The following is a 55,824-nucleotide window of genomic DNA, read 5'->3' as shown; positions in this document are numbered from 1 at the left end:
ACCAGGCTCTCGCTCGTGCGGGGGCGCGACACGAACGTGCCCTTGCCCTTGACGCGTTCGACGAGCCCCTCGTGCTCGAGCTGGGCCAACGCCTGGCGCACCACGGTGCGCGAGATGCCGTAACGCTCACAGAGGCGGTGCTCGCCGGGCAGCGGGTCGCCGGGCTGCAGGCCGTCTCGCGAGATGCCGTCGACGATCAGCTGACGCAGCTGGTCGTACATGGGCGCGGCGGAGTGGCGGTCGATCGTGTCATTCATATCAGTACGCCACTCCCGCGTGCAGGATCACGTTCGCGTAGGGGGTGAACTCTCCCGAGCGCACGAACGCGCGCGCCGAGTGGGTCAGCTTCTTGAAGTCGACGTGCGGGATGAGCTCGATCTCGAAGTCCTGGTCGGCGAAGCGCTCGCGCAGCGCGGCCAGCACCTCGGGGCTCTTCTCGGCGACCTCGGCCGACACCGTCGCTCCCTCCACGACGAGCTCGGCCAGCACGGTGTCGAGCACGTCGAAGAAGGCCGGAGCGCCGGGACGATAGGCGAGGTCGATGCGCTCGGATCCGGGCGGGATGGGCAGGCCGGCGTCGGTGACCACCAGCAGATCGGTGTGGCCGGTCTCGCTGATCACGCGCGAGAGTGCGGGGTTGATGGTCGTCGCTGTCTTGCGCATGATGTCTCCTCGGGGGTGTCAGTGGGCTTCTCGGGCGGCCAGGAAGGCGTCGACCTCGGCCCGCAGCGGCAGGCTGGGCGAGGCGCCCTGCTTCGTGACGGCGAGGGCTCCGGCGGCGGTCGCCAGGCGTACGGCATCCGTCAGCTCCCAGCCGTTGGCGAGGGCGGCGCCGAGATACCCGGCGTAGGCGTCGCCGGCCGCGGTGGTGTCGACGGCCTCGACAGGGAACGGCGGGATGACGGATGCTCCCGCTGCGGTCACGACGCACGAGCCCTGACCCGCGAGCGTGATCACGGCGGCGCCGACGCCCCGGTCGAGGAACCAGCGTCCGGCGATCTCCGCCGACGCGGCATCCGTCACCTCGACGCCGCTGAGCACCGAGGCCTCGGTCTCGTTCGGGGTGACGATGTCGATGCTCGCCCACACGGCGTCATCCAGCGGAGCGGCGGGGGCGGGGTCGAGGATGACGGTCATGCCGTGCTCGCGTCCTCGTGACGTGATGTGCGCGGTGAGCGCCGAGGGCGTCTCGAGCTGTGTGAGCAGCACCGACGTGGTCGGCGCGAGGGCTTCGAGCGCCGCGTCGATCTGCTCGGTGCTGAGCGCGGCGTTGGCCAGAGGCACCATGACGATGTCGTTCTGCGCCGAGGCGTCGACGCGGATGTGCGCGATGCCCGTCGGCCCCGGCACCGTGCGCAGGTGCGTGAGGTCGACCCCGGCCTCGCTCAGCCCGTCGACGACGAGGTCGTGGAAGAGGTCGTCTCCCACGCATCCGACGAAGCTCGTGCGGGCCCCCGATCGTCCGGCGGCGACCGCCTGATTCGCGCCCTTGCCGCCGAGCATCAGGGTGAACTCGTCGCCGAGGATGGTCTCTCCGCGGGCGGGGAGCCTGGTCGAGAAGGTCGTCACGTCTGCGGTCACGCTGCCGACGATGACGACGCCGGTGCGATCGGGCGAGGTGGCGGCTGTCATGGCACTCCTGATCGTCGTCGATGCGGGGTGCTTTGACATCCTCCGCGGCTGTCATTACATTAGCCGAATCCGAACCTGTAACGACAGGTTGTGCACAAGGAGACCCGATGACCGCGCTGGCCCCCCGTCTCTATGTCGACAGCGCGGACGTCGACCGCGTCGCCTCGCTCCTCACCGCGGGCGTCGTGCACGGCGTGACGACCAACCCCACGATCCTCGAGCGCGGCGGCCGCACCGCCGCGGAGATCCCCGACCTCTACGCCCGCTGGTCGGACGAGGGCGCCCGCGAGATCTTCTTCCAGACGTGGGGCGGCGACACCGCATCCTTCCTCCGCAACGCCGAGGGCATCCGTGCGCTGGGCGATCGCGTGGCCGTGAAGGTGCCGGCGACCCGCGACGGCTTCGCCGCGGCATCCGCTCTGGTGCGCGACGGCGCGACCGTGCTCGTCACCGCCGTCTACTCGGTCGCACAGGCGCTGGCATGCGCCTCGATCGGGGCGCAGTACATCGCCCCCTACCTCGGACGGATGCGGGATGCCGGCATCGACGGGGATGCGGTGATCGCCCGCATGCAGGAGGTGTGCGCGGGCAGCGACTCGAACGTGCTCGCGGCCAGCCTGCGATCACCTGACGACATCACCGGTCTGCGTCTCGCGGGGGTGCCGTACTTCACGGCGGCACCCGACGTGATCGAGCAGGTGCTGTTCCACGAGGTCAGCGACAGCTCCGCCGCCGAGTTCGACGCGGCAATGGGGCGGCTCGGGGCCTGAGTCGCACTCCGGCGGGTGGGCCAGCGTCGGCCAGACGCACCAGATTCGGCCCGACGTCACGGATACGGCCGAGCGAAGCGCATCTGGCCGAACGTGCCGGTCTGGGCCCGGACGACGAAAGCGTGCAGGGAAGGCCCGAGGGACGCGTGGCCGAGAGAGGCGTCGCTGCGTCAGGCGGATGCCGCCTGGCGCAGCCACCGCTCGACGCCGGCGATGTGCGCCGTGGCCAGCGAGGTGGCGAGACCCGAATCGCGCCGGGCGATGGCGTCGGCGATCGCCCGGTGCTCCGAGAGGGTGCGCTCGACCGCTCCGCCCTCGGTGAGACCACGCCACACGCGGGCGCGCACGGTCTGACTGCTCAGGTGCTCGATGAGGCTGGCGAGATAGGCGTTGCCGGCCATGCCGACGATCTCACGGTGGAAGCGGATGTCGTGCTCGACGAGCTCTTCGATGCTGACCGTCGGGTCGATGGAGGCGACCTCGCTCTCGAGGCCGGCGATCGCGTCGTCGCTCCCGAGGGTGGCCGCGAGGCCGGTCGCCTGCGACTCCAGCATCCGCCGCACTGCGAAGATCTCGAGCATCGAGTCGTCGTCGTGCATGTCGACCACGAACGAGATCGCCTCGAGCAGCAGGTGGGGCTCCAGGCTGGTGACATAGGTGCCGTCACCGCGGCGCACGTCGAGCACCCGGATCACCTCGAGCGCCTTCACGGCCTCGCGCATCGAGTTGCGTGACAGGCCGAGCCGCTCGGACAGCTCCTTCTCGGGAGGGAGGCGATCGCCGGGTGCGAGTTCGCCCGACACGATCATCGCCTTGATCTTCTCGATCGCGTCGTCAGTCACTGCCATGGCGTCATCCTAGCCATTCATCGGATGTCTGCGGCAGGATGGGGGCATGCGCGTACTCGATTCGCACCTGCACCTCTGGGACCCCGAGCTTCTGCACTACACCTGGCTCGAGGGTCCGCTCGCCTGGCTGTTCGGTGCGACCGAGATCGAGCACGCCCGCATCGCCCGCGCGACGACCGAGCGCGCGGTGTTCGTGCAGGCCGAGACCGTCGAAGACGACTTCCTCGAAGAAGTGCGGTGGGTGGCCGGGCTCGCGCCCCGCGTCGGGGTGGTCGGCATCGTCGCGGGGGCGCGTCTGGATCGCGGCACCGACACCACCGCGCACCTCGAAGGACTCGCCGCCGAGCCGCTCGTGGTCGGCGTGCGGCACAACCTGCAGGGCGAACCCGACGGACTGGCGGTCTCGGCAGACTTCGTCACCGGGGCGCGCGAGGTCGCGGCGCGCGGCTGGGCCTTCGACGCCTGCGTGCGCGCCGCGCAGCTGCCCGAGGTGGCCCGACTCGCGGGGGCGGTGCCCGAGCTGCGGATGGTGCTCGATCACCTCGGCAAGCCCGAGGTCGGCACGGCGAAGGCCCCGGTGGCGCCGACCATGGAATGGGTGCGCGATCTCGACGACCTGGCACGGCATCCGAATGTGTGGTGCAAGCTCTCGGGGCTGCCGGGAGAGGCCGGAGGCGACTGGTCGGCCGAGCAGCTGCATCCGTTCCTCGACGCCGCGGCCGACGCGTTCGGCGTCGATCGGCTGATGTGGGGCAGTGACTGGCCGGTCTCGGTCATCGGACCCCCGGAGGAGGGCGACCCGTACGCGAACGTCGACGGATCGCCCATGTATCAGCCGACGGCTCGGATCAGATGGGCGGATGCGGTGATCGCCTGGGCCGAGCGCCGCGGGCACGACGTCGACGCGATCATGTGGACGAACGCCGAGGAGTTCTACCGGATCGGCGAGCGGCCGACGCACGAGGACGCTCGGGAGGAGCGGCCGCGCCGCGGCATCCTGGGTTGGCTGCGCGGCGGTCGCTCATAGCGCCCGCTGTCCGGGGCCGGGACCAGGACAGCGGGCGACGCGGCGGTCAGCCCCCGACGGGACGGAGCCGCAGCTGAGCCATGCCGCCGTCGACCTCGATGAACGTGCCCGTGGTCGAGCCCGCGGCGGGGCTCACCAGGTAGGCGACCGCCGCGGCGACCTCGTCGGGTGAGACCAGGCGGCCATGCGGCTGGCGGGCCTCGAGGGCGGCGCGCTCGGCGGCCGGGTCGTCGGCCGAGTCGAGCAGCCGGCCGACCCACGGGGTGTCGGCGGTGCCGGGGTTGACGGCGTTGACGCGGATGCCCTCGCGCAGGTGATCGGCGGCCATGGCACGGGTCAGAGCCGAGACGGCGCCCTTCGACGCGCTGTAGAGCGCGCGCTGGGGAAGGCCGGTGGTCGAGGCGATGGATGCCGTGTTGCAGACCGCCGCGCTCGGCGACTTCTTGAGCCACGGCAACGCCGCCGACGTGACGCGGGCGATGCCCGTGACGTTGATCGAGAGCACACGCGCCCACTCGTCGTCGTCGTTGGCGCTGATGTCTCCCTGGGCGCCGACCCCGGCGTTGTTCACGACGATGTCGATGCGCCCGAACCTCTCGGCGACGGCGGCCACGGCGGCATCCACCGATGCACGGTCCGACACGTCGGCCGTAAAAGCGGCGAAGGCGGCATCCGCTCCTGAGGTGTCGCGGTCGAGCACGGCGATCTGCGCGCCGTCGGCGTGCAGGCGGGCGGCGATGGCCGCTCCGATCCCGGATGCTCCGCCGGTCACGATCGCGACGAGTCCGTCGAGTGCGCTGCTCACTTCTGTGCCTCCCATGCCACGAACTCCTGGCGCTGATGCCCGAGTCCTTCGATCTCGATCTCGACCACGTCGCCCGCCGTCAGATACGGGAACTTGCCCCCGAAGGCCACGCCCTGGGGAGTGCCCGTGAGGATCAGATCGCCCGGCTCGAGCGTGACGTACTGCGACAGGTGGTGCACGATCACGCGCACGTCGAAGATCATGTCGTCGGTGTTCGAATCCTGACGCGCTTCGCCGTTCACCCAGCTGCGCAGCCGCAGGTCGTCGACGTCGACCTCGTCGGGTGTCACCAGCCAGGGGCCGGTCGGGTTGAAACCGGGGGCGATCTTGCCCTTCGACCACTGCCCGCCCGAGACCTCCATCTGGAAGGCGCGCTCCGAGACGTCGTTCGCCACCACGTAGCCGGCGATGTGGGCGTCGGCGTCGTCGGGCGAATCGAGGTAGGCGGCGCGGGCGCCGATCACGATGCCGAGCTCGACCTCCCAGTCGGTCTTCTCGCTGCCGCGGGGGATCGTGACCGCATCGTTCGGGCCGACCACCGTGTTCGGCGTCTTCAGGAACATGATCGGGACGGTCGGCGGCTCGGAGCCGGACTCGCGGGCGTGCGCCGCGTAGTTCTGGCCGATGCAGATGACGGCGCTGGGGCGGGCGATCGGCGCGCCGATGCGCATCGCCGCGGCATCCCCGAGAACCGGCAGTTCGTCGGCGGCGCGGGCCGCGGCGACGCGAGCCCGGAAATTACCGGCGAGGAAATCACCGTTCACATCGGATGTCACAGAGCGCAGATCGAGGTAGCGGTCACCTTCGACGAGGACGGGGATCTCGGCGCCGGGGGTGCCTAGCCGTGCGAACTTCATGTCTCTCCTGCTCAGTGAGGTGTCCGTGGGTGACGAGGCGCGTCAGTGCGGCCCGTCTCGTTGACAGTATAGACATCCGATGTTTACACTCCAAGAGATCTGCACGGATATCCGTCCCGTGCACGAGAGGAACCCGTGAGCCGCATCGTCGCCCTCGACACGACCGACATCCGCTTCCCGACATCGCTGAGTCTGGACGGATCGGATGCCATGAATCCCGACCCCGACTACTCGGCGGCATACGTGATCGTGCGCACGGATGCCGAGGACGGCATCGACGGCCACGCGTTCGTCTTCACGATCGGGCGCGGCAACGATGTGCAGGTCGCCGCGATCGACGCGCTCGCCGGGCACCTCGTCGGTCGCGAGATCGAGCCGCTGCTCGACGACATGGGCACGACGTTCCGCGACATCATCGGCGACTCGCAGCTGCGCTGGCTCGGCCCCGAGAAGGGCGTCATGCACATGGCCATCGGCGCGGTCATCAACGCGCTGTGGGACATCAAGGCCAAGCGGGCCGGGCTGCCGCTGTGGCAGCTGCTCGCGCGGATGACGCCCGAGGAGCTCGTGGGCCTCGTCGACTTCCGCTACCTCACAAATGCGCTGACGCCCGAGGACGCCCTCGAGATCCTGCGCGCCGCCGAACCGGGACGCCTCGAGCGCGAACGAGAACTGCTCGCCACCGGATACCCCGGCTACACGACCAGCCCCGGATGGCTCGGATACTCCGACGAGAAGCTCGAGCGGCTCGCCCGCGAGGCGATGGCCGACGGCTTCACCCAGATCAAGCTGAAGGTCGGCGCCGACCTCGACGACGACATCCGCCGTTTCCGCAAGGCCCGCGAGGTGTGCGGACCGGACTTCCCCATCGCGATCGACGCCAACCAGCGGTGGGAGGTGTCGGAGGCGATCGAATGGGTCAACGCGCTCGCCGAGTTCCACCCCGCCTGGATCGAAGAGCCCACGAGCCCCGACGACGTGCTCGGTCACGCCGAGATCGCCAGGGGGGTGGCACCCATCCGCGTCGCCACCGGCGAGCACGCCCAGAACCGCGTCATCTTCAAGCAGCTGCTGCAGGCCCAGGCGATCTCGGTCATGCAGATCGACGCCGTGCGCGTCGCGGGCGTCAACGAGAACATCGCCAACCTGCTGCTGGCCGCGAAGTTCGGTGTGCCGGTCTGCCCACATGCCGGTGGCGTCGGGCTGTGCGAGGCCGTGCAGCACCTCTCGATGTTCGACTTCGTCGCCGTCACCGGCACCCGCGAAGGGCGGATGATCGAGTTCGTCGACCACCTGCACGAGCACTTCGTGATCCCCACCGACATCCAGGGCGGGTCGTACATGGCACCCACGGTGCCCGGATCCGGCATGGAGATGAAGGCCGAGAGCATCGCCGCGTACACGTGGACGGGGCAGCATGTCGGAGTCTGATGCTCTGGCGGTTCCGCCCCTCGGATACGGGGCCGCGAACGTCGGCAACCTCTTCCGCGCGCTGAGCGACGACGAGGCGTGGGCGGTGCTCGATGCGGCGTGGGACAGCGGCATCCGCTACTTCGACACCGCTCCGCATTACGGGCTCGGGCTCTCGGAGCGTCGTCTCGGGGCGTTCCTGCAGACCAAACCGCGCGACGAGTACGTGCTGTCGACCAAGGTCGGGCGCCTGCTGCGACCGAACCCCGACCACGACGGCGGCCTCGACACAGCGAACGACTTCCATGTTCCCGACGATCTGCAGCGCGTGTGGGACTTCTCGGCTGAGGGGATACGCACCAGTCTCGATGAGTCCCGCGAACGTCTCGGGATCGAGCGCATCGACCTTGTCTACCTGCACGACCCCGAGCGGCATGACCTGGATCTCGCGCTCGCCGAGGCGCTGCCGGCGCTCGAGCAGCTGCGTCGCGACGGCGAGGTGACTGCCGTCGGCATCGGCTCGATGGTGTCGGATGCGCTCGCCGCCTCCGTGTGGTCGGCCGACCTCGACCTGGTCATGGTCGCGGGCAGATACACGCTGCTCGAACAGCCGGCGGCGGCCGAGGTGCTGCCGGCGTGCCGAGAGACCGGGACAGGCATCGTCGCGGCATCCGTCTTCAACTCCGGGCTGCTGGCATCGAACGAACCTCGCCGCGACGGGCGATACGAGTACGGGCAGCTTCCCGACGAGCTGTGGGAACGGCTGCTGCGCATCGCACGGGTGTGCGCCGAGCACGACGTGCCGCTGCCCGCCGCCGCGATCCAGTTCCCGCTGCAGTCAGACGTGGTGCGCTCGGTGGTGGTCGGAGGAAGCCGGCCAGGGCAGCTGACGCAGAATGCCGAGTATGCGGCGCTCGAGATTCCTGGCGCGCTGTGGAATGAGCTCGCTGCAGAGGGGCTGATACCAGGCTGAGCCGGACGGCGCGCGTTCACAATTCAGCACAGGTCTGCGCTGGTGGGCGGTCTGGGGCTTCGGCGGCGGCATCAGTGCGGGTTCGTGCTGAATTGTGAACCGAGCCTGCGCCGGCGACGCGACGGCGGAGACGAGGCTCAGCGGCCGACGGTCGACTCGCGCACCACGAGCTCGGCAGCGAAGGGCGTCGGCGCGGGGAGGTCGGCCGTGGGGTCTGTGAGCTGACGGATGAGTGCCGCGCCCGCCGCCCGGCCGATCTCGTACCCGGGCTGCCGCACGCTCGTCAGCGGCACGACGCTCTGGTGGGCCTGCGCGACGTCGTCGAAGCCGACCAGTGCGATCTCCTCGGGCACGCGGATGCCCCGGCGCAGCAGCTGGGTGAGCACGCCGATCGCCACCATGTCGTTGGCGGCGAAGATCGCGTCGGGGCGTTCGATGGCAGGCATCTCGGCGATCCGTGCGCCGACCTCGAGGCCGTCCTCGGTCGTCAGGTGCGGCACGTCGATCACATCGGCCGTCGCCCCGGCCGCGGTGACGGCATCGCGCAGCCCGAGGAGGCGGTCGTTCGACTGGCTGACGCTCGGCGCGCCCAGGAAGAGGATGCGGCGGCGGCCGAGCGACAGCAGGTGCTCGCCCGCCAGCCGTCCGCCGCCGCGGTCGTCGAACAGCACCGAACCGACGGTCGGCGAATCGGGGATGGGGCCGACGACGACCGAGCGGATGCCGCGCTCCGCTAGCTGTTCGAGCCGGGGCACCACGTCTTCGAGCGGGTAGATGACGATGCCCTGCACGCGGTGCGCCTCGAACATGTCGATGTTGCCGCGTTCGGTGTCGGCGTCGCGGTTGCTGTTGCTGAAGAACAGCGACCAGCCGCCCTCGCGGGCCACGTCTTCGACCCCGCGCGAGAGCTCGTGGAAGTACGGCAGCCAGGCGTCGAGAAGAATCAGCGCCAGCGCCTTGCTGGAGCCGGCTCGCAGTTGACGGGCGGATTCGTTGGGCACGTAGCCGAGCTGGGCGATCGCCTCCCTCACCTTCGCCGCGCTCGATTCGCCGAGCACATGCGGGTGGTTGAGGTAGTTCGAGACGGTCGAGGAGGACACCCCGGCGAGAGCGGCGACGTCTTTGACGCTGGCGGGCATGGAGCTCCTGTCGACTGCGCGACGACGCAGGACGGTCGGCGGCGAGTCCAGAGTAGCCCAGCGATTGCAACGTGCCAAGAAAGTTCTTGACACCGCATCCCCGACCCGCGTACGGTGACCTGAACGCAGAGTTGCAACGTGCCAATCCTGCCGAGGCGAAGGTGCCGTACACCCGTCTCCGAGAGGTCTCATGAACATCGGATGCCACGGGCTCGTCTGGACCGGAGACTTCGATGCCGACGGCATCCGTCTCTCCGTCGAGAAGACGAAGGCGGCCGGATTCGACCTGATCGAGTTCCCGCTGATGGACCCGTTCTCGTTCGACGTCGCCGCGGCGAAGGACGCGCTCGAAGAGCACGATCTCGCCGTCAGCGCCTCGCTCGGACTCTCGGGCGCGACCGACGTGACGAGCTCCGACCCGGCTGTCGTGGCCGCGGGGGAGGCGCTGCTGCTCAGGGCGGTCGACGTGCTCGCCGACCTCGGCGGCCAGCACTTCTGCGGCGTGATCTACAGTGCGATGCAGAAGTACATGGACCCGGTGACGGCCGAGGGGCTGGAGAGCAGCCGGCGCACGATCGCCCGCGTCGCCGACCATGCCGCAGAGCGCGGCATCTCGGTCTCGCTCGAGGTCGTGAACCGCTACGAGACGAACGTGCTGAACACCGCACGGCAGGCGCTCGCCTACCTCGCCGAGGTCGATCGGCCGAACCTCGGCATCCACCTCGACACGTACCACATGAACATCGAGGAGTCGGATATGTTCGCGCCGGTCCTCGACGCGGCTCCGGCACTGCGCTACGTGCACATCGGCGAGAGCCACCGCGGCTATCTCGGCACCGGCACCGTCGACTTCGACACCTTCTTCAAGGCGCTGGGCCGCATCGGCTACGACGGTCCGATCGTGTTCGAGTCGTTCTCGTCAGCCGTCGTCGCCCCCGATCTCAGCCGCATGCTCGGCATCTGGCGCAACCTGTGGACCGACAACGTCGAGCTCGGAGCGCACGCCAACGCGTACATCCGCGACAAGCTCGTCGCGGTCGACTCGATCCGGCTGCACTGAGCCGGGCCGTCGCCTCGATCCGCCGACCTGTTGCCAACTTGTTATTACAGGTCTTCCCATCCGAAGCAGTCTTAGTTACATTTAGATACAACTTGCGCAGGGTGGGGCGTAAGACGCAGAATTGATCCGATGTTTCCGGACCCGACCGGAATATCGCATCACGACCTTCAAGGAAGCAGGTGAGCACATGAGTGACCCCATTCTCAGAGTCGACGGGATCAGCAAGGGATTCCCCGGTGTGCAGGCTCTCAAGGATGTGCACCTCGAGGTGCGAGCCGGCGAGGTGCTGGTGCTCGTGGGCGAGAACGGCGCCGGCAAGTCGACCCTGATGAAGATCCTCTCGGGGATCTACACCAAGGACGAGGGCACCATCACGTTCGAGGGCCGGGAGGTCGAACTCACCAGCCCGCTGCAGGCGCAGCAGCTCGGCATCACGATCATCCACCAGGAACTCAACCTGATGCCCGATCTCACCGTGGCGCAGAACATCTTCGTGGGTCGCGAGCCCACCACCGGCCCCTTCCTGTCGGAGCGCAAGCTCAACGCGCAGACGGCCGAACTGCTGCAGCGCCTCGGCATCAGGGTCAACCCCCGACAGCTCGTCGGTGAGCTGACCGTGGCCGAGCAGCAGATGGTCGAGATCGCCAAGGCGCTCTCGTTCAACGCCAAGGTGCTCATCATGGACGAGCCCACCTCGGCGCTCACCGACTCCGAGACCGAGACCCTGTTCCTGCTGATCGAGCAGCTGCGCGCCTCGGGGACCGGCATCGTCTACATCTCGCACCGCATGGACGAGCTGCGGCGTCTCGCCGACCGGGTCACGGTGCTCCGTGACGGCACATACATCGGATCACTGGAGAAGTCGGAGGTGAGCGTCCCGAAGATCATCGAGATGATGGTCGGCCGCGTGATCGACGAGGGAACCCGTCCGCAGGCCCGCGATCACATCAACGACCCGATCGTGCTCGACGTGCAGGGACTCTCGACCAAGAACCTCCTCAAGGACGTCTCGTTCCAGTTGCACAAGGGTGAGATCCTCGGCTTCGCCGGGCTCATGGGCGCCGGGCGCACCGAGACCGCGCGGGCCATCATCGGTGCCGACCACCGCGACGGCGGCACGATCGCGATCGGCGGCGACCCGGTGCGAATCGGACAGCCGGCGGATGCGGTCAAGCACGGCCTCGGCTACCTCTCGGAGGACCGCAAGCTGCTGGGCCTGATGCTCGAGCAGGACGTGACCTTCAACACCGTGCTCGCCTCGCTCGGGTCGTACGCCAACGGCATCGGCTGGATGGGCGACGCGAAGGCGAAGAACCGCACCAAGGAGTACGTGCAGCAGCTGCGGGTCAAGACGCCCTCGGTGAACCAGGTCGTGAAGCTGCTCTCGGGAGGGAACCAGCAGAAGGTCGTCATCGCCCGGTGGCTGATGCGCGACTGCGACATCCTCATCTTCGACGAGCCGACCCGAGGGATCGACGTCGGCGCGAAGGAGGAGATCTACCGCCTCATGCAGCAGCTCGCTGACCAGGGCAAATCCATCATCGTCATCTCATCGGAGCTCCCCGAGATCCTCCGCGTCGCGAACCGCATCGCGGTCTTCGCGAACGGTCGGATCACCGGGACGCTCCGCAACGAGGAAGCCAGCCAGGAGAAGATCATGCAACTCGCAGCCCACGGGGAGGAAGACTGATGAGCACCCCACAGCAGTCCGGATCGTCGACGACGACGATCATCCAGACGGCGGTCGATGAGAACACCGACAAGCGCGACTTCGGCGGGTTCCTCCGTCGCCAGCTGCAGCAGTCGCTCGCCTTCGGCACGCTGATCGTCCTGGTGATCTTCTTCTCGATCGCCAGCCCGAACTTCTTCACCTTCAGCAACATCGCCACGGTGCTGCTGTCGACGGCCGTCATCGGCATCCTCGCCCTCGGCACGACCTTCGTCATCATCACCGGCGGCATCGATCTATCGATCGGCACCGGTATGGCGCTGTGCGCCGTGATGACGGGTGTCTTCGTGACCAACATGGGGCTCCCCGTCTGGGTCGGCGTGATCGGCGGTGTGCTCACAGGTGTCCTCATGGGACTCGTGAACGGCATCAACATCACCTTCCTCCGGCTGCCGCCGTTCATCGCGACCCTCGCGATGATGATGATCGCCGGCGGACTCGCCCTCGTCATCTCGAACGTCTCGCCGATCTACTTCTCGACCTCGGCCCCCGACTTCAAGAAGATCGCGCTCGGCGTGATCATCCCCGGCATCCCGAACGCCGTGCTGATCACCGCCGTGGCCGCGATCATCGCGTGGCTCGTGCTGTCGAAGACGCTCCTCGGCCGCTACACGTTCGCGATCGGCTCGAACGAGGAGGCCACCCGGCTGTCGGGTGTGAACACCCGCCGCTGGACGATCCTCATCTACATGTTCGCGGGCGCCTTCACCGGCATCGCGGGCATCGTGATCGCGGCCCGTCTCGACTCGGCGCAGCCGCAGATCGGCACCGGCTACGAGCTGCAGGCGATCGCCGCCGTCATCATCGGCGGAACGTCGCTGCTCGGCGGACGAGGCTCGATCCTCGGCACCGTGATCGGTGCGCTCATCATGAGCGTGCTCGTCAACGGCCTGCGCATCATGTCGATCCAGTCGGAGTGGCAGAACATCGTCGTCGGCATCGTCGTGCTGCTGGCCGTCTTCCTCGACTCGCTGCGCAACCGCCAGCGCACCTGACCCACAGATCTACACCCCCCACCACCACACAGAGAACAATGGAGTTTCCATGAAATTCGGCAAGAAGACCGCATTCGCGGCACTCGTGGCCGCATCCGCCCTCGTCTTCGCGGGTTGCGCAGGCGGCGGTGACGTCATCGAAGAAGGCAGCGGCGACGGAGGCAGCGGCGACGGCGAGATGTACATCGCGCTCGTCTCGAAGGGCTTCCAGCACCAGTTCTGGCAGGCCGTCAAGACCGGTGCTCAGGAGAAGGCGGACGAGCTCGGCGTGAAGATCACGTTCGAGGGCCCGGCCGCCGAGACCGAGATCGCCCAGCAGCTCGAGATGCTCACCACCGCGATCGACAAGAACCCGGATGCCATCGCCTACGCCGCCCTCGACCCCGAGGCGTGCGTCGCCCCGCTCGAGCAGGCGAAGGCCAAGGACATCCCCGTCGTGTACTTCGACGCTCCGTGCGACCGGGCGACGTCGGACTCAGCTTGTCGGCGACCGACAGCAAGGTCGCCGGTGCGCTCGCCGCAGAGCACATGGCCGAGCTGATCGGCGGCGAGGGCGAAGTCGCCATCGTCGGCCACTCGAACATCAACTCGACCGGTGTCGAGCGTCGTGACGGATTCGTCGAGAAGATCGAGGCGGACTTCCCCGACATCAAGATCGTCGACATCCAGTACGGTGACGGCGACCACCTGAAGTCCGCTGACATCGCGAAGACGCTGATCGCCGCTCACCCCGACCTCAAGGGCATCTACGGCACCAACGAGGGCTCGGCCATCGGCGTCGTGAACGCCGTGAACGAGCTCGGCCTCGAGAAGGGCAAGATCACGATCGTCGGCTTCGACTCGGGAGCTGCCCAGATCAACGCGATCAAGGACGGCACGATGGCCGGCGCCATCACGCAGGACCCGATCGGCATCGGCGCGCAGGTCGTCCAGGCGGCGTACGACGCGGCCAACGGCGAGGACGTCGAGGAGTTCTACGACACGGGTTCGTACTGGTACGACAGCACGAACCTCGAGGACGAGGACATCGCAGCGGTCCTCTATGAGTGACCCGCTGAGAAAGAAGCCCCTCACCTTCGGGTGGGGGGCTTCTTGCGTGCCGGGGGTGCGGGGGGCGCGTTGCGGGGTGCGTCAGATGCGTCGGAGGAAGGTCAGCACGGATGCCGGCTCGACGATCAGCTGCTGCAGCGCCTCATTGAACGGGACGCCGGCCGGGGCCGAGATGTGCGCCTGGAAGGCCGCCTCGTCGCGGTAGACCTCGTAGACGAAGAAGCGGTCGGGGTCGTCGACGAGCCGCGTCGCATCGAACACGACGTTGCCCTCTTCGGCGCGCACCACCGCGGCGAAGTCGCGCAGCAGCGCCGCGACCTCGTCGCCCTTCTCGGGGCGTGCGGTGAACACGGCATGCAGGATGGTCGGCTCGGTCATGCGGACTCCTCGGGTGTGGGCTGGCGGGGCGGGACGGTGCGGTCAGGCAGCGGTGTGGTCAGGCTGACAGGGTCAGGTCGACAGGGTGAGCAGGCGCGCGGGGTTGGCGACCAGCATCCGCTCGACCACGTCGTCGCCCACCGCGGAGCGCAGCCGCGGCAGGTAGCGCTCGCCGAGATAGGCGAGACCCGGCATGCCGCCGTACGCGAGGTAGCGGGTGCGGCGGGCGACATCGCCGCCGAGCAGGATGCGGTCTCCGCATCCGAGGGCGACGGCCTTCTCGGTCAGGGCGAGCAGCTCGGCATCCGACCTCGTGCGCGGACGCGCGAATCCGTCGTAGCCCAGGTAGGCACCGCGCTCGGCGAGCGACGCGTGCAGCCCGGCATCCGGATCGCGGTCGGCATGCGCGAGCACGACGCGATCGGATGCCACGCCTTCGCCCTCGAGCAGATCGAGGACCTCGTGCGCGGCGGTGCAGAACTCCAGGTGCACCATGACCGGCGCGCCGGTCGCTCGGTGCGCCGCTGCGACCGCGAGCAGGGTCGTGTGCTCGAAGGCGGTGATGCTCCAGTAGCCGACGCCGGCTTTCAGCATCCCGGCGCGTACCGGTGATCCCTCGGGCGCAGCCGCCCGGGGCACGTCGGGGGTCTCGAACACCAGCGCATCGTCGACGAGCATCCCGCGCATCACCTCGGCGATGAACAGCTCGGCCAGGCGCTCGACATCCCACACCTGCATCGGATGGTCCTCGCCGTAGTGCGCCTCGCGGTGGCGCCCCGTCGTGGCGACGATGTGCAGTCCGGTGCCGGCGCTGATGCGTGCGACCCCCTCGGGATCGCGCCCGAGCCCGAACGGCGTCGCATCGACCATCGCCGCGAAGCCGCTGGCCCGCAGCAGGGCGGCCTCCTGGCCGGAGAGCTCCTCATCGTCGAGCTCATCGCCGACCAGCAGCGGCGAGATCTGGAACAGGTGCTCGTGATAGTCCGTCGCCCCGAGACGCGTCGGGTCGATGTCGCCGAGCACCGTCCGCACGACGGGCATCAGCGCACCGATTCGGCGGCCTGGGCGAGCCGCTCGACGATCTCGGGCGTGAGGTCGATCTCGAACACGTCGGCGACGACCTGCGACCACCCGTGGATGAAGTAGCGCCAGCCGTCGACCACGTGCAGACCGCGCGCGCCCTCCTGCGCACGCGCCTGATGCAGGAACTCGAGCGAGCCGCGGTAGTTGAACTCCCACACCCACGCGTCCTCGGGGAACGCGACGTCGTCGGGCAGCGGCGAGCCCGGGCGGTCCTTGCCGAGGCCGGTGGCGTTCACGATCAGCGAGCCCGCGGGAGCGCCTGCGACGATGGCCGCGGCATCCTGCACCGTGTCGGTGCGCACGTACGTGATCAGCCCGTCGGGGGTGCCGTGCTGGCGGTGCACCTCGCGCAGGTGGTCGAGCTTGTCGTCGTCGCGAGCGGTCACGGTGATCTTCGCCGGAGCATCCGCCCTCTCCGCCAGCGCCCAGCTGAGCGCGGTGCCCGAGCCGCCGGCGCCGAGGATCACGACCTCCGCCCCGGTACGGGCGAAGTGGTCGGTCGGCAGGAAGTCGTCGAGTGCGAGATCGACGGTGAGGGGGTCTTTGGCGCGGCCGATCAGGCGGTCGCCCCGCTTCGAGATGCTCGAGATCTCGGAGCACGAGATGGCGAACGGGTCGAGCTCGTCGAACAGGTCGGATGCCGCGGCGAACACGTTCATCTTGTGGGTCGTGACCAGTGCGCCCCGGTGCTGCGGGTCGTCGCGGATCTGCTCGACCATGGCGACGTACTGCTCGGGCGTCGCATCCATCGGAAGGTCGTGTCCGATGAGGTTCTCGGTGGGGAGGCCCAGCACCTCGGCCCACTTCGGGAACACCTTCATGATCGACGACGAGCCGGTGCTCACGCCGACGAAGCCCATGTAGCCGCCGGTCGTGGTCGCGGGGGTCGCGGTGTTCTCGGTGATGGTCATCGCTGGGTCCTTCAGGGTCGGGAAGAGACGGGGTGGGCGGGCGCGGTGCCCGCGAGAACCGCGAGCACATCGTCGAGGGACATCGAGCCCATGTTGTCGACGGCCTGGGTCGTCTGCGCGCCGAGATGCGGGGTCACGGTGACACGGTCGGCGAGGTCGTCGGCGAGCAGCGGACTCGCGCTCGCCGCGGTGTCGCCGGTCAGGGTGTCGGCGGCGTATCCGCCGAGGCGTCCGTCACGCAGGGCGGCGGCGAGTGCCGCCTCGTCGACGAGGTCGGGGCGGGCGGTGTTCACCAGGATCGTGCCGGGGCGGATGCGGTCGAGTCGCGCCGCATCGACGAGCGTCTGCCCGCCCGGGGCGTGCAGGGTGATGACGTCGGCGGTGCGGAACAGCTCGTCGAGGTCGACCGGTTCGGCGCCGCGCTCGGCGATCACGTCGGCCGGCAGGAACGGATCTGCCGCGAGCACGCGTGCGCCGAAACCGCTCAGACGTCGCGCGACGCCCTGGCCTATGCGACCGAACCCGACGATGCCGACCGTGGCGGCTCCGAGCTCGCGACCGCGCCGCACGGCCCAGTCGCCGGCCCGCACGCGGCGATCGCCGTCGGGGATGAACCGGAGCGCCGCAAGCATGAGGCCGACGGCGTGGTCGGCGACGGCATCGGCGTTCGCCCCCGGGGTGTTCGTCACCGGGATGCCGCGCCGCAGCGCCGCGTCGAGATCGACTGCCTCGGTGCCGACGCCGTAGCGGGCCACGACCCTGAGGTTCGGCGCGGCGGCCAGGTGGTCGTCGGTCACCGGACCCGTGCCCGCGATCCACCCCTCGGCGGCAGCGAGCAGGGGTGCGAGCTCGGTGAGCCCGTGGTGGGCGGGGCCCCGGACGATCTCGTGGCCGGCGGCCCTGGCTCGCCCGACGAGGTCGAGGTCTCCGTCCGAGAACGACCGGCTGGTCGCGAGGATGACTCCCATCAGGCGCCTCGAGTGGCGGGGGCCTGGGCGAACCACGGCTCGAGCGCGGCGTAGGCGCCGACGAAGCGCGAGTGCCGCTGCGCGTGCACGGCGTGCCGGCCGGCATCCGGAGTGAACTCCGCCGTGACCTCGCTGAGCGCCCGCGCCGCCGAGAAGTCGGCGAGGCCGAGGCCGACGGCACCGGTGACAGCGGCGCCGAGGCTGTTGGCCTCTTCGACGATCGTGCGCCGTCGGATCGGCACACCCCAGACGTCGGCGAGGATGCCGAGCCAGGCGTCGCTCTGTGCTCCGCCGCCCACCGCGTCGATGCGGTCGATCGACGCACCGGATTCGCGGAACGCCTGGATGCAGGTGAGCAGGTTGTACGCGACACCCTCGAGCACGGCTCGGGTGAGGTGCGCGCGGGTGTGGTGACGGGCGAGGCCGACGAAGGCTCCGCGGGCGTGCGGGTCCCACAGCGGGGATCGTTCGCCGAGCAGATAGGGGAGGAAGTAGAGGTCCTCGGTGTCGAGGTCGCCCCCGGCCTCCGCGGTGAGCCGGGCGGTGTCGGGGCGCGCGGGGTCGGGGGAGAGGGCTTCGGCGATCCACTGCACCGAGGCGCCGCCGGCCTGCATGGTCGCGGTCGGCACGAAGGATCCTGGCACGACGTTGTCGAACGTCATGGTGCGCATCTGCGGGTCGTGCAGCGGTGTGAGGCTCGCGAACGAGATCCACGACGAGGTGCCCAGGCACACGTACGCGCCGTCTTCGGGCGCGACGATGCCCGAACCGACGGCGGCCAAGGGGCCGTCTCCGCCGCCCATGACGACGCGGACGGATGCCGGAAGCCCGAGGTCGGTGGCCGAATCGGCGGTGAGGGACCCGGCGATCGTCGTCGATTCGAGGATCTCGGGGAAGAGAGCGGGGTCGAGTCCCGCGGCGGCGAGCACATCGGCCGACCACTCGCCGCGCACCTGGTCGTAGGCGTTGGTGCCCGAGGCGTCGGAGCGCTCGGTGGCGAGGCGTCCGGTGAGACGGTAGACGATGTAGTCCTTCGCGACGCAGAAGTGCCGCACCCGCGCCCAGACATCCGGCTCGTTGTCGCGCACCCACATGATCTTCTCGACCGAGTAGGTGGGGTTCAGTCGATGGCCGAGCACGCGGTAGGCGTCCTGTGCGCCGAGACGCTCTTCGAGCTCACGGGTCTGCGCGCCCGAGCGGGTGTCGGCCCAGATGATCGCGGGGCGCACCGGCTCGCCGTGTGCGTCGAGCAGCACCGTGCCCATCATCTGGCCGCTGACGACGAGTCCGCCGACGGTCGACGGGTCGACGCCCGCACGGTCGATCAGCTGTCGGGTCGCCGAGACGACGGCATCCCACCAGTCCGCCGGATCCTGCTCGGCGATGCCGCCCGCGGCGAAGTGCGCGGGGTACGGCACCGTGACCGAGGTGACGAGGCGTCCGTCGTCATGGTGCAGGGAGGCCTTGTCGCCGGTGGTCCCCAGATCGTGCGCGATCAGCATGGCCGGAGCCTATTCCGCGGAGGGGGACGCGGAATAGGGGCGCAGGTCCACGCCCTCGGTGGCGCGATAGGCCCGAGAGCCCATCCCGTGCTCGAGGACCCAGCCGTAGTCGTGGCCGGCGCCGCCCGGGTACACCGCGAGGAACGAGTAGGGCTCGTCGCCCGTGTTGACCGAGCGGTGCGCCCAGCCCGGCGGGATGTAGCCGATCGTGCCGGGCAGCATGTCGAGCCATTCGGTGCGCTCGCCGTCGAACATGAGCAGCCCGCCGCGGCCCTTCAGCGCGAGGTAGATCTCGCCCTGGTGGTTCGGATGCTGGTGGCCCTTGGTCATCCAGAGCTCTCCCGAGGTGTCGCCGGGCATGATCGTGGTGATCGACTGCGGCAGCTCGCGGTCGACCTCCGGCACGGGAGAGCTGACCACGGTGTAGACGACGGGGTTGTCGCCGGCGGCCGCGGCAGCCCAGGCGTCGGCGTCGAGGAAGAGTCCCTCGAGGTCGGACATGCGCCGCGTCAGAGTGGGTCCCTCCGGGGAGAGCGTGAGCTTCTCGGCGTCGAAGGCGATCGCCATCGGCGAGATCGGGGGAGTGTGGAACTGGGGCATCGGTGCTCCTCGTGCGGATGCTGCGGCGCTGCGCAACCTGTAATGACAAGTTGAGTGTACCTGTGATGACAAGTGGCGTCCAGTGCTCGGATGCGCAGGCCGGGGAGCGCGGGTGTGCGCCTGCTCCTGGCTCGCCCGGACCCGTCGGGCTCGCCATGCGAGTTTCTCCGGAGTCATGGAGCGGAGGCGGCGCGCAGTGCGCGCGCGAGGTGGGCGCGGCCGCCTCTGACGGACTCGGCTGTCACCTCGTCGGCCCCTGGATAGTCGGCATGGCCGGCGGGGAGGACGGCGAGTTCGAGCATCCGCGCCGCGTTCGCGACGCCGAACTGTCCGGGCGGCGGCACGTACGGGTCCCACAGTGCCGCCTCCACGCGCACCGGAACGCGGGCGAAGCCGAGGGCTGACGAGGCGTCGAACCAGCGCAGCGCCTCGCGCGCGTCGGGATGCGCGGCGACGTGATCGCGCACGGTCTCCCCGCTGCCGAGGCAGTGAACGGCGAGGCGCTCGTCGTGCTGCCCGAAGCTCGGGACGATGAGGGGCGCCCCGGTATACCGGTCGTCCCACGGCAGGGCGAGCGCTCCGATGCCGCCGCCGAAGCTCTCGCCGACGTAGTAGAGCGGCACGCGTCCGACGAGCGCGGTCAGGGCATCCGCCGCGAGCCAGAGGTCGCGGGCGCAGAGTCCCAGCACGTAGTCGTCGGGGTTCTCGATCCCGGCCAGCACATGCTCGGCCTGGATCTCGGGGGCGCCGATGCCCGTGTTCAGCGTGGGCAGCCCGCGGGCTACGGGGAAGATCGCCGCCGCATCCTCGGGAATACGAGCGAGGTCGATCGCATCCCGCCCGCCGTATCCGTGGCTGTGCACGACGCCCACCCGCGCGGGCGGCGAGACGGGCTCGACGAGCCAGGCACGCAGTCGGATGCCGTCGACTCCGGCGTGCTCGATGATCGACACCCGCCGGCCGTGGATGCTCTCGGTGGACAGCACGGCGGGTGCGGCATCCACCGTCTTCGCCTGTGCGCGCCACGCCTGCCAACGCGCGGTGAAGCCGTCCGGCGCTGGAACCGGTGCGATCTCGCGGAGCGTGGCGAGCGTGTGTCCGTAAGCGGCGTCGAACTCGGCGTCGGGGAACCAGATGTCGTAGGGAGGGGGGAAGGTCATGACGAGACGACGCTACCGAACGTCCTTCGGATGCCGCGGCTCAGGCGCTCGCGCGCCGCGCACGATACGCCGCCACCGCGTTGCGATTCGTGCAGGTCGTCGAGCAGTAGCGCTTCGACCGGTTGCGGGACAGGTCGAGAGCGAGCGCCTCGCACGTGTCGTCGGCGCAGATCGAGATGCGGGATCCCTCGTCGGTGCGGATGACGTCGATCAGCGCCATCGCGGTCTCGATCAGCACGCGCTCGGCGAGGGGGCGCTCGTCGGCGACGGCGTGCAGGTGCCAGTCCACGCCGTCATGGCGCACGAGTCGCGGCGCGAGAGACGCTTCGGCCAGCGCGGCGTTGACGTGCTCGGCCATCTCGTCTCGTGGGGCGATGAGCATGGAGCGCAGGCGCGGGCGGATCGCACGCAGCGAGGAGAGCTCGGCGTCGTCGCGGTCGAGGCGGCCGGAGTAGGGGAAGTCCGCGAGAAAGGCGTCGTAGTCGGCGAGCGTCTCGAGGGTCTCGGGCTCTTCCGCCGAGTTCACGAGCCGGATGGCTGCGCGGAGCGCCTCTTCCGTGTCATCGGTGAAGTTCATGTTGACACCTTACAACGTGCACGAGTAGCGTCACCTGTCATGAGCAAAGTTGCGAATGACATCTCGATGCGCGGCGTGCGTCTCGGTCTGCCTCTGGCGATCGGCGCGGCCTTCGCGTTCGGGATGTCCGGCGCCTGGGCTCGCGGGCTCATCGATGCGGGGTGGACGCCCGGTGCTGCCGTGACCGCGCGTGTCTGGGTCGCCGCACTCGTGCTGCTCGTGCCGACGGTCCTGTCGCTGCGCGGGCGGTGGGCAGTGCTCCGCAAGAACGCCGGGATGGTCGCCGCCTACGGACTGCTCGCCGTCACCGCCACGCAGCTCTGCTACTTCCAGGCCGTCGCCGTGATGGACGTCGGTCTCGCACTGCTCATCGAATACACCGCGCCGATCGCCGTCATCCTCTGGCTGTGGCTCCGCCGGGGCGAGCGGCCGAGTCGGCGCAGCGTGATCGGCGCGGCCATCGCCTTCGTCGGACTCGTGCTGATGCTCGACATCATCACCGGCGCCGAGGTCGATGTCGCCGGCATCCTCTGGGCACTCGCCGCGATGGTGGGTGCGGCGACGTACTTCCTGCTCTCGGCCAAGGCCGACACCGGACTGCCTCCGATCGCGCTCGCCGGGGGTGGGCTGCTGCTCGGCGCGATCGCGCTGACGGTCGCCGGATTCGCCGGCATCCTGCCCATCGCGTGGACGACCGACGACATCACCTATCGCTTCGGCACCGTGCCGTGGTTCGTGCCGGTGCTCGCGATCGGCCTGATCGCGACGGCACTCGCCTATGTGCTCGGCATCGCGTCGACGCGGATGCTCGGCTCCCGCCTCGCATCCTTCGTCGCGCTCTCCGAGGTGGTCGCCGCGCTGCTCTTCGGCTGGCTGCTGCTCGGACAGCTGCCCGATCTGCTGCAGGCCCTCGGCGGGGCGCTGGTGCTGGTCGGCGTCGTCGTGGTGAAGCTCGGCGAGCCGCGTCCCGCCGAGTTCGTCGAGCCGGTGCCGGATGCCGTGGAGCGGCCGCAGCGGTAGCGCAATGTATACGCGAAGCACCCGCTGACCGCGCTTCTGATCATCGAAACGTATTTGTGTATACACTGAGAGCATGAGCTCTGTCGCCGATCGCATCACCGCCGGCGATCGAGCCCACGCCGCACTGCTCGACGAGATCCAGTCCGGCGCCCTCCCCGCGGGGTTCGTGCTCGGCGAGGTCGAGCAGGCCGCCCGCCTCGGCATCAGCCGCACCCCGATGCGCGAAGCGCTGCGCCGCCTCGCCGCCGACGGCCTCGTCGTGCAGCAGTCGCCGCGCGTGACGGTGGTCGCCGCCCTGGATGCCGACGACATCCGCGCGCTGTTCGAGATCCGCCGCGCGCTCGAAGAGACCTCCGCCCGACTCGCGGCCCAGCGGGGTGACGCCGCCCTCTTCGCCGCCCTCGCCGACGAGTTCGCGAACGTCGACCTCACCGCCGTCGAGGGCCGCGACGCGTACTACGCCCTGATCGCCCGCTTCGATGCCGCTCTCGACGGTGCGGTCGACAACGACTACATCGCCTCGGCCCTGCGCACCGTGCGCACCCACCTCGTGCGAGTCCGCCGCATGGCCCGCGACAAGCCGGCCCGCCTCGCAGCCTCAGCCGCCGAGCACCGAACGATCGCGCAGGCCCTCGCCGCCCGAGACGGCGACCTCGCCGCCCACGCCACGCACGTGCATCTGCACAATGCGCTGACCGGCATCCTCGACTCCCTGACCGCCAACCCAGAAGGTGTGAAATGACCGTCACCCACCACGTCCGCGTCCACCGCAGCGATGAGAACCTCGCCCGCGAAGACCAACTCGCCTGGAAGATCGCCGAGGTCGCCGCCGACCCGGTCGAGGTCGACCAGGACGTCACCGACATGATCATCAACCGCATCATCGACAACGCGTCGGTGGCCGCGGCATCCCTCACCCGCGGGCCCATCAACGCGGCTCGCACCCAGGCGTTCAGCCACCCCGTCTCGACCGGCGGCATCGGCGCCACGGTCTTCGGCGCGGCGCTCGACCACCGCACCAGCCCCGAGTGGGCGGCGTGGGCCAACGGCGTGGCCGTGCGCGAGCTCGACTATCACGACACGTTCCTCGCGGCCGAGTACTCGCACCCGGGCGACAACATCCCGCCGATCCTCGCCGTCGCCCAGCACGTGCAGGCCGACGGCCGCGCGCTGCTGCGCGGCATCGCCACCGGCTACGAGGTCCAGATGGACCTCGTGCGCGCGATCTGCCTGCACAAGCACAAGATCGACCACGTCGCGCACCTCGGCCCGTCGGCCGCCGCAGGCATCGGCACGCTGCTCGGGCTCGACGTCGAGACGATCTACCAGGCCGTCGGTCAGGGCCTGCACACCACCACCGCCACGCGTCAGAGCCGCAAGGGCGAGATCTCGACCTGGAAGGCGCACGCCCCGGCCTTCGCCGGCAAGCTCGCCGTCGAGGCGGTCGACCGGGCGATGCGCGGTCAGACGAGTCCCGCGCCGATCTACGAGGGCGAAGACGGCGTGATCGCCTGGATGCTCGACGGCAAGGACGCCGCCTACGAGGTGCCGCTTCCTGCCGCGGGCGAGGCGAAGCGCGCGATCCTCGACTCGTACACGAAGGAGCACTCGGCCGAGTACCAGGCGCAGGCGTGGATCGACCTCGCCCGCAAGCTCGGCACCGAGAATCCGGCGCTGCGCGACCCCGCCAACATCGAGGCCATCGTGCTGCACACCAGCCACCACACGCACTATGTGATCGGCTCGGGTGCGAACGACCCGCAGAAGTACGACCCCACTGCATCCCGTGAGACGCTCGACCACTCGATCCCGTACATCTTCGCGGTCGCGCTGCAGGACGGCGGCTGGCACCACGTCGATTCGTACACCCCCGAGCGGGCCGGTCGCGCAGACACGGTCGCCCTGTGGCACAAGATCACCACGGCCGAGGATGCCGAGTGGACCCGCCGCTACCACTCCGAAGACCCCGACGTGAAGGCGTTCGGCGGGCGCGTCGAGTTCCGCCTCACCGACGGCACGACCGTGGTCGATGAGATCGCCGTCGCGGACGCGCACCCGCTGGGTGCTCGTCCGTTCGCCCGTGAGAACTACATCGCGAAGTTCCGCCTGCTGGCCGAGCCCGTGCTCGAGCCCGCGGAGATCGAGCGGTTCCTCGAGCTCGTGCAGCGTCTGCCCGAGCTCACGGCCGCGGAGGTCGGCGAGCTGTCGATCATCGCGAAGCCCGGCCTGCTCGAGGGCGCCGATGCCCCGAAGGGCCTGTTCTGATGCTGTATTCGCACGTCACCCCGGCCGAGAAGCGCCGTCTGTTCCGCGAACGGCTCGCGAGTGGCGAGCTGCTGCGCTTCCCCGGCGCGTTCAATCCGCTGAGCGCCCGACTGATCGAGCAGAAGGGCTTCGACGGGGTCTACATCTCGGGTGCGGTGCTCTCTGCCGACCTCGGGGTGCCCGACATCGGCCTCACCACGCTGACCGAGGTCGCCGGTCGGGCCAAGCAGATCGCGCGGATGACCGACATCCCCGCGATCGTCGACGCCGACACCGGTTTCGGCGAGCCGATGAACGTCGCCCGCACGATCCAGGAGCTCGAGGATGCCGGCCTCGCCGGCACGCACATCGAAGACCAGATCAACCCGAAGCGTTGCGGCCACCTCGACGGCAAGAGCGTCGTCGACGAGAGCACGGCGATCCGTCGCATCCGCGCCGCCGCCGACGCTCGACGCGACCCGAACTTCCTCATCATGGCGCGCACCGACATCCGCGCGGTCGAGGGACTCGAGTCCGCGATCGATCGTGCGAAGGCGCTGGTGGATGCCGGGGCGGATGCCGTCTTCCCCGAGGCGATGCGCACCCTCGGCGAGTTCGAGGCGATGGCGAATGCGCTCGACGTGCCGATCCTCGCCAACATGACCGAATTCGGCAAGAGCGATCTGTTCTCGGTCGACCAGTTGCGGGATGCCGGTGTGAACATGGTCATCTGGCCGGTGTCGCTGCTGCGCATCGCGATGGGCGCGGCGGGCGGTGCGCTCGATACGCTGAACGAGGAGGGGCACCTCACCTCGAAGCTCGGTGAGATGCAGCACCGTGCCGATCTCTACGACCTGATCGACTACGAGTCCTACAAGCAGTTCGACTCCGGCGTCGCAGGCTTCACCGTCACGAAGGAGTGAGCATGACCGAGCCGGACATCAAGAAGGGCCTCGCCGGGGTCGTCGTCGACACGACCGCGATCTCGAAGGTCAACCCCGAGACGAACAGCCTGCTCTACCGCGGATATCCCGTGCAGGAGCTGGCGGCGACCCAGCCTTTCGAGGCGGTGGCCTACCTGCTGTGGCACGGCGAGCTGCCGACGGCCGACGAGCTGGCCGCTTTCCGCGCGGAGGAGCGCCTCCATCGCGCTCTGACCGACAGCGTGAAGACGGCGATCGACCTGGTTCCGCTCGACGCGCATCCGATGGACGAGGTGCGCACGGCGGTCAGCCTGATCGGTGCCTCCGACACGAACGCGGGCGGATCGGTGCTCGATGCCGGCGGCAGCCCGGAGGAGAACCTCGAGCGCAGCATCCGTCTGTTCGCCGCTCTCCCCGCGATCGTCGCGTACGGTCAGCGCCGCCGCCGGGGGCAGGAGACGATCGCACCGCGCGACGACCTCGACTACTCGGCGAACTTCCTCTGGATGACGTTCGGCGAGGAGCCCGATCCGGTGGTCGTCGACGCGTTCAACCGCTCGATGATCCTGTATGCCGAGCACTCGTTCAACGCCTCGACGTTCACGGCCCGCGTGATCACCTCCACCCTCAGCGACCTCTACTCGGCGGTGGTCGGGGCGATCGGCGCGCTCAAGGGGCCGCTGCACGGCGGCGCCAATGAGGCTGTGCTGCACATCTTCGACGAGATCGGCGAGGCCTCGAACGTCGTGCCGTGGCTCGACAAGGCGCTGGCCGAGAAGCGCAAGATCATGGGCTTCGGGCACCGCGTCTACAAGAGCGGCGACTCGCGGGTGCCGACGATGAAGGCGGCGCTCGACACCCTGGTCGAGCACTACGACAAGGCCGAGGTGGCAGAGCTGTACGACGCTCTCGAGTCGGAGTTCGTGGCGCGCAAGGGCATCTACCCGAACCTCGACTACCCGTCGGGTCCTGCCTACAACCTCATCGGCTTCGACACCCTCACCTTCACGCCGCTGTTCGTCGCGGCGCGGGTCACAGGGTGGACGGCGCACATCATCGAACAGGCCGGTGCGAACGCTCTGATCCGCCCGCTGTCGTTCTACGACGGCGTCGACGAACGCCACATCGAGAACTGATCGGCGCACCGGCCCGGGTCGACGAACCCGGGTCGGTCGCCGGATCAGGTGCCGCATTCCGCGGCGCGACGTCAGCTCGCGCGCGGGAGGGTGCCCAGCTCCGTGCCGGACGCGTCCTTGATCACGAGGACGTCGCCGTCGATCTCGACTGCACGCACGCCCCGCATCCAGCCGTCCACTCCGGGGCACGCCTTCAGCGTCGAGGCGAATCGGGCGAGATCGACACGGTCGCCGTTCACCGAGTAGGTCGTCGTGATGCCGTTGCAGCCGTCACTGCCGTGCACCTCGCCGTCGGCGGTGAACTCGAGGTGCGGCTGACCGGAGGCATCCTCTCCCCACAGTCCGACGAGCTTCTCGACGACGGCGCTGTCTTCGCCGTTCGGGTCGGCGCTCGACGTCGGCGCACTGCTGGGGCCGCCGGTCGCGCAGGCTGCGCCCATCACGGCGAAGGCTCCCAGGATCGCGAGGCCGACGAGGGTGCGTGCTCTGCGGTGGGTGCTCATGGTGGCCATGGTAACCGTGTCGTCTGCGAACGCAATCCGTTGTGCGGCGGGCGGTCGTCCTGCCGTATCGCAAACGAGAGGGCCAGGTCAAGAGGCGAAATTCTGGTAAACAATTTCCCCATTCTGTGGATTTACTGGGTACTCTGCATGAGATCCCTGTTCGTCCTGACGGACTGGATCGTGCTGATCGGGGGGCCAGCGTCTCATTTCACGCCCTACCCGGGAAGCGGCGGTTCCGTGCTCGACGAGCACTGCCGACTATGAAACTGACTGACGATCCGTGACCAGCAAGGACATACATCACATGAAGCACAGAGTGACAGGTCGACGCCCGCTGGCGTTGACCGCCGCCGCCACGATCGCCCTCTCGGGCCTGCTCGTGGCGGGACCGGCCTACGCCGAGGATGGCGCAGAGCCGAGCCCGACTCCCTCCCCGACCGCGACGTCGGAGACGAATGCGCCGGTCGAGACCGAGGCTCCCGCCGTCGAGACTCAGGATGCTCCTCCGGCCGACGTCGTGAAGATTGCGGAGGCCGCAGCCGACCATGGCGTCGAGTTCGTGGCCAGCGGTACAGGCGCGGACGGTGGAGAGATCACCGTCATCTCCGAGGATGGCGCGACCGATGACGCCGCTGTCGACGCCTTCGCGTCTGAGGCTGACCTCCCGACAGGAACTGTCGTGACGGTCGATGGAACGCCTAAGGCATTTGCCGACGGCGATATCGTCGGTGGACAGGGCTACCTGAGCCTGGATCAGGACGACTTGCTTTACAACTGCTCCGTCGGCTTTGCCGCCTGGAGCCCGCAGGGTGACCCGGCGCTGCTGAGTGCAGGACACTGCGCGCTCGACGACGACAACAACACGATGGTCGGAACCTTCTGGAGCGTTCCGAGCGAGCAGCCCGCAGCCGGCGGCGACGACGAGCTGCCCGCGACGCCCAGGGTTCTCGGCACCTTCAGCTTCGCTCAGTTCGGCAGCACGAACAACACTCCGGGTTCCAACGGCGACACGAACGCGACCGACATCTCGGTGATCGATGTCGCTCCGGGCACCAACCCGCTGCCGTTCGTCACCGACTGGACCACGGCCACCGACGCTTACGACTCGCTCGCAGAAAGCGGCTACGCGGTCAAGGCTGTCGGCGCGGCCGTTCCTGGCCCCGTCGCGAAGAGCGGTCGCACGACCGGCTACACGGAGGGTGCGATCAACGGAAACCACATCGTCGACGGCTGGGCGCAGATCGAGGGCCGCTGGGTGCAGGGCTTTTCGAGCAACACCGAGGCTGGCCCCGGCGACTCGGGCGGAGCTGTCATCCAGGGCAGCACCGCCATCGGACTGATCTCCGGCGGTATCGAGGCTGAACCTGGCGTCGAGCAGTGGACCTGGTCTGCATCGCTCACCGCGGCTCTCCCCAAGACCGGCGGCTACGAGGTCGCACTCGACCTCGACGCCCCGATCGTCACCAGCCCGACTTCCGGCGCTGAGGTCAACCCCGGGGCCACCATCGAGGGAACTGCTCCCGGATCCGACACCGTGACCGTCACCGGACTCGGCGCAGAGCAGAACGTCGACGTCGTAGACGGAAAGTTCTCGTTCGTCGGCCCCGTCGGACTCGGTGCCGCTGAGCTCACCATCACCGGCGTGAACGGCCTCAGCACCTCGCCGACCACCACGCTGAACGTGACCGTCGTGCCGGCTCCGCTCGTCGCGCCGGTCATCACCTCGCCCGCCGACGGATCGACCGTCAACGAGACGGTCACCGCGATCAGCGGCACCGGCCTGCCGACCACCGCCATCACGGTGACCGACGCCCAGACCGATGACGTGCTCGGCACGACCGAGGTCGCCGCAGACGGTTCCTGGACCGTCGACGGACTCACCCTCGAGTACGGCTCGCACAGCGTCGTCGTGACGCAGACCCGCACGATCGACGGCGAAGACGAGGTCTCGCCTGAGGCCACCTCGTCGTTCTCGGTCATCCCCGTCTCGCCGGCCGTGACCTCGGTCGCGAACGGCGCGGAGTTCGCCCACAACGACGGTCCTTCCGGACTCGCCGGCTCGGGCATCGACGGAGCGACCGTGACGGTGAAGCTCACCGGCGCCGAGCCGACCACGGCGAACACGGCGGCCCTCGCGGGCGCCTTCGCCGCGGCGAGCGGCACGTTCACGGCCACTGTCGAGGACGGTGCCTGGAGCGTCGACTTCGGTGCGGCTCTCGAGTCGGGCACCTACACGGTCTCGGCCACGCAGGCCATCGACGGCGTCTCGTCGGCTCCGACCGACCTGGCGTTCGCTGTTCTCGCCGCACCGGTCGCCGGCGGTGGCGGAGCCGCTCCCGCTCCCGGTGAGGGTGGCGCAGCCGCCCCGGGTGACGGCGGTCTCGCCGCGACCGGTTCCGACATGCTCGTCCCGCTGACGGCCGGAGCCATCGCGCTCGCCCTGCTCTCGGGCGGACTGCTGCTGGTCGTGCGTCGTCGCCAGCAGATCCAGAGCTGATCGCCTGATCACGATCTGACGGAGTGACCGGCCTCGGCCGTGAACCCCATCGCTGAGAAGCCCGGTATCGATCGATACCGGGCTTCTTCGCGTCTGCGGGGTGCTTCGTGGTGCAGGCGCGCGGGATGCCGGACACGCAGAAGGCCCGACATCGGAATCCGATGCCGGGCCCTCTCCTGTCGAGCCGAACCTCAGGCGAGTTCGATCACCGACCATGACAGCGGCGGCAGCGTCGCACGCACCGACCCGTCGACGACCTCGGCGGCGCTGAGCGGCACCATGTGCACGGCATCCTGCGTGGCCTCGAGGTTCGCGGTGCGACGGTCGCCGCCCTCGGGGATCGTCAGCGTCTCGGCGTTCACGACGCGGAGGCCGGTCAGGCCGCGCAGCTCGACGGTCAGGTCGCTCTCTTCGGTCAGCGAGCGGTTCGCGACGAAGACCACGACTCGTCCGGTCTCCTCGTCCCACGTGGCCGCGGCATCAACCGAGTCGACTCCGCCGTAGCGCTTCGTCTCGATCTGCGGAGCCGACACCGCGAGGCGCAGGATGCGGCCCTTGGCGAGACGGGCCATGCGCTCGAAGGGCCAGAAGCTCGTCTGACGCCAGGCCGGACCGTTCTCCTCCGAGCGGATCGGCGCGATCACGTTCACGAGCTGCGCCTGGTTCGCGATCTTCACGCGATCGCCGTGACGCAGCAGGCTGTTGAGCAGCGTGCCCACGACGACGGCATCCGTCACGTTGTAGGTGTCCTCGATCAGACGCGGGTGCTTCTTCCACCCGGCCTTCGCGATCTCGACCGACTCGACGTCGTTGAACTTCACCTGGTCCCACACGTTCCACTCGTCGAACGAGATGTCGACCTGCTTCGTGTGCTTGCCCGCCGCCTTCACCGCATCGATCGTCGCGATGACGCCGTCGATGAACGCATCCATGTCGACCGACTCCGCGAGGAACGACTCGGCGTCGCCGTCATGCTCCTGGTAATACGCGTGCATCGAGATGAAGTCGACCTCGTCGTACGCGTGAGTGAGCACCGTGTGCTCCCAGGTGCCGAACGTCGGCATCGACCGGCCGGACGAGCCGACGGCGACGAGCTCGATCGTCGGGTCGACGAGCTTCATGGCCTTGGCCGACTCCTGCGCCAGCCGCCCGTACTCCGTCGCGGTCTTGCCGCCGATCTGCCAGGGGCCGTCGAGCTCGTTGCCCAGGCACCACAGCTTGATGTCGAAGGGCTGCTCGGCGCCGTTCTTGCGGCGAAGGTCCGACCAGTACGTGCCGCCCGGGTGGTTGGCGTACTCGACGAGCGACCTGGCCTCCTCGACACCCCGGGTTCCGAGGTTGATGGCCTCCATGACCTCGACATCGGCATCCTTCGCCCAGTCCATGAACTCGTGCAGGCCGAAGGCGTTGGTCTCGATCGTGTGCCAGGCGCCGTCGATGCGCACCGGGCGGTCTTCGACCGGGCCCACCCCGTCTTCCCAACGGTAGCCCGAGACGAAGTTGCCTCCCGGGTATCGGACCACGGTCGGACCCATCTCCTTCACCAGGGCGAGGACGTCCTGACGGAAGCCGCGCTCGTCTGCCTGCGGGTGCCCCGGTTCGTAGATGCCGGTGTACACGCAGCGCCCCATGTGCTCGACGAACGACCCGAAGAGCCTCCGGGGGACGTCGGCGATGGTGAAGTCGCGATCGATGGTGATGCGGGCCTGAGACATTGCTCTCCTTGTTTCTGGCTCTCGAGCCGGGTGGGGGACTACTGACCGCCGAAGCCGCTGGTCGCGACGCCCTTGACGATCTGCTTCTGGAAGATGATGAACACGATGATCAGCGGCAGCGCCGCCAGCACGGCCTGAGCCATCACCTGGGCGTACTGCACGCCGTAGGCACTGATCACCGTCTGGAGGCCGACCGGCAGCGTCATCAGCGTGGTGTCGTTGATGACGAGGAACGGCCAGAGGAAGTTGTTCCAGGCGCCGATGAACACGAAGATCGCGACGGATGCCAGGATCGGGCGCGACAGCGGCAGCACGATCGACCAGAAGATACGCAGTCGGCTGGCGCCGTCGACCCGGGCGGCGTCTTCGAGCTCGATCGGGATCGCGTCGAAGAAGCGCTTCAGGATGAACACCATGGCAGGCGCCACGACCTGCGGCAGGATCAGACCCCAGTAGGTGTCGATCATGTTGAACGCGAGCATCTCGTAGAACAGCGGGATGATGAGCACCTGCGGCGGCACGACGATCGAGGCGATGATGGCGACGAACAGCCACTTGCGACCGGTGAAGTCGAGCCGGGAGAAGGCGTAGGCGGCCAATGCCGAGATCGTGAGCGTGATCAGGGTCACTGCGATCGACGTCCACAGGCTGTTGAACGCCCAGGTGTAGACGTTGCCCTGCGACAGGATCGCGGTGAACGCCTCGATCGTCGGGCCCGAGGCGCCGATCCAGGACGGGTCGCCGCTGGCGGCATCCGTCTCGGTCTTGAACGCCGTCGCGATCGCCCAGAGGAAGGGCAGCAGCCAGCCGACTGCCAGGACGATGAGGACGACGAGTGCGCTGATGCGCAGCACGCCGAACGGCTTCTCGCCCGGCAGGTGTGGGCGACGGGCCCGCGCGGGCTTGGTCGTGGTGATGGTCTCGGTGAGAGTGGCGGTGGACATCACAGCTGCGACTCCTTCCGGCGGCGCGTGATCAGAGCCTGCGCGACGCCGATGATGACGATGAGGGCGAAGAACACATAGGAGATCGCGGCCGAGTAGCCGAATCGGTAACTGACGAAGCCGGCTTCGTAGATGTACTGGACGATCGAGCGGGTCGTGTCACTCGCGACACCGCCGAGCATCTGGTACGCCTGATCGAAGAGCTTGAGCGACGCCAGGATCTGCAGGATCAGGATCAGCACGGTCGCCGGTCCCAGCTGCGGAAGAGTGATCGACCAGAACTGGCGCCACGGCCCCGCGCCATCGAGCGATGCGGCCTCGTACTGCTGCGGCGGGATGTTCTGCATCGCCGCGAGGTACAGCAGGAAGTTGAATCCGACCGTCCACCAGACGGTCGCGATCACGATCGACAGCATGTTGGTGTCGGGATTCTGGAGCCAGGCGAGCGGCTCGAGACCGAAGAACTCGAGGATGTTGTTCGCGGCACCGATCTGCGGGTTGAAGATCCACACCCAGATCTGCGAGATCACGGTCGAGGCGAGCAGGTACGGCATGAAGAACGACAGTCGCCACAGCCACTGACCCGGGATGCCGCGGTCGACGAGCGCCGCCATCAGCAGAGCGATCACGACGAGCGGCACAGTGGACAGCAGGGTGAACCACACCGTATTGCCCATCGACTGCCACATCTTCGGATCCGTCAGCGCCTCGGCGTAGTTCGCGAAGCCGATGAAGGAGCCGCCGGCGCCCGTGAGCGATTGGTCGGTGAAGCTGAGGATGATGCCGTGCACGATCGGCCAGGCGAGGAACAGCACGAACGCGAGCAGGAACGGAGCGAGGAACGCCCAGCTGATGAGCTGCTCGCGGTTGCGGGAGCCGGCGCGACGGATCGGGATGGCGGCCTTGGAGCCGGTGACGATGGTGCGCGTGGAGTCGGTTGCCGTGGTCATGATGCGAACGTCCCCTCGGGGTCTGCCGGGTTGGGCTGACGGAGCAGGGTGTTCACCCGTGCCTCGAACCGGTCGATCGCCGCCGCGGGGTCATCGCCCGACAGCAGGACGCCCTGCACCGCGGCGCCGAACTCGCCCTGGAAGTTGGAGCCCGATCCGGTGAACCACGCGGTGGGGTCGTACACGACGTGCTGCGCGGCCTCGGCGTAGTGGGCCTGGGGGACGAGATCGGCGTACTCGGGGGACTCGGTGACCGGCAGGAAGGCGGGGATGTGCCCGGCCTCGGCCCAGCCGAACGAGCCCTTGAGCATGTCGGCGACGAACTGGTACGTCAGGTCGCGCTTCTTCTCGTCGGCGTTGGTCTGATGCGGCAGCACGAACGAGTGCGAGTCGGCGTAGACCGCCGGGGTGCCGTAGAGCGTGGGGATCATGGTCGCGTCGAACGGGATCTCCGCGTTCTGCATGGTGCGGAGCTCCCAGACGCCGGTGAACAGCATGCCGCTCTTGCCGGTCGCGAACTCGGCGACGGCGCTGCCGTAGTCGGCCTGGGCGAGGGCGATCTCGCCGTCGAGCAGAGTGCGCATGAGCGAGAGGGACTCGACCGCGGCATCCTTGTCGATCACGGCCTTGCCGCCGGCGGGCAGCTCCATCGCACCGCCGTGCTGCGAGTAGAAGGTGTAGAAGAGGCGCCACATCTGCGCGCCGTCGCCGAGATATCCGTACGACAGCGCGTGGCCGTCGGCTTTGCCGCCGATCGTGCGCAGCTGCTCGACGAACTCCTCGGGAGACGACGTCTCTGCGAGGCGACCGTCGCTGTCGAGCACTCCGGCGGCATCGCAGATGTCGGTGTTGAACATCGCGACGAACGGATGCGCGTCGAGCGCGACGCTGTACATGTTCTCGCCGACGAAGCCCTTCTCCCAGATGGGCTTCGGGAACGTCGATGCGTCGACGCCGAGGTCTGCCAGTCGGTCGAGATCCCACGGGTCGAGCAGACCGCCGGGGGCCCAGCCGACCGTTCGGGTGGCGTGCATGATCGCGACGTCGGGGGCGCGGCCACCGGCGCCCGCCATCGCGAGCTTCGTGTAGTACGGGGTGCCCCAGGCGAGCACCGTGGGGCGGATGCGGTACGCGTTCTGCGCCGCGTTCGCGGTGTCGAGCAGTTGCGACATGGTGACGCCGTCGCCACCCGAGAGCAGATGCCAGAACTGGAGGGTTGTGGTGTTCGAGCCCGGGACTGTTCCGGGGGCGCAGCCGGCGAGCAGCGCCGCGGCGGCCGTGACGGAGGCGGCAGTCAGGAACTGCCGTCTGGACATATCGAGCGGGGGCGTCATCGTCACTCCTTCGTGACAGCGGGCGGGGTCGGGGTACATCATTACATCGATGTAATCAGCGGCGCAAGAGTGAGCCGATGCTTCCGGGCCGCGTCAGGGGCGGTAGCCGCGCGGGGTGCCCCGCGTGCTGTCGCGCTCGAGCAGATGATGCGAGAGGGTGAGCGCGCGCGGGGGAGCGGAGCGGTCGTCCATGCGCGACTCGAGCAGCGTGAGGGCCGCGTCGGCGAACGCGCGACGATCGAAGGCGATCGTCGTGAGCGAGGGCGACGTGTACCGCGAGAACTCGACATCGTCGAAGCCCGTCACGATCACATCGTCCGGCACGCTCACGCCGTGATCGTGCAGCGCGTGCAGCGCTCCGAGCGCGAGCGAGTCGGTGAAGGCGATGATCGCGTCGAATGCCACACCCCGCCGGAACAGCGTGGCGACGCCATCCGCCCCACCCGTCATCGACCACGGCATCGGGTTGATCTCGAGAGCGATGTCGCGCGGGATGCCGACCTCTCGCAGCGCGTCGTGCACGCCCTCGAGTCGCAGGCGACCTGTGGCGGTCGCGACCGCCGCGTCGTCATCGGCGCCGATCACCGCGATGCGGGTCGCCCCGCGAGACAGCACATGCCGGGTCACGTCAGCGGCGGCGCGGCGACTGTCGATCCGCACGTGGTCCGCCCTGTTCTGCTCGACCTCCCCGAGCACGACGAGCGGGGGCAGCCGGTCGGCGTACTTCAGCACGCTGTCCTCGAGGCGGATGGGGTTCAGGATCAGCCCGTCGACCAGGTGCGCGCGAGCGCGCGAGACGAGCTCCCGCTCGCGTTCGGGATCGGTCGCGGTCTCCTCGATCTGCACCGCCAGGCCCCGATCGTGCGCAGCGTCGACGATGCGATGCATCAGCTCGGCCGAGAACGCGGTGGCGAGGTCGGGCAGGGCCACGGCGATGATGCCCGAGCGGCCCTTGCGGAGCCCGCGGGCGTTGAGGTTGGGCACGAAGTCGAGCTCCACCATCGCCGACTCGACCCTGAGCCTCGTCTCCTCGCGAACGGCGACCGTGCCGGTGACGACGTTCGAGACCGTCTTGGGTGAGACGCCGGCAAGTGCGGCGACGTCCTTCATCGTCGCGCGCGGCGGCGGCATCGCAGTCATCCGGTCAGCCTATCCATGCGCATGCCGAGCGCGGTGCCTCTCCGATGGCGGGCGAGGCTGCCGTGGCTACTATGGCCCGATGACCATCGAACGCAACTGGGCCGGCAACCTCACCTATCGCGCATCCGCGATCGAGCACCCGAGCTCGATCGATGAGCTGCAGGGATTGCTCGCCCGGGGCGGGGCCGTGCGCTTCCTCGGGTCGCGGCACTGCTTCAACGACATCGCCGACACCGACGGGGTGCTCATCGCGCTCGACCGGCTGCCCGTCGTGTTCGAGGTCGCCGACGCCCGTGACGCCGTGCGCGTGTCGGGCGGGCTGCGCTACGGGGACCTCGCCCCGCTGCTCGATGCCGAGGGGCTCGCGCTCGCGAACCTCGCCTCGCTGCCGCACATCTCGATCGCGGGAGCCGTCGCGACCGGAACGCACGGCTCGGGCGACGCGACGGGATCGCTGGCCTCCGCCGTGCGCGCGCTGACGATCATCACGCCGGCAGGGGAGATCCGCTCGCTCGCTCGCGGAGACGACGACTTCGACGGCGCGGTCGTCAGCCTCGGAGCCCTCGGAGCGGTCGTCGACGTGACGCTCGATGTCGAGCCCGCCTACGAGGTCGCCCAGCACGTGTTCGAGCATCCGTCGTGGGATGCGATCCTCGCCGACTTCGACGAGGTGACGAGCATCGGAACGAGCGTCAGCATCTTCTCGCGGTGGGAGCACACCGACGTCGCCGACCAGATCTGGGTCAAGCAGCGACAGCCCGAGGCGCGCGAGAACACCCGCGCCGATCTCTTCGACCGACTCGGAGCGGAGCCTGCGACAGCGAAGCGGCATCCGATCATCGGCGTCGACCCGGTGGCCTGCACCGAGCAGCTCGGAGTGCCGGGGCCGTGGTTCGAGCGTCTCGCGCACTTCAAGCTCGAGTTCACGCCGTCGGCGGGCGCCGAGATCCAGAGCGAGTACCTGGTGCCCCGCGCCGATGCGGTCGCGGCGATCCAGGCGGTCCGCACGCTCGCCGGCCAGATCGCGCCGCTGCTGCTCGTGAACGAGATCCGCACGGTCGCCCCCGACTACCTCTGGCTGAGCTCATCGCAGGGCACGGATGCCGTGGGCATCCACTTCACCTGGAAGCCCGACGAGGCGGCCGTTCGCGAGTTCCTGCCCACGCTCGAGGCGGCACTGCCCGAGACCGCCCGCCCGCACTGGGGAAAGGTGTTCACGCTCGATGCCGCCGAGGTGCGCTCTCGCTACTCGCGCTGGGATGACTTCGCCGCGCTCGCGGCGCGGTTCGACCCCGAGCGCCGACTGGTGAACCCGTACCTGGAGCGCCTGGGCCTCTAGCGCCTGGGCCTCTAGCGCCTGCCGCTGCCGCGGGATCCATTGCACCACCGGGGTTGTTCTCGGTAACATTCTCCGAGGCTCGGCCGACGGAGGTGTGCATGGCGAACGTCGGTTCAGACAAGCCCAACATCCGTCAGGTGGCGACCATCGCGGGCGTCTCGCACATGACGGTCTCGCGTGTTCTCAACGATCACCCGAACATCAAGCCCGACACGAAACGCCGCGTGCTCGAGGCGATCGAGGAGCTCGACTACCGCCCGAACCTCGTCGCGCGGGCTCTCGCCACGCAGCGCACCCGCCGGATCGGCGTGATCGTCGAGAGCGCGGTGGCGCACGGTCCGACCAGCATCCTGCGAGCCGTCGAGCTCTCCGCACGTGCCACCGGATACTCCGTCACGCCGATCGCTCTGCACGAGGGCGACCCGCTGTCTCCGCAGGAGGCGGTCGACAATCTCGTGACCCAGGGAGTCGATGCGCTCTGCGTCATCGCGCCCCGCTCGTCGTCCGTGGCGGCGCTGCGCCGCATCGCCATCACCGTGCCGATGCTGGTCGTCAAGGCAGACGCCGACCCGACGTTTCTCACCGTGTCGATCGACCAGCATGCGGGCACGACATCCGTGGTCGACCACCTCGTCGCGCTCGGCCACCGCGATATCCTGCACCTCTCGGGTCCGCTCGACTGGCTCGACGCGAGGGCGCGGGAGCGGGCCTTCCATTCGCGGGCCAAGTCGTGGGGCATCCGCGAACGGCCCATCGTCGTCGGCGACTGGTCGGCCGACTTCGCCTACGACTTCGCGAAGGGGCTCACGCGGCTGCCCGACTACACGGCGATCTTCGCCGCGAACGACGATATGGCGATGGGGCTGATCCACGGTCTGCACGACCGGGGCTTCGAGGTGCCGCGGGATCTCAGCGTGGTCGGCTTCGACGACATCCCGCTGGCGCGGCACTTCATCCCGCCGCTCACGACGGTGCGCCAGGACTTCGGGGCGCTGGGCGTCGCGGTGGTCGAGATGCTGCGCGCGGCGATCGAAGGGCGGGACATCCCCACGCTCACCCGGATCCCGACCGAGCTCGTCGCCCGCGGCTCATCGGCCGCACCTCGGGAGGTGCGATGACCTCCGACCGTGGTCCCGCGCCGGTCGTGCGGCTTGCGGGCATCACGGTCGAGTTCCCCGGCGTGCGCGCGCTCGACGACGTCGACTTCCGGCTGTTCCCCGGCGAGGTGCATGCCGTCATGGGCGAGAACGCCGCCGGCAAGTCCACCCTGGTCGCGGTGATCACCGGCACCCTCGCGCCGGAGGAGGGCACGGTCCTCGTCGACGGCGAGGCCCGTCGGTTCTCGGGGGTCGCCGACAGTCGAGCGGCGGGGATCGCGACGGTGTTCCAGGAGACCCAGCTGAGCCCGAATCTCAGTGTCGCGGAGAACGTGATGCTCGGGCGGGAGCGCCGAGGACGGTTCGGCATCGACTGGCGGAGGACGAGAGCGGATGCCGCGGAGGCGCTGGCCAGACTCGGGCTCGACGGCCTCGATCCGAAGACGCCGCTCTCTCTGCTCACGCCTGCGCAGAAGCAGCTCGTCGCACTCGCGCGCGCGGTCGTCGACGAGCCGAGGGTGCTCGTCCTCGATGAGCCCACCTCCAGCCTCGACGTCGCCGAGGTCGCGACCCTGATGCGCGTCATCCGCGGTCTGCGGCAGCGGGGGGTCGCGATCCTGTTCATCTCGCACTTCCTCGAGCAGGCGTTCGCGATCAGCGACCGCATGACCGTGCTGCGCAACGGGCGGCGCGTGGGGGAGTATGCGACGCGAGACCTCGACCGGGCCGACCTGATCTCGAAGATGCTCGGCAAGGACATCGACAGCCTCCGAGCGCTCGGCTCTGAGCGCAAGGCCCACCACTACGCGTACGACGGAGAGCCCGCGATGCAGGCGTCCGGTGTGGGGCGACGCGGTGAGCTCGAGCAGATGGATGTCGAGATCCAACGCGGAGAGATCGTGGGCCTCGCGGGGCTGCGGGGTTCCGGGCGCACCGAGCTCGCGTCGCTGCTCAGCGGTTCGGCGCGGGCCGACAGCGGCGAGCTCTGGGTCGACGGCGAACGGGTGCAGCTGCGGAGCCCGTCGGCGGCGCTGCGACACCGGATCGCGCTGTCGGCCGAGAACCGGGGGACGCAGGGCATCATCGGCGAGCTCACGGCGCGCGAGAACATCATCCTGTCGCTGCAGGCGCTGCGCGGGTGGACTCGTCCGCTCTCGCACGCGGAGTCGCGGGGACTCGTCGAGACGTACGTCGAGGCCCTGCATCTGGATCCCGCCGACCTCGACCGCCCGGTCGGCCTGCTCTCGGGCGGAACCCAGCAGAAGGTGCTGCTGGCCCGTGCGCTGGCGGTGCGTCCGCACGTGCTGATCCTCGACGAGCCCACTCGGGGGATCGACATCGCGGCGAAGATCGATGTCCAGAGACGCATCAGCCAGCTCGCCGGTGACGGAGTGGCCGTGGTCTTCATCTCGTCCGAACTCGAAGAGGTGGTGCGGCTGAGCGATCGCATCATCGTGCTGAAGGACCGCGAGAAGATCGGCGAGCTCAGCAACGGTCCCGGTGTGACAGTCGACACCGTGGTCGAGATGATCGCCGCTGAGCTCAGTCACAGCGTCGAGCTGTGATCGGTAACAAGATCTTTCGCTTCCTACATCGGTGATTTTCGTTCGACCTCTTGTGTTCCAGAAATTGTTCCCGGTAACATCACCGCAGGACATGCGATGCAGGTGTCCTGCAATCACGATCGGACCATGACTGGTCCACCACCGCCGGAGTGACCACCGGCATCTCAACGAGGAGAAGAAATGTCCGCGAAGAAGCGCATTCGCATCGCGTTCGGCCTGGCAGCAGTCGGCGCACTCACCATCGGCCTTGCGGCCTGCTCGACCGGCGACTCGGGCGACGGGGGTGGCGACGGCGACGACGTCACCACGGTCGGCTTCGTGGCCGTCGGTCCCGAGGGTGCATGGCGCGAGGCCAACGAGCAGAACATCCAGGACACCTTCACGGAGGAAGCCGGATACGACCTCAAGTACGCACCCGCCACCAACCTCGACCAGAAGTCGCAGATCGACGCGTTCACGTCGTTCGTCGACGAGGGCGTCGATGTGATCCTGCTCTCGGCCACCGAGGCCTCGGGCTGGGAGGACTCGCTCAAGCGCGCACAGGAGGCGGAGATCCCCGTCATCCTGCTCGACCGCGGCATCGAGCCCGACGACGACAGCCTGTACGTCACCCGCATCGCTCCCGACAACGTCGAGGTCGCGAAGGAGGTCGGCACCTGGGCTGCGGCGACGTTCCCCGACGGAGGCAACTACGTCGTGCTCGAGGGCCCGGCCGGCGTCGGCGTCGTGAACGAGCGCAACACCGGCTTCGACGAGGGCCTCGGCGACTCGTCGCTCACCAAGCTCGACGCGCAGACGGCGAACTGGTCGGCGGAAGAGGGCAAGAGCGTCTTCGAGACGATGCTCAAGTCCTCGAACAACGACATCCAGCTCGTGTTCGCACAGAACGACGAGATGGGTCTCGGCGCTGCGCAGGCCGCTGAGGAAGCCGGCCTGGTGGTGGGCGAAGACGTCAAGATCGCCACGATCGACGGCACGAAGAACGCCATGCAGGCGCTCGCCGACGGCCAGCTCAGCTACGTGCACGAGTACAACCCGCTGTTCGGCGAGACGGCCCTCGAGGTCGTCGAGAAGGCTCTCGCGGGTGAAGACGTCGACTCGTACATCGTCGTCCCCAGCGAAGCGTTCGATTCCGCAGAGGCGGCACAGGCCGTGCTCGCCGACCGCAAGTACTGACCCCGCCGCCGGAGCGATCAGCCAGTGAGCCCGGGCGGTGCCGCCACAGCCGCACCGCTCGGGCTCTTCCGGAGGAGGAGACACCGATGAACGAAGCACTGCCCATCGTCGAGATGCGTGGGATCTCGATCGAGTTCCCTGGCGTGAAAGCCCTCGACAAGGTCGATTTCCGGCTGTTCCAGGGCGAGGTCCACGCGCTCATGGGCGAGAACGGCGCGGGCAAGTCGACCCTGATCAAAGCCCTGACCGGCGTCTACCGGATCGACTCCGGGTCGATCGTCGTCGCCGGGCAGGAGCGCAGCTTCGGCGGCGCCGGCGACGCGCAGGATGCCGGGATCTCGACGGTGTACCAGGAGGTCAACCTCGCCCCCAACCTCTCGATCGGCGAGAACGTGATGCTCGGTCATGAGACGCGAGGTGTGTTCGGCATCAACTGGACGGCCACCCACCGTGCTGCGACCGACGCCCTCTCCCGACTCGGCCTGGGGCACCTCGACACCCGCCGGCCGCTCTCGACCCTCTCGATCGCGCTGCAGCAGCTCGTCGCCATTAGCCGCGCGATGGCGATCAAGGCCAAGGTGCTCATCCTCGACGAGCCGACCTCCAGCCTCGACGCCGCCGAGGTCGAGGGCCTCTTCACCGTGATCCGGGCGCTGCGAGACCAGGGGGTCGCGATCCTCTTCGTCTCGCACTTCCTCGATCAGGTCTACGCGATCAGCGACCGCCTGACGGTGCTGCGCAACGGACTGTACGAGGGTGAGTACCTCACCCGGGACCTCGACCGCCACGCTCTCATCTCGAAGATGATCGGCAAGGACCTCGATGCGCTCAAGTCGCTCGGAGGCAATCGCCGCCGCGCGCCGCGCGAGGCCGATGAGAAGCCGCTGCTCGCGGCATCCGGAATCGCACGCCGCGGAGCGGTCGAGGCGACCGACCTCGACATCCGCCCCGGCGAGGTCATCGGGTTCGCCGGGCTGCTCGGCTCCGGGCGCACCGAGCTCGCCCGACTGCTCTACGGCGCCGACCGCACCGACGAAGGCACGATCGAGCTGCATGGACGCCGGGTCGACCTCAAGTCGCCCGCCGATGCGCTGCCTCGTCGGATCGCCTTCTCGACCGAGAACCGCCGCGACGAGGGGATCATCGGAGACCTGACCGTGCGCGAGAACATCATCCTCGCCGTGCAGGCGGAGCGCGGATGGGCGCGTCCCATGAGCCGCAAGGAACAGGATGCGATCGTCGACCGCTACATCGCGCAGTTCAACGTCCGTCCGGCCGACCCCGACCGGATGATCAAGAACCTCTCCGGCGGCAACCAGCAGAAGGTGCTGCTCGGCCGCTGGCTCGCCACGCAGCCCGAGCTGCTGATCCTCGATGAGCCGACCCGCGGCATCGACGTGGGTGCGAAGGCCGAGATCCAGGAGGCGGTGGCCGAGCTCGCCGAAGACGGCGTCGCCGTGGTGTTCATCTCTTCCGAGCTCGAAGAGGTCGTACGCCTCTCCGAGCGGATCGTCGTGCTGAAGGACCACCGGAAGATCGGCGAGATCCAGAACGGACCGGACGTCACCGCGCAGGTGATCGTCGATGTGATCGCCGCTCACGGAGTCGAGGCCGCTGCCGAGACGCTCGACGACACCGACGGCGCCGTGCCCGATAGCATCGCCCCCACGACCGACAAGGAGGCAGCGCGATGACCGCGTCAGCCGGCACCACCATCTGGCGGGACCTGATCCACAAGCCGTTCTTCTGGGGCATCGTCGCGATCTTCGCGCTGCTCGCCCTGAACGTGATCAAGGACCCGACGTACCTCGCGCTCTCGATCAACCCCAACAACGGCAACCTCGTCGGCAACCTCATCGACATCCTGCGCCAGGCGGCGCCGATCATGATGATCGCGATCGGGATGTCGCTCGTGATCGCCACCGGTGGCATCGACCTCTCGGTCGGATCTCTGATGGCCGTCGCCGGAGCCGTCTCGATGGAGTTCCTCAGCGCCGCAGGCGACTCCTTCGGCGCAGCGCTCGCCGCGGTAGGACTCGCGCTGGTCATCACCGGCATCCTGGGGGCGGTCAACGGCGTCCTCGTCGCCTATGTCGGCCTGCAGCCCTTCATCGCCACGCTCGTGCTCATGCTCGCCGGCCGAGGCATCGCCAAGGTGATCACCGGCGGGCAGAACACGACGGCATCCAACGATGCGTTCCGGTGGATCGCGAACGGCTTCGTGATCGGCATCCCCGTGGTGTTCATCCTCGCGGTGCTGATCGTTATCGCCGTCGGCTGGGTCGTCAGGCGCAGCGCGCTGGGCCTCATGATCGAGGCGATCGGCATCAACCCCCGGGCCAGCCGCATGGCGGGTATCAAGCCGAAGGGACTGCTGCTCACGGCCTACATCATGAGCGGCATCCTCGCCGGGATCGCGGGCATCATGTCGGTCGGCAGCGTCATGACCGTCGACATCTCCCGCACCGGCTACCAGCTCGAGCTCGACGCGATCCTCGCGGTCGTCATCGGCGGCGCATCGCTGGCGGGTGGCAAGTTCTCACTCAGCGGCGCCTTCGTCGGCGCGTTGCTCATCGCGACCCTCGACAAGACCGTGCTGTATCTCGGCGTCTCGTCGTCGGCGACCCCGGCGTTCAAGGCCATCGTGATCGTCGTGCTGTGTCTGCTGCAGTCGCAGCGCGTGCGAAGCTGGTTCCGGACGCGACGCAGAGCCCGCCCGGTCGAACAGATCATCGCGAAAGAAGAGGTGTCCGCATGAGCGTCATGACCGCCCCTCCGGCCCCTCGGGCGACGGAGAGCGTCGCCGACCGTCTGCGACGCATGATCACGGCGAACCCCTCGGTGCTGCCGACGATCGCCTCGGTGGTCATCTTCGTCGGCATGGTGATCTTCGGCGAGGTGGCCTACGGCCGCATCCTGCAGTTCAACACGCTGTCGAACCTGCTCATCAACAATGCGCACCTCATCGTGCTCGCGGTCGCGCTGACCTTCGTGATCCTCACGGGCGGCATCGACCTCTCGGTGGGATCGATCATCGCGGTCTCGTCGGTCGCCGGTGTGATGCTCTCGAACGCCGGCTGGAACGCCTTCGCCGTGATCGTCGCGATGATCGGCATCGGAGTGCTCTTCGGCATCGTCTCGGGAGTGCTGATCCGGTACTTCGACGTGCAGCCCTTCATCGCGACACTGGCGATGATGTTCCTCGGTCGGGGCCTCGCCTCGCTGCTCAGCACCAAGCCCGAGCGGCTGGGTGAGGAGTCGCCGATCCGCTGGATCGGCACCCAGCTGAAGATCATCGACGGCCCGAAGGTCAACGACCTCGTGATCACCCCCGCAGTGCTCATCGCGGTGATCGTCGTGGCCGCCGCGTTCTTCGTTCTGCACCGCACGCGCACCGGCCGCACCGTGTACGCGATCGGAGGATCGGAGAGCTCGGCGCTGCTCATGGGTCTGCCCGTGCAGCGCACCAAGGTGCTCGTCTACGTGATCAGCGGCGGTCTCGCCGGTCTCGCGGCGGTGCTCTACACCGCACGACTCGGCACCGCTCAGAACATCACCGGCATCGGGTGGGAGCTCGACGCGATCGCCGCGGCAGTGATCGGCGGCACCGTATTGACAGGGGCTTACGGATACGTGCTCGGCTCGGTCGTCGGTGCGCTGGTGCTCGGTCTGATGAACGTGCTCATCACGCGTGACGGAGGCATCCCGCCCGAGATGACGACGATCATCACGGGCGGCATCCTGCTCGTGTTCGTGCTGCTGCAGCGGGCGGTGACACGCAAACGGGAGTAGCTTCCGCTCCGTCGCCTGAATGGCCCCATCTCGCACCGAGGTGGGGCCATTCGCATGTCTGAGCACCCTGAAGGTCCCATCTCGGAACACCGGTATTCGAGCTGCGGATGTTGATTACGTCCTCATATGAAGACGTAACGTTGTCGTTCGTGACCGATGGCGTGCGATGACGGATGTGGAGACCGACGAGCTGCGCGCCTTCGCGACGAAGGCCGCCAGTCTGCGGGGCGACTTCGGCTCGGCGGTGGTCGCGCAGTCGTCCGGGCTGGGCGCACGCTCGATCACCGCGGCGGTGGCGCGATTCGGCGACGCATGGACGACGGCACTGGGGCGCCGTCTCGCGGACGTCGACATGGTGGCGGAGAACCTGCGGCAGACCGCCGAGGTGTTCGACCGGGGCGATGAGGCGTCGAGCAGCGAACTCGACCAGATGATCTGGGCCGAGAGCGACTACTGATGTCCGAGCTGGGGACGACGAACGACCCGGTCGCGCTGATACCGGGCTCGTATGCCGCAGCGCATACGGTCGCGTCCGCGTGGCGGTCTCGGTCCGAGGCCGCCACTGCCCTTCGGGACGGGTTGCGGGGCCTCGAGGTCGATTCCGCGTGGACGGGGTACCCGTATGAGAAGTACCTCGAGCGGGCGGAATACGTGCGGTCGTCATGGCAGAGGTGCGGCGAGTACTTGATGAGTGGCGCCGCCGCTCTGTCGGCCTATGGCGATGCTCTGCGATGGGCGCAGGACGAAGCCGCACGCGCCATCGACCTGTGGGAGCAGGCGGAAGCAGCGACGATCGCTTCACGCCAGGAGCACCAGGTGAAGGTGCGTGAGCTGGAACGCGACCTTCACCTGCGACACGTCGAACTCGACGTCCCGTTCGTCGACGGCGGCGCGGACCTGCGCCCGCAGGCGGTCGACGTCTTGACGAACGCACGGGGTGTGCTGGATCGCTACGCCGTCGACGCTGCCAACGCCATCCACGCAGCGGCGGATGCCGCGCCCCTGCAGACGCCGAAGCAGGCCGAAGGCGCGACGAACTGGGCAGTCGTCGGGGCGATCGGCTCGATCATGTTCGAGACCGCTGTACTCGACCCGGCGATCGAGCAACTGAACTTCATCGCCTCGATGGGCAACGCGCTCATCAACCACCCCGACATCCTCCTCGAACTCCTCGGCGGAGTCGCGCTCGTGGTCGGTGGCGGCACGATGATCGGCGGCGGAGGTGCGCTCGCGATCACCGGGGTCGGCGCAGCCCCGGGTGGCGGCCTGGCGTGGGCCGGCGCGGGGGTCGTCGGGGCCGGGGTCGCGGCTGCCGGGCACGCCGGCATTCGCTGGATGAACGAGGCGGCCGGTGACGACGCGGCCTCCGTCGCCCGACGACCGCCGCCGCATCCCGAGTATGGGGGTCGGGACATCAAGGGCCATTGGAACGGAGACGGGCAAAGACCCTGGGTCGACACCGAGAAGATCGGGCTCGACGAGTCGCGGATGATGTCGGAACGGATGTCATCCGCGACAAGGTGCGTGCGACGATCGAGGGGTACCATCACCGGCCTGGAATGGCTTCGGATCAACACCGATACTTTGATGGCCTTTACAGTAACGGCGACGGGACTTGGACAGCGATCGAAGTGAAGGGCGGTACCGGGTCCCGTGATGCGGCGCAGGAGGAATTCGACGCAATGGTCAGTCGCGAGCGGCCCGCGATCGCGACGCTGAACGGCCAGCCCATCCGGATCGTGGATGTGATCCTCAAACATGTTCCGTGAACCTGCCGGCCGCCAACGCCGAGAAGAGAGTCACCGTATGGCCATCACACGCACACACGTCACACAGCGAAACGGCTACAGTCGCATGGCGTTGATCGATAGTGTCCGCCCGTATCCGGATCAGATCCGATTCTCGTTGAGCCGGATGAATGGGTCATCGTTCTGGGCGTGGGGCCTGTGGCGGGCGCCGGAAGGAGCCGACCTTCTCCGAGATCTGCCGTTCAGTGAGGAGTACATGCAGTGCGCGGGAACCGCTGACGCACTGGCGCTGGAGGTGCGCCGTATCGAGGCCGACGGCACTCCCCACCAGTACGCGATCGGCAAGCCCGGCGGCGACCGCACAGGCGAGCCCACCGAGGTGATCCACTACGACGACGGTCGCCACAGCACCACGGTCTACCCGCACGAGGTCTTCACCGCCGACGAGGCGGCGGTCGTCTTCTACACGTATTTCCTCACCGACGACGTGTCTCAGCCCTACGAGCTCCGCGATCTGCACCTGAGCTGGCCGAAACCCGGCGCCGAAGAGGGCGACGACTGATGCGCATCCGTGTCGAGCACGAACCGCTCCCCCAGTCGATCGCGACGCTGGCCGACACCGCGCAGCATATCCGAGCGCTCCTCGACGACCTGGACGCCGAAGCAACCGGGCTGAGGCACCTGTGGACCGGGGCCGCCCAAGATGCCTACTCCCGCGCTCACCGCGAATGGAACGAGTGTGCCGGCGACATGCAGACCGCTCTCACCAGCGCCGCCACCGCGGCCGCCCGCGCGCAAGCACGCACTCGCGAGGCCGAGGCTCACGTCGCCGACCTCTGGAGCTGAATCACACCGTCGGAATCCAGACCCGCATGGTCGACGGACCGCGCCGCGCCCAGTCGTGATAAGCGATCAAGGGGGCGTCGACCGTCTCGCCGGTCGAGCGGTGGCGCACCGGCAGCACCACGTGACCGTCGCGCTCGACGGGCTCCCCGGCCGCGACCGCGTCGCCGATGTCGCCGCCGAGGTCGATCGACTCGAGTGCCAGCACCTCGGGGCCGCGTTCGATCGCGACGCTGCCGCGCACGGCATCCACCATCGGATGCGGTGATGTGGTCCTCGCCACGATCGGCAGGTTCAGTTCGACGATGTCGCCGACGCGGAACGCACGAGCGACTTCGACCGCACCCGGAGGTGCAGGCAGCTCCGTGACCTCATTCCCGCTGTGCACACGCGCCGTTGCTCGCGACGCCCACGACGGCACGCGAAGCGTCAGCGCGAACTTCGCGTCCTCGGTGATCGTGACGCGAACATCGCCCTTCGCCGGGTAGCCCGTCGAGACATCGAACGCGACGATCCGGCCGTCCGGCAGTGTCGTGCGCACGGTCGACGGTGCGTACTGATGCAGCTGCACGCCGTCATCATCGGCCGTCGCGACATACGCGGAGAGGCTCGCGAACGTGCGCGCCACATTCGGCGGGCAGCACGACACCTCGAACCACGGCGCGCGCAGCGATGACGAGGCGCGCGGCGACGTGGCATCCGGATCCGCCGGGATCCCCGGCGTGCGCTGATGCAGGGTGTTGGCGTAGAAGAACGAGCGCCCGTCGTCACCGGGCGAGGTCGCGACGACGTTGAACAGGGTCCGCTCGATCAGGTCGGCGTACTGCGCCTCACCGGTCGCGAGCAGCAGCCGCCACGAGAACATGATCGACCCGATGCCGGCGCAGGTCTCGGAGTAGGCGCGATCCGGCGGCAGCTCCCAGTCGTCGCCGAAGGCCTCGTCCTGATGGTGCGACCCCTGGCCCCCCGTCACATAGGTGCGGCGTTCGACCGTGCGATCCCACTGCGACCGCAGGGCGTCGAGCAGCGAGTCGTCGGAGAGCTCGGCGGCGACGTCGGCCGCGGCGGAGGACAGGTAGTTCGCCCGCACGGAGTGCCCGCGAAGAGCCTCGGCGTCGCGCACCGACACGTCGTCCTGGAAGTAGCTGCGCCCCCACTCGATCTCGCCGAGCGACCCGCGACCGTGCCGCTCGACGAACAGCGCGGCCTGATCGATGTAACGCTGCTCGCCGAGCGCTCGGCCGAGCTCGGCAAGCCCCGCCTCGACCTCGGCATGCCCGCAGATCGCGTCCCGGCCGTCGACGCCGAACTCGCGGCAGATGAGGTCGGCGGCGCGGCGGGCGATGTCGATCAGACCGTCGTCGGCATCCGGTCTCGTGCGCACCCGGGCGACGGCCGCCTGGAACAGGTGTCCGAGGCAGTACAGCTCGTGCCCCCACTGCAGCGCAGACCAGCGTTCGTCCTGGCCCTCGCGGCCGAACATCGTGTTGAGGTACCCGTCGGGCTCCTGCGCGGCGGCGACCCGGTCGACGACCCGGCGGAATCGCTGCTCGAGGTCGCTGTCGGCTGCGGCATCCGTCCGCCCGATCTCCCACGCCAGCGCCTCGAGGTACTTGTAGATCTCGGAGTCGGCGAACTCGCGTCCCCGACGCCCGTCCGGCAGCGTGCCGGCGGCGGCGAGGTCGAAGTTGGGCAGCCATCCCTCGGACTCGAGTCGCGACTCGATGTGGCTGAGAGTGGCAGTGCCGTTGACGGCCTGGCGGTCGGCCCAGAACCCTCCGGTGATGCGCACCTCGTCGAGGCCGAGCGGGCGCAGACGCCCGTGCGTGGGAACCACCGGGGCGGCCGGTGCAGTGGTGTCGAACATGGTCATCCCTTGAAGGCGCCGGACATGAAGCCGCGCACGTAGTGTCGTTGCAGGATCAGGAAGAGCAGGATGCAGGGGAGCGCCAGCACGACGACTCCCGCCTCGGTGGCGCCGTAGTCGACGACGCCCTGCACCTGTCCGCGGAGGTTCGCCACCGCGAGCGGCAGCGTCATACGGTTGGTGTCGTTGATGAGGATCAGCGGTGCCATGAAGTCGTTCCAGGCGGTGAGGAACGCGAACAGCCCGACGGTCACGAGCCCGGGCTTGACGGCGGGGAGCAGCACCCGCCACAGGGCGCCCCAGCTCGAGCATCCGTCGACCATCGCCGCCTCGTCCATCTCCCGCGGGATCGACTCGAACGAGATGCGCATCATGAACATCGAGAACGGCAGCTGGAACATCGTGATCACCAGCGCGACGCCGACCAGCGAGTTCTGCAGGCCGACCGCATTGAGGATCACGTAGAGCGGAATGAGCAGGGTCGCATACGGCACCATCAGGATGGCGAGGGTGAGGAGGAACAGTGCGTTCTTGCCGGGGAACGAGAAGCGCGCGAACGCGTATCCGCCCAGCAGCGAGATGAACAGGGTGAGCGCGACGGTGAGCACCGAGACGAAGAGCGAGTTGCCCAGATACACCCAGATGCCGGCCTGGTATTCGCCGAGGGCCGCGTAGTTGCCGAAGCCCCAGCCGTCGGTCTGGCTGGTGCCGGCCATCGGGCTGACCGACGAGACGCCGGTCCAGATGAGCGGATAGAGGAAGATCACGGCCAGCGCGGTCGTGAACACCCAGTACGGGATGCCGAGGACGACGCGAGCGGCCTTCGAGCGATAGCGCGGCGGGGTCGGCTGATGGTTCGGAGCGACGATCGTGCGCGTCAGCGTCTGGGACATGATTCTCAGCTCTCATCCGTGCGGCGGAACGCGCGCAGTTGGAAGACGTTGATGACGATGAGTGCGAGCAGCACGATCACCGAGAGGGCGCCGGCGATGCCGAGGCTGTTCTGCCCCTGGAATGCGACGTTGTAGATGAGCTGCACGACGGTCATGGTGCTGTTGTCGGGGCCGCCCTTGGTGAGGATGTAGAACTGCTCGAACGCGAGCAGCGACCCGGTCACGCACATCACTGTCGTGAGCGCGAAGGTCGGCTTGAGCAGCGGCACGGTGATGTCGCGGAAGGTCTGCCAGCGGTTCGCACCGTCGATGCGGGCGGCTTCGTAGACGTCATCCGGGATTCCCTGCAGGCCCACCAGCATCAGCAGCATGTAGAAGCCCGCGTATCGCCAGACGATCAGGAAGATGGTCGACCACAGTGCGCCCTCCGGCGTGCCGAGGAACGTGATGCCCCACGACTTCATGAGGTTCGCGAACGGGCCGGCGATGGGGGAGTACAGCACGTAGAAGAGCAGTGACGCGGATGCCAGGCCGAGCGCGCTGGGGATCAGGAAGGCCGTGCGCAGGAACCCCTTCCAGCGGGTGGACTCCTGCACGAGCAGGGCCAGGCCGAGCCCGAGTCCGATCAGGATCACGGTCGTGATGACGGTGTAGAGCAGGGTGAAGCGGATCGAATCCCAGAAGAGGCGGTGCGTGACGGCATCCGCATAGTTCTCCGGGAAGTTGATTCCCTGGTTGCCGCTCAGCAGGGGCCAGTCCGAGGCCGACATCTGCAGCACCAGCACCAGCGGCACGATGAACAGCAGGGCGACGAAGATCGCCGTGGGGGCCGCGTACAGCCAGCCCTGCACCGGGCCGCCGAAGGCGGTGCGCCGTCTGCGGCGATGCAGCGGGAGTGTGGCCTGGGTCATCACGTTCTCTTTCGATGGGGGACTGACGAGGGGGGATGCGGGGGCGACGCGGCGCGCCGCCCCCGCATGATCACTGCGACAGGATCGCCGTGATCTCCTCGTTGTCGGCGGGCACCGAGTCGTCGCCGTTGAGCACGGCGTTGCGCACCAGGGTGAGCCACGGGCTGCCCGGGGCGTTGAACGCCTGCTGGAAGTTCAGGGCCACCGGGGTGTCGCCCTGGGCTGCGACCTCGTTGATCGTCACCAGTCGGGGATCGGCGGCCGCATACTCGTTGTCGGCCAGGTCTCCGCGGGAGACGGCGTTGCCGTCTTTCGCGAGCACCTCGACCTGGGCGTCCTCGGACATCATCCAGTTGAGGAAGTTCCAGGCCTGCGCGGCCTTCTTCGAGTCCTTCGAGATGCCGATGCCGTCGCCGCCGACGAACGTCGAGGCGCCGCCGTCGACACCGGGGATGCCGGCGACTCCCGCGTCGAACTCGAGCGAGGGGAGCAGCGTCGCGGGGAACGGCATCACGCCGACCTTGCCCTCGCTGAACGCGGCGGTCCAGGTGGGGCCGGCCTCATCGGTCGAGCTCGGGAGAACCGCACCCGCCTCTTCGAGGCCTGCCCACGTGTCGTAGACGGCCTGAGCCGAGTCGCCGTCGAGCAGGGACTCGGTGCCGTCGTCGCTCATGACCTCGTCGCCCGATGCCCAGATGGAGGGGAACCAGGTGAAGACCAGGCATCCACCGCAGTTGAGGCCGGTCGCGGTGCCGTAGGTGTCCGGCTTGTTCAGCGCCTGCACGGCCATGGCCGCTTCGGCGAACTCGTCGAGCGTGGCAGGCGCCTTCTCGGGGTCGAGGCCGGCCTCGGCGAAGAGCTCCTTGTTCCAGAAGAGCATCGAGAGGTCGAGGGCGAACGGCAGCACGTACTCGGCGCCGTCGACGGTGCCGGCCGACAGGTGCCCGGGGTTGATCTCGTCCTTGAAGTCGAGGGCGTCGATCTGCTCGGACATGTCCTGGAACAGGCCCTGCTGCGCCCAGTTCGGTACGTAGACGATGTCGGCGGCGAAGAGGTCGGGCAGGCCGCTCGACCCTGCGGCGGCGCCGACTTTCGCGACGTAGTCGTCGTTGGGCACGACTGTCAGCTCGACCTGGTTCTCGTGGCTGTCGTTGTAGGCGTCGACGAGCAGCTTGGCCTGGCGCTCGATCGGCGCGCGGGTCCACAGTGTCAGGGTCGTGCCGTCGTCGGTGCCTTCGGCGGGGATGGGCTCGTCGGAGGCGGCGTCATCGCCGGCGGGTGCGCAGGCGGCGAGTCCGCCGACGAGCAGGCCGGCCGCGATGACGGCGGCTGCTGCCCGACGTGCGGCGTGGGTGCGAATGGTGTTCATGGGCGGGGGCTCCTCTGGGCTCGTCCTCGAGCGGGTGCGGTGTGGCGCTTCGGCAGTGCAGCGCCGGGAGTGGAGATGAGGGTGAAGATCAGGTTCTTCGAAAGTTACGAAAACCCTTTCGAAAAGGTATAGCGTGGTTTCGGAGGGCGCGTCAACCCTCGTTCCGATAACCTTTCAGCACGAAGGAGTGGGATGACGGATACGACTGGAGCACGAGCTGCGACCCTCAGTGACGTCGCCGCGCGCGCCGGAGTCTCGATCTCGACCGCATCCAAGGCGCTGAACGATCGGGGCGACGTATCGGTCGCCACCCGCGCCAAGGTGCGCGCGATCGCCGAGGAGCTGTCCTTCACCCCCAATGCCATGGCGCGAGGACTCCTCGCCGGGCGCACCGGCACGGTCGGCCTTCTCACCAGCGACCTCGAGGGCCGCTTCATGCTGCCGATCCTCATGGGCGCGGAGGATGCGTTCGGCGCAGGTCGCATCAACGTCTTCCTGTGCGATGCGCGAGGTGACGCGATCCGTGAGCAGCACCACCTGAAGGAGCTGCTGAGCCGCAGGGTCGACGGCATCATCGTCGTCGGCCGTCAGACGGATCCGCGCCCCTCGCTCGGGCAGGAGATCCCCGTGCCCGTGGTCTACGCGTACGCCCCCTCGGATGACCCGCGCGACCTCTCATTGACCCCCGACAACTACGCGGGCGGGCGTCTCGCGATCGAGCACCTGTTGGCCTGCGGACGTCGGCGCATCGCGCACATCTCGGGCGACCCGACCTATGCCGCAGCCCAAGACCGCCTCGCCGGCGCCAGAGCGGCACTTGGCGAGGCGGGTCTCGAACTCGTGGGCGAGCCCATGTTCTCGGAGTGGACCGAGCACTGGGGTCGGGATGCCGCGGCGATGCTGCTGCAGCGGCATCCGGACATCGACGCCGTGTTCTGCGGATCCGACCAGATCGCTCGCGGTGTGCTCGACTCGGCCCGCGATCTCGGCCGCACCGTGCCGGACGACCTCGCGGTGATCGGCTACGACAACTGGGAAGTGCTCGCGACCAACGCCCGGCCCGAGCTCACCAGCATCGACGCGAACCTGCAGCAGCTCGGTCGTCAGGCGGCGCTGCGGGTGTTTGATGCGATCGACGGCATCGACATCGGCGAAGGCGCGCACCACCTGCCGGTGCGGCTCGTGATCCGCGGATCGACCATCGCCCGGCGCTGAGGGGCGCTCGCGCGTGCCGGAGTTAGTTCAGGCGTCGTCGCGCCAGGAGTGCTGCGGATCGAACCCGAGCACGCGGCGGGCCTTGTCGATCGACAGCAGCGTCTCGTTCGGGCCGAACTCGCGGGCGACCGGCACATCGGGGAAGACCTCGGCGAGCAGCTCGGCGTTCGGACGCGTCATCACCGTATCGGCCGCCGCGATGATGAAGTTGTCGAACCCGGGTGCCGCCACCTCGAGCGCACGCTCCACCGCCTGCGCACCGTCGCGGGCGTCGATGTATCCCCAGAGGTTCCACTTACGGCGCAGCGCATCGGCGTCGAAATCGGGGAACTCGGCGTAGTCCTCGGGGTTCATCACGTTCGAGAACCGCAGTGCGGTGATCGACAGGTCGGGATGCCAGCGCACGAGCTCCCTCGCGAGCTGCTCCTCGAGGGTCTTCACGAGCGAGTAAACCGACTCGGGGCGGGCGGGGTAGTCCTCGTCGACCGGCACGTAGGGCGGCGGCACGTCGAATGGCAGGCCCAGCACGGTCTCACTCGAGGCGTAGACGACACGGCGGATGCCGAGGCGCACCGCCGCCCAGAAGACGTTGAACGTGGCGGGCATGTTGTTGTGGAAGGTGGCGACGTCGCTGCGGATGCCGGGCGCCGGGATCGCGCCGAGATGCACCACGGCGTCGATGCCGTCGTGCCGGTCGCCGACGGCCGTGAAAGCATCCACGACCTGGCCGTAGTCCGTGAGGTCGACCTGCACGAAGTCAGGGCCGCGGGTGCCCGAGACGTCCATGCCGATGACCTCGTGTCCGTGAACGCGGAGCTCCCGCGCGACGACGCTGCCGAGCTTGCCCGATGATCCGGTGAGTGCGATGCGCATGTCACCAGAGTGGCACGAAGACGAGGCGCCGGGGCCGCTCGGCATACACTCGTCGGCGTGAGTGACACGAGCAGCGAGCCCCGCCGCACCGTCGGCGTGCGTGACGTCGCCGTGCGCGCAGGGGTGTCTCGGCAGACGGTGTCGCGCGTGCTCAACGACCACCCCGAGGTCGCCGCCGAGACTCGCGAACGGGTGCTTGCCGCGATGACCGAGCTCGGCTACCGCATGAACAACGCGGCCAGAGCGCTGGGCACCCGCCGCTCCCGCACCCTCGGGGTGCTCGCCACCGACGCACTGCACTATGGCCCGTCGCGCAGCATCGCAGCGCTCGAGGCGTCGGCCCGCGAGGTCGGCTACTGGCTGAGTGCGGCCTTCGCAGATGCGGGGGACACGGATGCCGTGGTCGCCGCGGTCGACCACCTCGTCATGCAGGGAGTCGAGGGCATCGTCGTCGTCGCGCCTCACGCCCACACCCTCGACGCGCTCGACTCGGTGCGCATCGGCGTGCCCGTCGTCACCCTGCACGCAGCCGATCGCGGCGCACGCGGCCTCTCGGTCGATCAGGAGGCCGGGGCTCGACTCGCCGTCGCGGCACTCGCCGACGCCGGGCACACACGCATCGCGCACCTCGCCGGCCCCGCCGACTGGCTCGAGGCCGAGTCCCGCGCTGAGGGGTTCCAGGTCGAGCTCGCCGCACGAGGACTCGCCGCCGGACCGGTCATCGAGGGCGACTGGACCGCCGGCTCGGGCTACGCAGCGGCTCGTGCCGTGCGCGACTCGGGTGTGACAGCGGTATTCGCAGCGAACGACCAGATGGCCCTCGGTCTGCTCGGCGGTCTGCAGGAAGTCGGGCTCTCGGTGCCGGGGGACATCAGCGTGGTCGGTTTCGACGACACTCCGGACGCCGCGTACTACTGGCCGAAGCTCACGACCGTGCGGCAGGACTTCTCGGAATTGGCGCGTCGTGCGGTGGCGGCGGTGCTGGCGGGCAGTGCCGGAGCCGCGGCATCCGACCTCGCGCCGGTGGCACCCGTGCTCGTGACCCGCGATTCGGTGGCGCCGCCGCGCTGAACGGCGCCAGGGTGTGTGCCGGCGCGGTGCGGGGTCAGTTCTGCATGTGCGGCGCGATGCGGGCCAGTTCTGCACGTGAACACGCCGTATCCGATGCAAAAGTGGCCCCGCACGAGACGGGAGATGCGAAAGTGACCCCGCACACGGCGGCGCCGAGCGGTCGCCGGTGTCTTGACGGTCCGCCG

55 protein-coding genes (1 of these 55 only partly in view) are annotated in these 55,824 nt (G+C 68.7%); 29 read left to right on the top strand and 26 right to left on the bottom strand.

What is annotated here, in order from left to right:
• The 3 genes in view from AKG07_RS10885 to AKG07_RS10875 are tightly spaced (at most 18 nt apart) and all read right to left on the bottom strand, a layout consistent with a single transcriptional unit that may run on beyond the window.
• A protein-coding gene (locus AKG07_RS10885) for a GntR family transcriptional regulator (RefSeq protein ID WP_053097965.1) crosses the window boundary here: on the bottom strand, window positions 1-257 show its 5' end (the start). It extends 547 nt beyond the left edge of the window; the window shows 257 of its 804 coding nt (coding positions 1-257); its start codon is at window positions 255-257; its stop codon lies beyond the left edge, outside the window.
• A 1-nt stretch (window position 258) separates the two neighbouring features.
• Window positions 259-663, bottom strand: a complete 405-nt coding sequence (rbsD, locus tag AKG07_RS10880) for a D-ribose pyranase (RefSeq protein WP_053097964.1) — start codon at window positions 661-663, stop codon at window positions 259-261.
• Window positions 664-681: 18 nt separating this feature from the next.
• Complete coding sequence (locus AKG07_RS10875) at window positions 682-1,632, bottom strand: ribokinase (protein WP_053097963.1); 951 nt, start codon at window positions 1,630-1,632, stop codon at window positions 682-684.
• 107 nt (window positions 1,633-1,739) lie between these two features.
• Here AKG07_RS10875 and AKG07_RS10870 point away from each other — a divergent pair, with 107 nt between their 5' ends.
• Window positions 1,740-2,402, top strand: coding sequence for a transaldolase family protein (locus tag AKG07_RS10870; RefSeq protein WP_053097962.1), 663 nt, complete (start codon window positions 1,740-1,742; stop codon window positions 2,400-2,402).
• 170 nt (window positions 2,403-2,572) lie between these two features.
• On the opposite strand, the gene AKG07_RS10865 is transcribed toward AKG07_RS10870, so the two are convergent.
• The gene (locus tag AKG07_RS10865) at window positions 2,573-3,250 is read right to left on the bottom strand and encodes a FadR/GntR family transcriptional regulator (protein ID WP_053097960.1); all 678 of its coding nucleotides are present in this window, start codon (window positions 3,248-3,250) and stop codon (window positions 2,573-2,575) included.
• Between the two features lie 46 nt (window positions 3,251-3,296).
• On the opposite strand from AKG07_RS10865, the gene AKG07_RS10860 reads away from it, so the two are divergent.
• The gene (locus AKG07_RS10860; protein ID WP_053097958.1) at window positions 3,297-4,277 is read left to right on the top strand and encodes an amidohydrolase family protein; all 981 of its coding nucleotides are present in this window, start codon (window positions 3,297-3,299) and stop codon (window positions 4,275-4,277) included.
• 46 nt (window positions 4,278-4,323) lie between these two features.
• Here the strand turns inward: AKG07_RS10860 and AKG07_RS10855 are convergent, their stop codons facing one another.
• Window positions 4,324-5,097 (bottom strand): SDR family NAD(P)-dependent oxidoreductase, encoded by a 774-nt coding sequence (locus AKG07_RS10855; RefSeq protein ID WP_053097956.1) that lies wholly within the window; start codon window positions 5,095-5,097, stop codon window positions 4,324-4,326.
• A complete protein-coding gene (locus AKG07_RS10850) occupies window positions 5,079-5,939 on the bottom strand; it encodes a fumarylacetoacetate hydrolase family protein (RefSeq protein WP_053097955.1) in 861 nt (286 codons plus the stop codon). Before AKG07_RS10850 ends, AKG07_RS10855 begins: the two co-directional genes overlap by 19 nt.
• A gap of 135 nt (window positions 5,940-6,074) precedes the next feature.
• On the opposite strand from AKG07_RS10850, the gene AKG07_RS10845 reads away from it, so the two are divergent.
• Entirely contained in the window at window positions 6,075-7,370 is a 1,296-nt protein-coding gene (locus AKG07_RS10845) for an L-fuconate dehydratase (RefSeq protein ID WP_053097953.1), read from the top strand.
• Window positions 7,357-8,322 carry an aldo/keto reductase gene (locus AKG07_RS10840; protein ID WP_053097951.1) on the top strand — a complete coding sequence of 322 codons (966 nt, stop codon included), beginning with the start codon at window positions 7,357-7,359 and terminating at the stop codon, window positions 8,320-8,322. Before AKG07_RS10845 ends, AKG07_RS10840 begins: the two co-directional genes overlap by 14 nt.
• A 137-nt stretch (window positions 8,323-8,459) precedes the next feature.
• Here AKG07_RS10840 and AKG07_RS10835 read toward each other — a convergent pair whose 3' ends face one another.
• Window positions 8,460-9,461 carry a LacI family DNA-binding transcriptional regulator gene (locus tag AKG07_RS10835; RefSeq protein WP_053097948.1) on the bottom strand — a complete coding sequence of 334 codons (1,002 nt, stop codon included), beginning with the start codon at window positions 9,459-9,461 and terminating at the stop codon, window positions 8,460-8,462.
• Window positions 9,462-9,651: 190 nt separating this feature from the next.
• Between AKG07_RS10835 and AKG07_RS10830 the strand changes: the two genes are divergently transcribed.
• From AKG07_RS10830 to AKG07_RS10815, 5 genes are all read left to right on the top strand, one after another.
• A complete protein-coding gene (locus AKG07_RS10830; RefSeq protein WP_053097946.1) occupies window positions 9,652-10,521 on the top strand; it encodes a sugar phosphate isomerase/epimerase family protein in 870 nt (289 codons plus the stop codon).
• Window positions 10,522-10,708: 187 nt separating this feature from the next.
• Entirely contained in the window at window positions 10,709-12,211 is a 1,503-nt protein-coding gene (locus tag AKG07_RS10825) for a sugar ABC transporter ATP-binding protein (RefSeq protein WP_053097945.1), read from the top strand.
• The gene (locus AKG07_RS10820; RefSeq protein WP_171821947.1) at window positions 12,211-13,245 is read left to right on the top strand and encodes an ABC transporter permease; all 1,035 of its coding nucleotides are present in this window, start codon (window positions 12,211-12,213) and stop codon (window positions 13,243-13,245) included. Before AKG07_RS10825 ends, AKG07_RS10820 begins: the two co-directional genes overlap by 1 nt.
• A gap of 49 nt (window positions 13,246-13,294) precedes the next feature.
• Entirely contained in the window at window positions 13,295-13,786 is a 492-nt protein-coding gene (locus AKG07_RS18155) for a substrate-binding domain-containing protein (RefSeq protein ID WP_250635867.1), read from the top strand.
• The gene (locus AKG07_RS10815) at window positions 13,726-14,295 is read left to right on the top strand and encodes a substrate-binding domain-containing protein (protein ID WP_250635866.1); all 570 of its coding nucleotides are present in this window, start codon (window positions 13,726-13,728) and stop codon (window positions 14,293-14,295) included. Before AKG07_RS18155 ends, AKG07_RS10815 begins: the two co-directional genes overlap by 61 nt.
• An 81-nt stretch (window positions 14,296-14,376) precedes the next feature.
• Here AKG07_RS10815 and AKG07_RS10810 read toward each other — a convergent pair whose 3' ends face one another.
• The 8 genes from AKG07_RS10810 to AKG07_RS10775 all read right to left on the bottom strand — a co-directional run bounded on the left by AKG07_RS10810 (window position 14,377) and on the right by AKG07_RS10775 (window position 21,474).
• Window positions 14,377-14,673, bottom strand: coding sequence for a putative quinol monooxygenase (locus AKG07_RS10810; RefSeq protein ID WP_053097943.1), 297 nt, complete (start codon window positions 14,671-14,673; stop codon window positions 14,377-14,379).
• 72 nt (window positions 14,674-14,745) lie between these two features.
• The gene (locus tag AKG07_RS10805) at window positions 14,746-15,714 is read right to left on the bottom strand and encodes a phosphotriesterase family protein (protein WP_053097941.1); all 969 of its coding nucleotides are present in this window, start codon (window positions 15,712-15,714) and stop codon (window positions 14,746-14,748) included.
• The gene (locus tag AKG07_RS10800) at window positions 15,714-16,667 is read right to left on the bottom strand and encodes a shikimate dehydrogenase family protein (RefSeq protein WP_053097939.1); all 954 of its coding nucleotides are present in this window, start codon (window positions 16,665-16,667) and stop codon (window positions 15,714-15,716) included. The genes AKG07_RS10805 and AKG07_RS10800 overlap by 1 nt, the downstream gene beginning before the upstream one ends.
• Before the next feature lie 11 nt (window positions 16,668-16,678).
• Window positions 16,679-17,635, bottom strand: a complete 957-nt coding sequence (locus tag AKG07_RS10795; RefSeq protein ID WP_082297905.1) for a phosphoglycerate dehydrogenase — start codon at window positions 17,633-17,635, stop codon at window positions 16,679-16,681.
• Window positions 17,635-19,137 (bottom strand): xylulokinase, encoded by a 1,503-nt coding sequence (gene xylB / locus AKG07_RS10790; RefSeq protein WP_053097937.1) that lies wholly within the window; start codon window positions 19,135-19,137, stop codon window positions 17,635-17,637. Before xylB ends, AKG07_RS10795 begins: the two co-directional genes overlap by 1 nt.
• A gap of 9 nt (window positions 19,138-19,146) precedes the next feature.
• Window positions 19,147-19,737: a glucose-6-phosphate isomerase family protein gene (locus AKG07_RS10785; RefSeq protein WP_053097935.1), complete on the bottom strand. Its 591-nt coding sequence runs from the start codon at window positions 19,735-19,737 to the stop codon at window positions 19,147-19,149.
• Between the two features lie 173 nt (window positions 19,738-19,910).
• On the bottom strand, window positions 19,911-20,897 hold the full coding sequence (locus AKG07_RS10780; RefSeq protein WP_053097933.1) for an acetylxylan esterase: 987 nt from the start codon (window positions 20,895-20,897) through the stop codon (window positions 19,911-19,913).
• A 40-nt stretch (window positions 20,898-20,937) separates the two neighbouring features.
• Window positions 20,938-21,474, bottom strand: a complete 537-nt coding sequence (locus AKG07_RS10775; RefSeq protein WP_053097930.1) for a CGNR zinc finger domain-containing protein — start codon at window positions 21,472-21,474, stop codon at window positions 20,938-20,940.
• A gap of 39 nt (window positions 21,475-21,513) precedes the next feature.
• On the opposite strand from AKG07_RS10775, the gene AKG07_RS10770 reads away from it, so the two are divergent.
• The 5 genes from AKG07_RS10770 (at window position 21,514) to AKG07_RS10750 (ending at window position 26,797) form a co-directional block, all read left to right on the top strand.
• Window positions 21,514-22,494, top strand: a complete 981-nt coding sequence (locus AKG07_RS10770; RefSeq protein WP_053097928.1) for an EamA family transporter — start codon at window positions 21,514-21,516, stop codon at window positions 22,492-22,494.
• Window positions 22,495-22,567: 73 nt separating this feature from the next.
• Window positions 22,568-23,236, top strand: a complete 669-nt coding sequence (locus AKG07_RS10765; RefSeq protein WP_053097926.1) for a GntR family transcriptional regulator — start codon at window positions 22,568-22,570, stop codon at window positions 23,234-23,236.
• Window positions 23,233-24,759: an MmgE/PrpD family protein gene (locus tag AKG07_RS10760; protein WP_053097924.1), complete on the top strand. Its 1,527-nt coding sequence runs from the start codon at window positions 23,233-23,235 to the stop codon at window positions 24,757-24,759. Before AKG07_RS10765 ends, AKG07_RS10760 begins: the two co-directional genes overlap by 4 nt.
• The gene (prpB, locus tag AKG07_RS10755) at window positions 24,759-25,661 is read left to right on the top strand and encodes a methylisocitrate lyase (RefSeq protein ID WP_053097922.1); all 903 of its coding nucleotides are present in this window, start codon (window positions 24,759-24,761) and stop codon (window positions 25,659-25,661) included. Before AKG07_RS10760 ends, prpB begins: the two co-directional genes overlap by 1 nt.
• A 2-nt stretch (window positions 25,662-25,663) precedes the next feature.
• On the top strand, window positions 25,664-26,797 hold the full coding sequence (locus tag AKG07_RS10750; protein ID WP_053097920.1) for a bifunctional 2-methylcitrate synthase/citrate synthase: 1,134 nt from the start codon (window positions 25,664-25,666) through the stop codon (window positions 26,795-26,797).
• Window positions 26,798-26,868: 71 nt separating this feature from the next.
• Here the strand turns inward: AKG07_RS10750 and AKG07_RS10745 are convergent, their stop codons facing one another.
• Window positions 26,869-27,300 (bottom strand): META domain-containing protein, encoded by a 432-nt coding sequence (locus AKG07_RS10745; protein WP_162253870.1) that lies wholly within the window; start codon window positions 27,298-27,300, stop codon window positions 26,869-26,871.
• Between the two features lie 304 nt (window positions 27,301-27,604).
• On the opposite strand from AKG07_RS10745, the gene AKG07_RS10740 reads away from it, so the two are divergent.
• Window positions 27,605-29,797, top strand: coding sequence for a S1 family peptidase (locus AKG07_RS10740; RefSeq protein WP_150115124.1), 2,193 nt, complete (start codon window positions 27,605-27,607; stop codon window positions 29,795-29,797).
• 191 nt (window positions 29,798-29,988) lie between these two features.
• Here the strand turns inward: AKG07_RS10740 and arfA are convergent, their stop codons facing one another.
• The 5 genes from arfA to AKG07_RS10715 form a co-directional block, all read right to left on the bottom strand.
• Entirely contained in the window at window positions 29,989-31,512 is a 1,524-nt protein-coding gene (gene arfA, locus AKG07_RS10735) for an arabinosylfuranosidase ArfA (protein WP_053097914.1), read from the bottom strand.
• Between the two features lie 38 nt (window positions 31,513-31,550).
• Window positions 31,551-32,456 (bottom strand): carbohydrate ABC transporter permease, encoded by a 906-nt coding sequence (locus AKG07_RS10730; RefSeq protein ID WP_053097912.1) that lies wholly within the window; start codon window positions 32,454-32,456, stop codon window positions 31,551-31,553.
• Window positions 32,456-33,406: a carbohydrate ABC transporter permease gene (locus tag AKG07_RS10725; RefSeq protein WP_053097910.1), complete on the bottom strand. Its 951-nt coding sequence runs from the start codon at window positions 33,404-33,406 to the stop codon at window positions 32,456-32,458. The genes AKG07_RS10730 and AKG07_RS10725 overlap by 1 nt, the downstream gene beginning before the upstream one ends.
• Window positions 33,403-34,740: an extracellular solute-binding protein gene (locus AKG07_RS10720; RefSeq protein WP_053099262.1), complete on the bottom strand. Its 1,338-nt coding sequence runs from the start codon at window positions 34,738-34,740 to the stop codon at window positions 33,403-33,405. The genes AKG07_RS10725 and AKG07_RS10720 overlap by 4 nt, the downstream gene beginning before the upstream one ends.
• 93 nt (window positions 34,741-34,833) lie before the next feature.
• Window positions 34,834-35,880, bottom strand: coding sequence for a LacI family DNA-binding transcriptional regulator (locus AKG07_RS10715; protein ID WP_053097909.1), 1,047 nt, complete (start codon window positions 35,878-35,880; stop codon window positions 34,834-34,836).
• Window positions 35,881-35,959: 79 nt separating this feature from the next.
• Here AKG07_RS10715 and AKG07_RS10710 point away from each other — a divergent pair, with 79 nt between their 5' ends.
• The 12 genes from AKG07_RS10710 (at window position 35,960) to AKG07_RS10660 (ending at window position 47,443) form a co-directional block, all read left to right on the top strand.
• Window positions 35,960-37,219 (top strand): D-arabinono-1,4-lactone oxidase, encoded by a 1,260-nt coding sequence (locus AKG07_RS10710; RefSeq protein WP_053097907.1) that lies wholly within the window; start codon window positions 35,960-35,962, stop codon window positions 37,217-37,219.
• A 98-nt stretch (window positions 37,220-37,317) separates the two neighbouring features.
• Window positions 37,318-38,337 (top strand): LacI family DNA-binding transcriptional regulator, encoded by a 1,020-nt coding sequence (locus AKG07_RS10705; RefSeq protein WP_053097905.1) that lies wholly within the window; start codon window positions 37,318-37,320, stop codon window positions 38,335-38,337.
• A complete protein-coding gene (locus AKG07_RS10700) occupies window positions 38,334-39,881 on the top strand; it encodes a sugar ABC transporter ATP-binding protein (RefSeq protein ID WP_053097903.1) in 1,548 nt (515 codons plus the stop codon). Before AKG07_RS10705 ends, AKG07_RS10700 begins: the two co-directional genes overlap by 4 nt.
• Window positions 39,882-40,061: 180 nt before the next feature.
• Window positions 40,062-41,057 (top strand): substrate-binding domain-containing protein, encoded by a 996-nt coding sequence (locus AKG07_RS10695; RefSeq protein ID WP_053097901.1) that lies wholly within the window; start codon window positions 40,062-40,064, stop codon window positions 41,055-41,057.
• Window positions 41,058-41,143: 86 nt separating this feature from the next.
• Window positions 41,144-42,751: a sugar ABC transporter ATP-binding protein gene (locus AKG07_RS10690; protein ID WP_053097899.1), complete on the top strand. Its 1,608-nt coding sequence runs from the start codon at window positions 41,144-41,146 to the stop codon at window positions 42,749-42,751.
• Window positions 42,748-43,815, top strand: coding sequence for an ABC transporter permease (locus AKG07_RS10685; RefSeq protein WP_053097897.1), 1,068 nt, complete (start codon window positions 42,748-42,750; stop codon window positions 43,813-43,815). Before AKG07_RS10690 ends, AKG07_RS10685 begins: the two co-directional genes overlap by 4 nt.
• The gene (locus tag AKG07_RS10680; RefSeq protein WP_082297904.1) at window positions 43,812-44,849 is read left to right on the top strand and encodes an ABC transporter permease; all 1,038 of its coding nucleotides are present in this window, start codon (window positions 43,812-43,814) and stop codon (window positions 44,847-44,849) included. The genes AKG07_RS10685 and AKG07_RS10680 overlap by 4 nt, the downstream gene beginning before the upstream one ends.
• Window positions 44,850-45,015: 166 nt before the next feature.
• Window positions 45,016-45,306, top strand: a complete 291-nt coding sequence (locus AKG07_RS10675; RefSeq protein WP_053097891.1) for a type VII secretion target — start codon at window positions 45,016-45,018, stop codon at window positions 45,304-45,306.
• Window positions 45,306-46,484: a putative T7SS-secreted protein gene (locus tag AKG07_RS10670; RefSeq protein WP_053097889.1), complete on the top strand. Its 1,179-nt coding sequence runs from the start codon at window positions 45,306-45,308 to the stop codon at window positions 46,482-46,484. Before AKG07_RS10675 ends, AKG07_RS10670 begins: the two co-directional genes overlap by 1 nt.
• A complete protein-coding gene (locus AKG07_RS17875) occupies window positions 46,481-46,618 on the top strand; it encodes a hypothetical protein (protein ID WP_171821946.1) in 138 nt (45 codons plus the stop codon). The genes AKG07_RS10670 and AKG07_RS17875 overlap by 4 nt, the downstream gene beginning before the upstream one ends.
• 145 nt (window positions 46,619-46,763) lie before the next feature.
• On the top strand, window positions 46,764-47,159 hold the full coding sequence (locus tag AKG07_RS10665) for a hypothetical protein (protein ID WP_233277248.1): 396 nt from the start codon (window positions 46,764-46,766) through the stop codon (window positions 47,157-47,159).
• Window positions 47,159-47,443 (top strand): WXG100 family type VII secretion target, encoded by a 285-nt coding sequence (locus AKG07_RS10660; RefSeq protein WP_053097884.1) that lies wholly within the window; start codon window positions 47,159-47,161, stop codon window positions 47,441-47,443. Before AKG07_RS10665 ends, AKG07_RS10660 begins: the two co-directional genes overlap by 1 nt.
• 1 nt (window position 47,444) lies before the next feature.
• Here the strand turns inward: AKG07_RS10660 and AKG07_RS10655 are convergent, their stop codons facing one another.
• From AKG07_RS10655 to AKG07_RS10640, 4 genes are all read right to left on the bottom strand, one after another.
• Entirely contained in the window at window positions 47,445-49,313 is a 1,869-nt protein-coding gene (locus AKG07_RS10655) for a beta-L-arabinofuranosidase domain-containing protein (protein WP_150115123.1), read from the bottom strand.
• Window positions 49,310-50,200: a carbohydrate ABC transporter permease gene (locus tag AKG07_RS10650; protein ID WP_082297903.1), complete on the bottom strand. Its 891-nt coding sequence runs from the start codon at window positions 50,198-50,200 to the stop codon at window positions 49,310-49,312. Before AKG07_RS10650 ends, AKG07_RS10655 begins: the two co-directional genes overlap by 4 nt.
• A 5-nt stretch (window positions 50,201-50,205) precedes the next feature.
• The gene (locus AKG07_RS10645; protein WP_053097880.1) at window positions 50,206-51,111 is read right to left on the bottom strand and encodes a carbohydrate ABC transporter permease; all 906 of its coding nucleotides are present in this window, start codon (window positions 51,109-51,111) and stop codon (window positions 50,206-50,208) included.
• A gap of 70 nt (window positions 51,112-51,181) precedes the next feature.
• A complete protein-coding gene (locus AKG07_RS10640) occupies window positions 51,182-52,480 on the bottom strand; it encodes an ABC transporter substrate-binding protein (RefSeq protein WP_053097878.1) in 1,299 nt (432 codons plus the stop codon).
• Window positions 52,481-52,672: 192 nt separating this feature from the next.
• Here AKG07_RS10640 and AKG07_RS10635 point away from each other — a divergent pair, with 192 nt between their 5' ends.
• On the top strand, window positions 52,673-53,695 hold the full coding sequence (locus tag AKG07_RS10635) for a LacI family DNA-binding transcriptional regulator (RefSeq protein ID WP_053097877.1): 1,023 nt from the start codon (window positions 52,673-52,675) through the stop codon (window positions 53,693-53,695).
• A gap of 27 nt (window positions 53,696-53,722) precedes the next feature.
• On the opposite strand, the gene AKG07_RS10630 is transcribed toward AKG07_RS10635, so the two are convergent.
• Complete coding sequence (locus AKG07_RS10630; RefSeq protein ID WP_053097876.1) at window positions 53,723-54,568, bottom strand: NAD-dependent epimerase/dehydratase family protein; 846 nt, start codon at window positions 54,566-54,568, stop codon at window positions 53,723-53,725.
• Between the two features lie 57 nt (window positions 54,569-54,625).
• Here AKG07_RS10630 and AKG07_RS10625 point away from each other — a divergent pair, with 57 nt between their 5' ends.
• Complete coding sequence (locus tag AKG07_RS10625) at window positions 54,626-55,639, top strand: LacI family DNA-binding transcriptional regulator (RefSeq protein WP_053097874.1); 1,014 nt, start codon at window positions 54,626-54,628, stop codon at window positions 55,637-55,639.
• The last annotated feature ends 185 nt before the right edge of the window (window positions 55,640-55,824 follow it).

This window comes from Microbacterium sp. CGR1 (assembly GCF_001266755.1).
Classification (GTDB): domain Bacteria; phylum Actinomycetota; class Actinomycetes; order Actinomycetales; family Microbacteriaceae; genus Microbacterium.
Note: the sequence above shows the minus strand (reverse complement) of the source record. Positions and strands in the feature narration are given on the sequence as shown.

Bases quoted from the DNA above. Each gene is read 5' to 3' on its own strand.
- AKG07_RS10770 (WP_053097928.1), top strand. From the start codon at position 21,514: ATGAGCAAAGTTGCGAATGACATCTCGATGCGCGGCGTGCGTCTCGGT.
- AKG07_RS10660 (WP_053097884.1), top strand. From the start codon at position 47,159: ATGCGCATCCGTGTCGAGCACGAACCGCTCCCCCAGTCGATCGCGACG.
- AKG07_RS10805 (WP_053097941.1), bottom strand. From the start codon at position 15,714: ATGCCCGTCGTGCGGACGGTGCTCGGCGACATCGACCCGACGCGTCTC.
- AKG07_RS10860 (WP_053097958.1), top strand. From the start codon at position 3,297: ATGCGCGTACTCGATTCGCACCTGCACCTCTGGGACCCCGAGCTTCTG.
- AKG07_RS10810 (WP_053097943.1), bottom strand. From the start codon at position 14,673: ATGACCGAGCCGACCATCCTGCATGCCGTGTTCACCGCACGCCCCGAG.
- AKG07_RS10675 (WP_053097891.1), top strand. From the start codon at position 45,016: ATGACGGATGTGGAGACCGACGAGCTGCGCGCCTTCGCGACGAAGGCC.
- AKG07_RS10635 (WP_053097877.1), top strand. From the start codon at position 52,673: ATGACGGATACGACTGGAGCACGAGCTGCGACCCTCAGTGACGTCGCC.
- AKG07_RS10780 (WP_053097933.1), bottom strand. From the start codon at position 20,897: ATGACCTTCCCCCCTCCCTACGACATCTGGTTCCCCGACGCCGAGTTC.
- rbsD (WP_053097964.1), bottom strand. From the start codon at position 663: ATGCGCAAGACAGCGACGACCATCAACCCCGCACTCTCGCGCGTGATC.
- AKG07_RS10655 (WP_150115123.1), bottom strand. From the start codon at position 49,313: ATGACCATGTTCGACACCACTGCACCGGCCGCCCCGGTGGTTCCCACG.
- AKG07_RS10645 (WP_053097880.1), bottom strand. From the start codon at position 51,111: ATGACCCAGGCCACACTCCCGCTGCATCGCCGCAGACGGCGCACCGCC.
- AKG07_RS10835 (WP_053097948.1), bottom strand. From the start codon at position 9,461: ATGCCCGCCAGCGTCAAAGACGTCGCCGCTCTCGCCGGGGTGTCCTCC.
- AKG07_RS10690 (WP_053097899.1), top strand. From the start codon at position 41,144: ATGAACGAAGCACTGCCCATCGTCGAGATGCGTGGGATCTCGATCGAG.
- AKG07_RS10710 (WP_053097907.1), top strand. From the start codon at position 35,960: ATGACCATCGAACGCAACTGGGCCGGCAACCTCACCTATCGCGCATCC.
- AKG07_RS10840 (WP_053097951.1), top strand. From the start codon at position 7,357: ATGTCGGAGTCTGATGCTCTGGCGGTTCCGCCCCTCGGATACGGGGCC.
- AKG07_RS10795 (WP_082297905.1), bottom strand. From the start codon at position 17,635: ATGGGAGTCATCCTCGCGACCAGCCGGTCGTTCTCGGACGGAGACCTC.
- AKG07_RS10665 (WP_233277248.1), top strand. From the start codon at position 46,764: ATGAATGGGTCATCGTTCTGGGCGTGGGGCCTGTGGCGGGCGCCGGAA.
- xylB (WP_053097937.1), bottom strand. From the start codon at position 19,137: ATGCTGATCGCGCACGATCTGGGGACCACCGGCGACAAGGCCTCCCTG.
- AKG07_RS10685 (WP_053097897.1), top strand. From the start codon at position 42,748: ATGACCGCGTCAGCCGGCACCACCATCTGGCGGGACCTGATCCACAAG.
- AKG07_RS10775 (WP_053097930.1), bottom strand. From the start codon at position 21,474: ATGAACTTCACCGATGACACGGAAGAGGCGCTCCGCGCAGCCATCCGG.
- AKG07_RS10670 (WP_053097889.1), top strand. From the start codon at position 45,306: ATGTCCGAGCTGGGGACGACGAACGACCCGGTCGCGCTGATACCGGGC.
- AKG07_RS10630 (WP_053097876.1), bottom strand. From the start codon at position 54,568: ATGCGCATCGCACTCACCGGATCATCGGGCAAGCTCGGCAGCGTCGTC.
- AKG07_RS10730 (WP_053097912.1), bottom strand. From the start codon at position 32,456: ATGTCCACCGCCACTCTCACCGAGACCATCACCACGACCAAGCCCGCG.
- arfA (WP_053097914.1), bottom strand. From the start codon at position 31,512: ATGTCTCAGGCCCGCATCACCATCGATCGCGACTTCACCATCGCCGAC.
- AKG07_RS10830 (WP_053097946.1), top strand. From the start codon at position 9,652: ATGAACATCGGATGCCACGGGCTCGTCTGGACCGGAGACTTCGATGCC.
- AKG07_RS10640 (WP_053097878.1), bottom strand. From the start codon at position 52,480: ATGAACACCATTCGCACCCACGCCGCACGTCGGGCAGCAGCCGCCGTC.
- AKG07_RS10650 (WP_082297903.1), bottom strand. From the start codon at position 50,200: ATGTCCCAGACGCTGACGCGCACGATCGTCGCTCCGAACCATCAGCCG.
- AKG07_RS10855 (WP_053097956.1), bottom strand. From the start codon at position 5,097: ATGGGAGGCACAGAAGTGAGCAGCGCACTCGACGGACTCGTCGCGATC.
- AKG07_RS10700 (WP_053097903.1), top strand. From the start codon at position 38,334: ATGACCTCCGACCGTGGTCCCGCGCCGGTCGTGCGGCTTGCGGGCATC.
- AKG07_RS10745 (WP_162253870.1), bottom strand. From the start codon at position 27,300: ATGAGCACCCACCGCAGAGCACGCACCCTCGTCGGCCTCGCGATCCTG.
- AKG07_RS10865 (WP_053097960.1), bottom strand. From the start codon at position 3,250: ATGGCAGTGACTGACGACGCGATCGAGAAGATCAAGGCGATGATCGTG.
- AKG07_RS10760 (WP_053097924.1), top strand. From the start codon at position 23,233: ATGACCGTCACCCACCACGTCCGCGTCCACCGCAGCGATGAGAACCTC.
- AKG07_RS10715 (WP_053097909.1), bottom strand. From the start codon at position 35,880: ATGACTGCGATGCCGCCGCCGCGCGCGACGATGAAGGACGTCGCCGCA.
- AKG07_RS10695 (WP_053097901.1), top strand. From the start codon at position 40,062: ATGTCCGCGAAGAAGCGCATTCGCATCGCGTTCGGCCTGGCAGCAGTC.
- AKG07_RS10720 (WP_053099262.1), bottom strand. From the start codon at position 34,740: ATGACGCCCCCGCTCGATATGTCCAGACGGCAGTTCCTGACTGCCGCC.
- AKG07_RS10680 (WP_082297904.1), top strand. From the start codon at position 43,812: ATGAGCGTCATGACCGCCCCTCCGGCCCCTCGGGCGACGGAGAGCGTC.
- AKG07_RS10725 (WP_053097910.1), bottom strand. From the start codon at position 33,406: ATGACCACGGCAACCGACTCCACGCGCACCATCGTCACCGGCTCCAAG.
- AKG07_RS10705 (WP_053097905.1), top strand. From the start codon at position 37,318: ATGGCGAACGTCGGTTCAGACAAGCCCAACATCCGTCAGGTGGCGACC.
- AKG07_RS10785 (WP_053097935.1), bottom strand. From the start codon at position 19,737: ATGCCCCAGTTCCACACTCCCCCGATCTCGCCGATGGCGATCGCCTTC.
- AKG07_RS10870 (WP_053097962.1), top strand. From the start codon at position 1,740: ATGACCGCGCTGGCCCCCCGTCTCTATGTCGACAGCGCGGACGTCGAC.
- AKG07_RS10740 (WP_150115124.1), top strand. From the start codon at position 27,605: ATGAAGCACAGAGTGACAGGTCGACGCCCGCTGGCGTTGACCGCCGCC.
- AKG07_RS10850 (WP_053097955.1), bottom strand. From the start codon at position 5,939: ATGAAGTTCGCACGGCTAGGCACCCCCGGCGCCGAGATCCCCGTCCTC.
- AKG07_RS10825 (WP_053097945.1), top strand. From the start codon at position 10,709: ATGAGTGACCCCATTCTCAGAGTCGACGGGATCAGCAAGGGATTCCCC.
- AKG07_RS10800 (WP_053097939.1), bottom strand. From the start codon at position 16,667: ATGACCATCACCGAGAACACCGCGACCCCCGCGACCACGACCGGCGGC.
- prpB (WP_053097922.1), top strand. From the start codon at position 24,759: ATGCTGTATTCGCACGTCACCCCGGCCGAGAAGCGCCGTCTGTTCCGC.
- AKG07_RS18155 (WP_250635867.1), top strand. From the start codon at position 13,295: ATGAAATTCGGCAAGAAGACCGCATTCGCGGCACTCGTGGCCGCATCC.
- AKG07_RS10750 (WP_053097920.1), top strand. From the start codon at position 25,664: ATGACCGAGCCGGACATCAAGAAGGGCCTCGCCGGGGTCGTCGTCGAC.
- AKG07_RS10875 (WP_053097963.1), bottom strand. From the start codon at position 1,632: ATGACAGCCGCCACCTCGCCCGATCGCACCGGCGTCGTCATCGTCGGC.
- AKG07_RS10765 (WP_053097926.1), top strand. From the start codon at position 22,568: ATGAGCTCTGTCGCCGATCGCATCACCGCCGGCGATCGAGCCCACGCC.
- AKG07_RS10820 (WP_171821947.1), top strand. From the start codon at position 12,211: ATGAGCACCCCACAGCAGTCCGGATCGTCGACGACGACGATCATCCAG.